The organism is Enterobacter sp. JBIWA003, assembly GCF_019968825.1.
Classification (GTDB): Bacteria; Pseudomonadota; Gammaproteobacteria; order Enterobacterales; family Enterobacteriaceae; genus Enterobacter; species Enterobacter quasiroggenkampii.
Genome location: NZ_CP074170.1, coordinates 1373436 through 1431106, shown reverse-complemented (window position 1 = coordinate 1431106; position 57671 = coordinate 1373436). Strand labels below are relative to the sequence as shown.

Annotated in this window: 49 protein-coding genes and 7 tRNA genes (2 of these 56 cut by a window edge); 35 read left to right on the top strand and 21 right to left on the bottom strand. The window is 55.8% G+C overall.

The genetic code is table 11. The features are described 5' to 3' along the window. From sucC to sdhC, 7 genes are all read right to left on the bottom strand, one after another. Positions 1–1095 carry the 5' portion of an ADP-forming succinate--CoA ligase subunit beta gene (gene sucC / locus KGP25_RS06795; RefSeq protein ID WP_006809579.1) on the bottom strand. 72 nt of this gene lie to the left of the window's left edge, so 1095 of the gene's 1167 nt are visible here — the first part of the coding sequence; its start codon is at positions 1093–1095; its stop codon lies off the left edge, out of view. A gap of 95 nt (positions 1096–1190) precedes the next feature. Beyond that, positions 1191–2411, bottom strand: coding sequence for a 2-oxoglutarate dehydrogenase complex dihydrolipoyllysine-residue succinyltransferase (gene odhB, locus KGP25_RS06790; RefSeq protein WP_008501093.1), 1221 nt, complete (start codon positions 2409–2411; stop codon positions 1191–1193). Between the two features lie 14 nt (positions 2412–2425). After that, a complete protein-coding gene (gene sucA / locus KGP25_RS06785; protein ID WP_008501092.1) occupies positions 2426–5233 on the bottom strand; it encodes a 2-oxoglutarate dehydrogenase E1 component in 2808 nt (935 codons plus the stop codon). A 234-nt stretch (positions 5234–5467) separates the two neighbouring features. After that, positions 5468–6184, bottom strand: coding sequence for a succinate dehydrogenase iron-sulfur subunit SdhB (sdhB, locus tag KGP25_RS06780; protein WP_008501090.1), 717 nt, complete (start codon positions 6182–6184; stop codon positions 5468–5470). A gap of 15 nt (positions 6185–6199) precedes the next feature. Next, positions 6200–7966 (bottom strand): succinate dehydrogenase flavoprotein subunit, encoded by a 1767-nt coding sequence (gene sdhA, locus KGP25_RS06775; protein WP_008501089.1) that lies wholly within the window; start codon positions 7964–7966, stop codon positions 6200–6202. Then, complete coding sequence (gene sdhD, locus KGP25_RS06770; protein WP_008501088.1) at positions 7966–8313, bottom strand: succinate dehydrogenase membrane anchor subunit; 348 nt, start codon at positions 8311–8313, stop codon at positions 7966–7968. The genes sdhA and sdhD overlap by 1 nt, the downstream gene beginning before the upstream one ends. Continuing rightward, on the bottom strand, positions 8307–8711 hold the full coding sequence (gene sdhC, locus KGP25_RS06765; protein WP_020684965.1) for a succinate dehydrogenase cytochrome b556 subunit: 405 nt from the start codon (positions 8709–8711) through the stop codon (positions 8307–8309). The genes sdhD and sdhC overlap by 7 nt, the downstream gene beginning before the upstream one ends. A gap of 639 nt (positions 8712–9350) precedes the next feature. Between sdhC and KGP25_RS06760 the strand changes: the two genes are divergently transcribed. After that, entirely contained in the window at positions 9351–10634 is a 1284-nt protein-coding gene (locus KGP25_RS06760) for a citrate synthase (RefSeq protein ID WP_045909567.1), read from the top strand. A gap of 89 nt (positions 10635–10723) precedes the next feature. Here the strand turns inward: KGP25_RS06760 and nei are convergent, their stop codons facing one another. The 7 genes from nei to KGP25_RS06725 all read right to left on the bottom strand — a co-directional run bounded on the left by nei (position 10724) and on the right by KGP25_RS06725 (position 16823). Further along, positions 10724–11515 (bottom strand): endonuclease VIII, encoded by a 792-nt coding sequence (gene nei / locus KGP25_RS06755; protein WP_223540155.1) that lies wholly within the window; start codon positions 11513–11515, stop codon positions 10724–10726. Positions 11516–11533: 18 nt separating this feature from the next. Further along, the gene (gene pxpA, locus KGP25_RS06750) at positions 11534–12274 is read right to left on the bottom strand and encodes a 5-oxoprolinase subunit PxpA (protein WP_167212211.1); all 741 of its coding nucleotides are present in this window, start codon (positions 12272–12274) and stop codon (positions 11534–11536) included. Then, positions 12261–13193 (bottom strand): 5-oxoprolinase subunit PxpC, encoded by a 933-nt coding sequence (gene pxpC / locus KGP25_RS06745; protein WP_048026969.1) that lies wholly within the window; start codon positions 13191–13193, stop codon positions 12261–12263. The genes pxpA and pxpC overlap by 14 nt, the downstream gene beginning before the upstream one ends. After that, positions 13187–13843 (bottom strand): 5-oxoprolinase subunit PxpB, encoded by a 657-nt coding sequence (pxpB, locus tag KGP25_RS06740; RefSeq protein ID WP_028015941.1) that lies wholly within the window; start codon positions 13841–13843, stop codon positions 13187–13189. The genes pxpC and pxpB overlap by 7 nt, the downstream gene beginning before the upstream one ends. Positions 13844–13857: 14 nt before the next feature. Then, positions 13858–14601 carry a type 2 GTP cyclohydrolase I gene (locus tag KGP25_RS06735; RefSeq protein ID WP_045909572.1) on the bottom strand — a complete coding sequence of 248 codons (744 nt, stop codon included), beginning with the start codon at positions 14599–14601 and terminating at the stop codon, positions 13858–13860. 10 nt (positions 14602–14611) lie between these two features. Continuing rightward, positions 14612–16024 carry a deoxyribodipyrimidine photo-lyase gene (gene phrB, locus KGP25_RS06730; RefSeq protein ID WP_063621163.1) on the bottom strand — a complete coding sequence of 471 codons (1413 nt, stop codon included), beginning with the start codon at positions 16022–16024 and terminating at the stop codon, positions 14612–14614. A 592-nt stretch (positions 16025–16616) separates the two neighbouring features. Further along, positions 16617–16823 (bottom strand): YbfA family protein, encoded by a 207-nt coding sequence (locus tag KGP25_RS06725; RefSeq protein ID WP_008501079.1) that lies wholly within the window; start codon positions 16821–16823, stop codon positions 16617–16619. Positions 16824–17132: 309 nt separating this feature from the next. Between KGP25_RS06725 and kdpF the strand changes: the two genes are divergently transcribed. The 9 genes from kdpF to potE all read left to right on the top strand — a co-directional run bounded on the left by kdpF (position 17133) and on the right by potE (position 29065). After that, positions 17133–17222, top strand: coding sequence for a K(+)-transporting ATPase subunit F (kdpF, locus tag KGP25_RS06720; RefSeq protein ID WP_014069365.1), 90 nt, complete (start codon positions 17133–17135; stop codon positions 17220–17222). Beyond that, the gene (kdpA, locus tag KGP25_RS06715) at positions 17222–18901 is read left to right on the top strand and encodes a potassium-transporting ATPase subunit KdpA (RefSeq protein WP_223540154.1); all 1680 of its coding nucleotides are present in this window, start codon (positions 17222–17224) and stop codon (positions 18899–18901) included. The genes kdpF and kdpA overlap by 1 nt, the downstream gene beginning before the upstream one ends. Positions 18902–18919: 18 nt before the next feature. Further along, positions 18920–20968 carry a potassium-transporting ATPase subunit KdpB gene (gene kdpB / locus KGP25_RS06710; protein ID WP_008501077.1) on the top strand — a complete coding sequence of 683 codons (2049 nt, stop codon included), beginning with the start codon at positions 18920–18922 and terminating at the stop codon, positions 20966–20968. Positions 20969–20980: 12 nt separating this feature from the next. Beyond that, positions 20981–21556: a potassium-transporting ATPase subunit KdpC gene (kdpC, locus tag KGP25_RS06705; RefSeq protein WP_223540153.1), complete on the top strand. Its 576-nt coding sequence runs from the start codon at positions 20981–20983 to the stop codon at positions 21554–21556. Further along, positions 21557–24244, top strand: coding sequence for a two-component system sensor histidine kinase KdpD (gene kdpD, locus KGP25_RS06700; protein ID WP_223540152.1), 2688 nt, complete (start codon positions 21557–21559; stop codon positions 24242–24244). Further along, a complete protein-coding gene (gene kdpE / locus KGP25_RS06695) occupies positions 24241–24918 on the top strand; it encodes a two-component system response regulator KdpE (RefSeq protein WP_126534602.1) in 678 nt (225 codons plus the stop codon). The genes kdpD and kdpE overlap by 4 nt, the downstream gene beginning before the upstream one ends. A 279-nt stretch (positions 24919–25197) precedes the next feature. Continuing rightward, complete coding sequence (gene speFL, locus KGP25_RS06690) at positions 25198–25302, top strand: leader peptide SpeFL (RefSeq protein ID WP_003858645.1); 105 nt, start codon at positions 25198–25200, stop codon at positions 25300–25302. Positions 25303–25556: 254 nt separating this feature from the next. After that, positions 25557–27755: an ornithine decarboxylase SpeF gene (speF, locus tag KGP25_RS06685; protein WP_223540151.1), complete on the top strand. Its 2199-nt coding sequence runs from the start codon at positions 25557–25559 to the stop codon at positions 27753–27755. Further along, positions 27752–29065, top strand: a complete 1314-nt coding sequence (potE, locus tag KGP25_RS06680; protein WP_008501072.1) for a putrescine-ornithine antiporter — start codon at positions 27752–27754, stop codon at positions 29063–29065. The genes speF and potE overlap by 4 nt, the downstream gene beginning before the upstream one ends. Before the next feature lie 105 nt (positions 29066–29170). Here the strand turns inward: potE and pgm are convergent, their stop codons facing one another. Both pgm and seqA read right to left on the bottom strand, forming a co-directional pair. Continuing rightward, a complete protein-coding gene (gene pgm / locus KGP25_RS06675; RefSeq protein WP_223540150.1) occupies positions 29171–30811 on the bottom strand; it encodes a phosphoglucomutase (alpha-D-glucose-1,6-bisphosphate-dependent) in 1641 nt (546 codons plus the stop codon). Positions 30812–30835: 24 nt separating this feature from the next. Then, positions 30836–31384, bottom strand: a complete 549-nt coding sequence (gene seqA / locus KGP25_RS06670; RefSeq protein WP_008501070.1) for a replication initiation negative regulator SeqA — start codon at positions 31382–31384, stop codon at positions 30836–30838. A 183-nt stretch (positions 31385–31567) separates the two neighbouring features. Here seqA and ybfF point away from each other — a divergent pair, with 183 nt between their 5' ends. From ybfF to fur, 4 genes are all read left to right on the top strand, one after another. Next, positions 31568–32341 (top strand): esterase, encoded by a 774-nt coding sequence (gene ybfF, locus KGP25_RS06665; RefSeq protein ID WP_223540149.1) that lies wholly within the window; start codon positions 31568–31570, stop codon positions 32339–32341. Between the two features lie 128 nt (positions 32342–32469). Then, entirely contained in the window at positions 32470–32757 is a 288-nt protein-coding gene (gene ybfE, locus KGP25_RS06660) for a LexA regulated protein (RefSeq protein ID WP_023310772.1), read from the top strand. Positions 32758–32912: 155 nt separating this feature from the next. After that, positions 32913–33443 carry a flavodoxin FldA gene (gene fldA, locus KGP25_RS06655; RefSeq protein WP_008501067.1) on the top strand — a complete coding sequence of 177 codons (531 nt, stop codon included), beginning with the start codon at positions 32913–32915 and terminating at the stop codon, positions 33441–33443. A gap of 290 nt (positions 33444–33733) precedes the next feature. After that, positions 33734–34180: a ferric iron uptake transcriptional regulator gene (gene fur, locus KGP25_RS06650; protein ID WP_014169146.1), complete on the top strand. Its 447-nt coding sequence runs from the start codon at positions 33734–33736 to the stop codon at positions 34178–34180. Between the two features lie 92 nt (positions 34181–34272). Here the strand turns inward: fur and chiQ are convergent, their stop codons facing one another. From chiQ to nagE, 4 genes are all read right to left on the bottom strand, one after another. Beyond that, entirely contained in the window at positions 34273–34599 is a 327-nt protein-coding gene (chiQ, locus tag KGP25_RS06645; RefSeq protein ID WP_045909866.1) for a ChiQ/YbfN family lipoprotein, read from the bottom strand. Positions 34600–34646: 47 nt separating this feature from the next. Then, complete coding sequence (chiP, locus tag KGP25_RS06640) at positions 34647–36044, bottom strand: chitoporin (RefSeq protein WP_223540148.1); 1398 nt, start codon at positions 36042–36044, stop codon at positions 34647–34649. Positions 36045–36490: 446 nt separating this feature from the next. Further along, positions 36491–38158 carry a glutamine--tRNA ligase gene (gene glnS, locus KGP25_RS06635; protein WP_045909581.1) on the bottom strand — a complete coding sequence of 556 codons (1668 nt, stop codon included), beginning with the start codon at positions 38156–38158 and terminating at the stop codon, positions 36491–36493. A gap of 170 nt (positions 38159–38328) precedes the next feature. Continuing rightward, entirely contained in the window at positions 38329–40281 is a 1953-nt protein-coding gene (gene nagE, locus KGP25_RS06630; RefSeq protein WP_048026960.1) for a PTS N-acetyl glucosamine transporter subunit IIABC, read from the bottom strand. A 327-nt stretch (positions 40282–40608) separates the two neighbouring features. Between nagE and nagB the strand changes: the two genes are divergently transcribed. From nagB to KGP25_RS06570, 12 genes are all read left to right on the top strand, one after another. Further along, positions 40609–41409 carry a glucosamine-6-phosphate deaminase gene (nagB, locus tag KGP25_RS06625; RefSeq protein WP_008501061.1) on the top strand — a complete coding sequence of 267 codons (801 nt, stop codon included), beginning with the start codon at positions 40609–40611 and terminating at the stop codon, positions 41407–41409. Between the two features lie 55 nt (positions 41410–41464). Beyond that, positions 41465–42613: an N-acetylglucosamine-6-phosphate deacetylase gene (nagA, locus tag KGP25_RS06620; RefSeq protein WP_223540147.1), complete on the top strand. Its 1149-nt coding sequence runs from the start codon at positions 41465–41467 to the stop codon at positions 42611–42613. Positions 42614–42621: 8 nt separating this feature from the next. After that, entirely contained in the window at positions 42622–43842 is a 1221-nt protein-coding gene (locus KGP25_RS06615) for an N-acetylglucosamine repressor (protein ID WP_021242995.1), read from the top strand. A gap of 45 nt (positions 43843–43887) precedes the next feature. Then, on the top strand, positions 43888–44640 hold the full coding sequence (nagD, locus tag KGP25_RS06610) for a ribonucleotide monophosphatase NagD (RefSeq protein WP_023310763.1): 753 nt from the start codon (positions 43888–43890) through the stop codon (positions 44638–44640). 248 nt (positions 44641–44888) lie between these two features. Next, positions 44889–46553: an asparagine synthase B gene (asnB, locus tag KGP25_RS06605; RefSeq protein ID WP_021242994.1), complete on the top strand. Its 1665-nt coding sequence runs from the start codon at positions 44889–44891 to the stop codon at positions 46551–46553. A 226-nt stretch (positions 46554–46779) separates the two neighbouring features. Beyond that, positions 46780–46856 (top strand) — tRNA-Met (locus KGP25_RS06600). Between the two features lie 8 nt (positions 46857–46864). Next, a tRNA-Leu gene (locus KGP25_RS06595) sits at positions 46865–46949 on the top strand. Between the two features lie 23 nt (positions 46950–46972). After that, positions 46973–47047, top strand: a tRNA-Gln gene (locus KGP25_RS06590). Between the two features lie 32 nt (positions 47048–47079). Continuing rightward, positions 47080–47154 (top strand) — tRNA-Gln (locus KGP25_RS06585). Positions 47155–47171: 17 nt separating this feature from the next. Further along, a tRNA-Met gene (locus tag KGP25_RS06580) sits at positions 47172–47248 on the top strand. 42 nt (positions 47249–47290) lie between these two features. After that, positions 47291–47365: transfer RNA gene (locus KGP25_RS06575), tRNA-Gln, on the top strand. 36 nt (positions 47366–47401) lie between these two features. Further along, a tRNA-Gln gene (locus KGP25_RS06570) sits at positions 47402–47476 on the top strand. A 119-nt stretch (positions 47477–47595) separates the two neighbouring features. Here the strand turns inward: KGP25_RS06570 and ubiF are convergent. After that, positions 47596–48771 (bottom strand): 3-demethoxyubiquinol 3-hydroxylase, encoded by a 1176-nt coding sequence (gene ubiF / locus KGP25_RS06565; RefSeq protein ID WP_223540146.1) that lies wholly within the window; start codon positions 48769–48771, stop codon positions 47596–47598. Positions 48772–48906: 135 nt separating this feature from the next. Between ubiF and miaB the strand changes: the two genes are divergently transcribed. The 9 genes from miaB to KGP25_RS06520 all read left to right on the top strand — a co-directional run. Further along, positions 48907–50331 carry a tRNA (N6-isopentenyl adenosine(37)-C2)-methylthiotransferase MiaB gene (gene miaB / locus KGP25_RS06560; protein ID WP_045909585.1) on the top strand — a complete coding sequence of 475 codons (1425 nt, stop codon included), beginning with the start codon at positions 48907–48909 and terminating at the stop codon, positions 50329–50331. A gap of 163 nt (positions 50332–50494) precedes the next feature. Further along, positions 50495–51541 (top strand): PhoH family protein, encoded by a 1047-nt coding sequence (locus KGP25_RS06555; RefSeq protein ID WP_008501053.1) that lies wholly within the window; start codon positions 50495–50497, stop codon positions 51539–51541. Further along, complete coding sequence (gene ybeY, locus KGP25_RS06550; RefSeq protein WP_008501052.1) at positions 51538–52005, top strand: rRNA maturation RNase YbeY; 468 nt, start codon at positions 51538–51540, stop codon at positions 52003–52005. Before KGP25_RS06555 ends, ybeY begins: the two co-directional genes overlap by 4 nt. Positions 52006–52094: 89 nt before the next feature. Then, positions 52095–52973 carry a CNNM family magnesium/cobalt transport protein CorC gene (gene corC, locus KGP25_RS06545; protein ID WP_021242574.1) on the top strand — a complete coding sequence of 293 codons (879 nt, stop codon included), beginning with the start codon at positions 52095–52097 and terminating at the stop codon, positions 52971–52973. A 5-nt stretch (positions 52974–52978) separates the two neighbouring features. Further along, entirely contained in the window at positions 52979–54517 is a 1539-nt protein-coding gene (gene lnt, locus KGP25_RS06540) for an apolipoprotein N-acyltransferase (RefSeq protein WP_223540145.1), read from the top strand. 409 nt (positions 54518–54926) lie between these two features. Further along, positions 54927–55832, top strand: coding sequence for an amino acid ABC transporter substrate-binding protein (locus tag KGP25_RS06535; protein ID WP_008501049.1), 906 nt, complete (start codon positions 54927–54929; stop codon positions 55830–55832). A 155-nt stretch (positions 55833–55987) separates the two neighbouring features. Next, positions 55988–56728: a glutamate/aspartate ABC transporter permease GltJ gene (gene gltJ / locus KGP25_RS06530; protein WP_008501048.1), complete on the top strand. Its 741-nt coding sequence runs from the start codon at positions 55988–55990 to the stop codon at positions 56726–56728. Further along, positions 56728–57405, top strand: a complete 678-nt coding sequence (gene gltK, locus KGP25_RS06525) for a glutamate/aspartate ABC transporter permease GltK (protein ID WP_008501047.1) — start codon at positions 56728–56730, stop codon at positions 57403–57405. The genes gltJ and gltK overlap by 1 nt, the downstream gene beginning before the upstream one ends. Beyond that, a protein-coding gene (locus KGP25_RS06520; protein ID WP_014883001.1) for an amino acid ABC transporter ATP-binding protein crosses the window boundary here: on the top strand, positions 57402–57671 show its 5' end (the start). It continues 456 nt past the right edge of the window; the window shows 270 of its 726 coding nt (coding positions 1–270); its start codon is at positions 57402–57404; its stop codon lies off the right edge, out of view. Before gltK ends, KGP25_RS06520 begins: the two co-directional genes overlap by 4 nt.

The following is a 57671-nucleotide window of genomic DNA, read 5'->3' as shown; positions in this document are numbered from 1 at the left end:
GCCGCTGTCAGCCAGTTTTTTCGCGCCGAGTTCAGCGTTGTTACCTTCCAGACGCACAACCACCGGAACGTTAACACCTACTTCTTCTACCGCGCCGATGATACCGTCGGCGATCAGGTCACAACGGACAATACCGCCGAAGATGTTAACCAGAACGGCCTTCACGTTGTCGTCGGAGAGAATGATTTTGAACGCTTCGGTTACGCGCTCTTTGGTTGCGCCACCGCCCACGTCGAGGAAGTTTGCTGGCTCACCGCCGTGCAGCTTAACGATGTCCATGGTGCCCATTGCCAGGCCCGCACCGTTAACCATGCAACCGATGTTACCGTCCAGCGCCACGTAGTTCAGTTCCCACTGTGCCGCCTGCGCTTCACGCGGGTCTTCCTGAGACTGGTCGCGCATTTCGCGCAGATCCGGCTGGCGGAACAGCGCGTTGCCGTCAGCGCCCAGCTTGCCGTCGAGGCAGATCAGATCGCCCTGGGTCGTGATCACCAGCGGGTTGATCTCGATCAGCGCCAGATCGCGCTCCAGGAAGATGGTCGCCAGACCCATGAAGATCTTGGTGAACTGCTGAACCAGTTTACCTTCCAGACCCAGCTTGAACGCCAGCTCGCGACCCTGGTAAGGCATTGGGCCTGCCAGCGGATCGATAGCCACTTTGTGGATCAGGTGTGGGGTTTCTTCCGCCACTTTTTCGATTTCCACGCCGCCTTCGGTAGACGCCATGAACACCACGCGACGGGAGCTACGGTCAACCACCGCGCCCAGATAAAGTTCTTTCGCGATATCGGTCGCCGCTTCCACCAGGATCTGGTTAACCGGCTGGCCGTTCGCATCTGTCTGGTACGTTACCAGACGCTTGCCGAGCCAATGTTCAGCAAACGCACGAATCTCTTCTTTGCTCTTAACAACCTTCACACCGCCCGCTTTACCACGGCCACCAGCGTGAACCTGACACTTAACTACCCACGGGCCGGAACCGATTTTAGATGCGGCTTCTTCTGCTTCACGCGGGGTAGTACAGGCATAACCCACCGGAGCCGGTAAGCCATACCGGGCAAACAGCTGTTTGGCCTGATATTCATGTAAGTTCATGTGTTCTATCCATCCTTCAGGGTAATCGTTATCTTCAAACCTGTAGACCGGCGCAGCGTGTGCCGGTCCACGGGGCAGGTGATGCTAAATCGTGACTAGACGTCCAGCAGCAGACGCGTTGGATCTTCCAGCAGCTCTTTAATGGCAACCAGGAAGCCCACGGACTCGCGGCCGTCGATCAGGCGGTGGTCGTAAGAGAGCGCCAGGTACATCATCGGCAGGATCTCAACTTTACCGTCTACCGCCATCGGGCGATCTTTAATGGCATGCATACCCAGGATCGCGCTCTGCGGCGGGTTAATGATCGGGGTAGACATCAGCGAGCCGAATACGCCGCCGTTGGTAATGGTGAAGTTACCGCCGGTCAGGTCGTCTACGGTCAGCTTGCCGTCGCGGCCTTTCACAGCCAGCTCTTTAATGTTTTTCTCGATGTCAGCCATACCCAGGGTATCCACATCACGCAGAACCGGGGTCACCAGGCCACGTGGGGTGGAAACCGCCATGCTGACGTCGAAGTAGTTGTGGTAAACCACGTCATCGCCATCGATGGACGCGTTCACTTCCGGGTAGCGTTTCAGCGCTTCAACCACCGCCTTCACGTAGAAGGACATAAAGCCCAGACGAATACCGTGACGTTTTTCAAACGCGTCACCGTACTGCTTACGCAGGTCCATGATTGGCTTCATGTTTACTTCGTTGAAGGTGGTCAGCATCGCGGTAGAGTTTTTCGCTTCCAGCAGACGCTCGGCCACGCGCTTACGCAGGCGGGTCATTGGCACGCGTTTTTCGCTGCGTGCGCCCAGCGCAGGCTGTGCTGCCGGTGCTGCCGCAGGGGCTTTCGCTTCTGCCTGAGCAGGCGCTTTCGCCAGATGCTTGTCGATGTCTTCGCGGGTCAGACGACCGCCCACACCGGTGCCTTTAATGGCTGCCGGGTCAAGGCTGTGTTCCGCCAGCAGGCGACGGATCGCCGGGCTGAGGGCGTCGTTAGACTGCTCTTCCAGAGAGGCCTGCTGGCGCTGCGCTGGCGTGGACGCTTTCTCTTCAGATTTCGCGCTGGACTCTTTGCCCGCGCTGTTGCCTTCACGCAGGCGACCCAGGATCTGACGAGAAGTCACGGTGGTACCTTCATCTTCCAGCACCGCGTCCAGAACGCCATCCGCCGAAGCCGGTACTTCCAGTACCACTTTGTCAGTTTCGATTTCTACCAGCACTTCATCGCGCTTAACGGCATCGCCTGGTTTTTTGTGCCAGGTAGCGACGGTCGCATCTGCTACAGATTCAGGCAGGTCGGGAACAAGAATATCTACGCTACTCATTATGTATCCTTTAATTAATCGACGTTCAGCGCGTCATTGACCAGATCTTGTTGCTGCTTCTGGTGAACGGACATATACCCTACCGCCGGAGAGGCGGAGGCCGGGCGACCTGCATAGCGCAGGGCTGACCCAAATGGAATCACTTCACGGAAATGATGCTGGCTGCAGTACCATGCGCCCTGGTTGAGCGGCTCTTCCTGGCACCAGACAAAATCATGAACGTGAGCGTACGGTTTCAGCGCTTCCTGCACCGCCTGGTGCGGGAACGGATAAAGCTGTTCGATACGCACGATGGCGACATCTTTCTGATCGTTCTTACGGCGCTGTTCCAGCAGGTCGTAATAAACCTTACCAGAACACATAACCACACGCTTCACGGCCTGCGGATCCAGCTCGTCAATTTCACCGATGGCTGGCAGGAAGGTACCGTTGGCCAGCTCTTCCAGGCTGGACACCGCCAGCGGGTGACGCAGCAGGGATTTCGGTGACATGACCACCAGCGGACGACGCATACCGCGCAGCGCCTGACGACGCAGCATGTGGTAGACCTGCGCCGGGGTCGACGGCACGCAAACCTGCATGTTCTGCTCGGCGCAGAGCTGCAGATAACGTTCCAGACGCGCGGAGGAGTGCTCCGGACCCTGGCCTTCATAGCCGTGCGGCAGCAGCATCACCAGACCACACATACGGCCCCACTTCTGCTCGCCGGAGGAGATGAACTGGTCGATAACCACCTGCGCACCGTTGGCGAAGTCGCCGAACTGCGCTTCCCAGATGGTCAGGGTGCGCGGTTCTGCCGTTGCGTAACCGTACTCGAAAGCCAGTACCGCTTCTTCAGACAGCACGGAGTCCCAGACCTTGAACTGGCCCTGACCGTTGTGCACGTGCTGCAGCGGGGTGTAGGTTGAACCGTTAGACTGGTTGTGAACGACCGCGTGACGGTGGAAGAAGGTTCCACGGCCCGCATCTTCACCGGACAGACGCACAGGAATGCCTTCGTCAACCAGCGTCGCGTAAGCCAGCGTTTCCGCGCCGCCCCAGTCGAACAGCTTCTCGCCTGCCGCCATGGCCTGACGGTCAGCATAAATTTTCGCTACGCGAGATTGCATTTCGATAGCGTCCGGCACGGTGCTGATGCGTTTAGCCAGCTCCTGCAGGCGCTTCATCTCCACCTTGTTCGGGTAGCTCTCATCCCACTCGTGGTTGAGGTACGGCGACCAGGTAAAGGAGTGCATGTTCATCGGGCGCAGCTCTTTCACTACGCACTCACCCGCATCCAGTGCGTCGCGGTAAAGGTTGACCATTTCGGTCGCATCTTCCAGCGTCGCCACTTTGTCGCTCTCCAGCTTGTCAGCATAGATTTTGCGCGGGGTCGGGTGTTTTTTGATTTTCTGGTACATCAGCGGCTGGGTTGCACTTGGCTCATCCGCTTCGTTGTGGCCGTGACGGCGGTAGCAGAAGAGGTCAATGAACACATCGCGTTTGAAGGTGTTACGGAAGTCCAGCGCCAGACGGGTAACGAAAGCCACGGCTTCCGGGTCATCCGCGTTAACGTGGAAGATCGGCGCCTGCACCATCTTACCGATGTCGGTGCAGTACGGGGTAGAACGCGCGTCCAGCGGGTTAGAGGTGGTGAAGCCCACCTGGTTGTTGATTACGATGCGAACGGTACCGCCCACTTCATAACCACGCGCTTTCGACATGTTCAGGGTTTCCTGCACCACGCCCTGCCCTGTCACCGCCGCATCACCGTGGATGGTGATTGGCAGAACTTTGTTGCTGCTCGGCTCGTCCAGACGATCCAGACGCGCGCGCACGGAACCGATAACCACCGGGCTGACGATCTCCAGGTGTGACGGGTTAAACGCCAGCGCCAGGTGAACCAGACCGCCTTCGGTTTCGATATCAGACGAGAAGCCCATGTGGTACTTCACGTCGCCGGTGCCGAGGTGTTCTTTATGTTTGCCCGCGAATTCGTCGAACAGGTCCTGCGGTTTTTTACCCAGCACGTTGACCAGTACGTTCAGACGACCACGGTGTGCCATGCCCAGCACCACTTCACGGGTGCCGCTCTTGCCTGCGTGACGAATCAGCTCTTTCAGCATCGGCACCAGGGCGTCACCACCTTCCAGCGAGAAGCGTTTTGCGCCCGGGAACTTCGCGCCCAGATAGCGCTCAAGGCCTTCCGCTGCGGTCAGTTCGCTGAGGAAGCGTTTTTTCTCGTCAGCCGAGAAGGTCGCGTGGCCCGCTACGGATTCGATGCGCTGCTGGATCCAGCGCTTCTCTTCGGTAGAGGTAATGTGCATGTATTCCGCGCCGATGGAGCCGCAGTAGGTTTGCTTGAGCGCGTCAATCAGATCGCCCAGCTTCATCGTGTCTTTGCCGATGGCAAAGGAACCTACGTTAAAGCTTTCCTGGAAATCGGCCTCGGTCAGATCGTGATACGCCGGGTCGAGATCGGCCACACGGTCTTGTTTCCACAGTCCCAGCGGATCAAGATTCGCATGCTGGTGACCACGGAAGCGATAAGCGTTGATAAGCTGCAGGACTTTAACCTGCTTCGCATTGGTGTCAGGGTCGGAAATCGCAGAAGAGTAACGTGAGGCATCCTTCGCCAGACGACGGAAATAATCACGTGTTTTGGAATGGAATTGATCCGGTTTGACCCCTGTACCAGGCAACTGCTGGAACATGGAACGCCAGTTTGCGTCCACTGAGTCAGGATCGGTTAAGAAGTCTTCATAGAGCTGTTCTATCCAGCTCTGGTTGGCACCAGAGAGGTAAGAAGAGTCCAGCCAGGCTTTCATTGCGCCGTTCTGCATCGTGATCCCTTAAGCATTTTTATGCTTACTTTCGCCGTAGAAACTACCACGCACACCACGTGTACGTGCCGGGGTTCACCTGCGAGCTCTTTGTGGCCCGCGAAGGAACCTTTAGAAACTGTCTAGACTTCAGGGCAGTTTTTAAAGGTTTCTGCATTTTGCCCGGTGGCACTACGCTTACCGGGCCTACAGTTTCGTAGGCCGGATAAGCGCAGCACCATCCGGCAAATTTACTTACGCACTGCGCTGCAGCAGCATCGACTTAATATGGCCGATGGCACGCGTCGGGTTCAGCCCCTTCGGACACACACTGACGCAGTTCATGATGCTATGGCAGCGGAATACGCTGAAAGCGTCACTCAGTCCTTCCAGACGGCTGTCGGTTTCGGTGTCGCGGCTATCTATCAGGAAGCGATAGGCAGCCAGCAGACCGGCCGGGCCGATAAACTTGTCCGGGTTCCACCAGAACGACGGGCAGGACGTAGAACAGCATGCGCAGAGAATACACTCGTACAGACCATCGAGTTTTTCACGCTGCTCAGGAGACTGTAAGTGCTCACGAGCAGGTGGATTTTGCCCATTATTCAATAAGTAAGGCTTAATCTTCTCATATTGTGCATAGAATTGCCCCATGTCTACCACCAAATCACGCACGACCGGCAGGCCTGGCAGAGGACGGATAACAATTTTCTGACCAGGACGCTGCAACGCTGAAATTGGCGTGATGCAGGCCAGGCCATTTTTGCCGTTCATGTTCACACCGTCAGAGCCACACACCCCTTCACGGCAGGAGCGGCGGAACGACAGGGTTGGATCTTTTTCTTTCAGCTGGATTAAGGCATCCAGCAGCATCATGTCACGACCTTCTTCCGCTTCCAGCGTGTAATCCTGCATGCGCGGAGCGTCGTCTACATCCGGGTTATAACGATAAACTGAGAATTCGAGTTTCATTATCCTGTCTCCGCATTAGTAAGTACGAATCTTCGGCGGGAACGCCGGACGCAGTTTCGGTTCCATATTGACGCTACGACGCGTCATGGTTTCCGACTCTGGCAGATACAGGGAATGGCACAGCCAGTTTTCGTCATCACGCTCCGGGAAGTCGAAGCGGCTATGCGCGCCACGGCTTTCGGTACGGAAGTTTGCCGACATCGCGGTCGCGAACGCGGTTTCCATCAGGTTATCCAGCTCCAGGCACTCAACGCGCTGGGTGTTGAACTCGCTGGAAGTGTCGTCCAGACGGGCATTTTTCAGACGCTCGCGGATCGCTTTCAGCTGCTCAAGACCTTTAGCCATCGCGTCGCCTTCACGGAATACCGAGAAGTTGTGCTGCATGCATTCCTGCAGCGCTTTGCGGATTTCCACCGGATCTTCGCCGTTACGGTTGCCGTTCCAGCGGTTGAGGCGCTCAAGAGAGGCATCAATTTCGTCGTCGGTTGCGTCACGCAGCGCGCCCTGCTCGGCAATGGATTCCTGCAGATGCAGACCCACCGCACGACCAAACACCACCAGATCCAGCAGCGAATTGCCGCCCAGACGGTTTGCCCCGTGTACGGATACGCAGGCAATTTCGCCCACCGCGAACAGGCCAGGAATGACCACGTCTTCGCCCTGCTCGTTCACGGTCAGCGCCTGACCGGTCACTTTGGTCGGAATACCGCCCATCATGTAGTGGCAGGTTGGGATAACCGGAATCGGCTCTTTCACCGGATCGACGTGCGCGAAGGTGCGGGACAGTTCCAGAATGCCCGGCAGACGGGACTCCAGCACTTCTTTACCCAGATGGTCGAGTTTCAGCTTCGCGTGTGGACCCCATGGGCCGTCACAGCCGCGGCCTTCACGGATTTCGATCATAATGGAACGCGCCACCACGTCACGACCCGCCAGGTCTTTCGCATTCGGGGCATAACGCTCCATGAAGCGCTCGCCGTGTTTGTTCAGCAGGTAGCCACCTTCACCACGGCAGCCTTCCGTCACCAGAACGCCCGCACCGGCGATACCGGTTGGGTGGAACTGCCACATCTCCATATCCTGCACCGGCACGCCCGCGCGGATAGCCATACCGACACCGTCACCGGTGTTGATGTGGGCGTTGGTGGTGGACTGGTAGATACGGCCTGCACCGCCGGTCGCCAGCACGGTAGCGCGGGCTTTGAAGTAAACCACTTCACCGGTTTCGATACACAGCGCGGTACAGCCAACAATTGCGCCATCGGCGTTTTTCACCAGATCCAGCGCATACCACTCGGAGAAGATGGTGGTGTGGTTTTTCAGGTTCTGCTGATACAGAGTGTGCAGCAGCGCGTGACCGGTACGGTCAGCCGCCGCCGCGGTGCGTGCCGCCTGCTCGCCGCCGAAGTTTTTCGACTGGCCGCCAAACGGACGCTGATAGATGGTGCCATTTTCCAGACGGGAGAACGGCAGACCCATATGGTCCAGCTCCAGAATCGCTTCCGGGCCGGTTTTACACATATATTCGATGGCATCCTGGTCGCCGATGTAATCGGAACCTTTTACCGTGTCATACATGTGCCATTCCCAGTTATCTTCATGGGAGTTACCCAGCGCAACGGTGATACCGCCCTGCGCGGATACAGTGTGGGAACGGGTCGGGAAAACTTTAGAGAGCAGCGCACAGCTCTGGCCGCTCTGGGAAATTTGCAGTGCGGCACGCATACCTGCGCCACCGGCACCAATCACAACAGCATCAAATTCTCTGACTGGCAATTTCATTACACACCCCACACCACAACGAATCCATAAATAACGTAAACCACCAGTGCAACGACAATGGCCAGCTGCAGTGGGAGGCGAATCGCCAGCGGTTTAACGTAATCGGTCAACACCTGCCACATGCCAATCCAGGCATGAATAAGGATGGAGAACAGGGCCAGCAGGGTGAACACTTTGGTGAAGGCGGATCCGAAGAACCCACTCCAGATTTCCCACGTCAGCGTGCCGCTGGTCGCGAAGAAACCGATCATATAGATGATGTAGAGGGTGAGAACGATGGCGGTAGCACGGACCAGAATGAAGTCATGTACGCCGTTGCGTCCTAATGCGGAGGCGTTGCTTACCATACGAGAACTCCTGCGAGAAGTGAAAGCACGACTGTAATCACAAATGAAATGTTAGCGGAGCGTTTTCCGGCTTCGAAGGTTTCTTCCAGGTAGCCAAAGTCCATCAGCATATGGCGAACACCCACCACAACGTGGTACGCCAGTGCGGTCAGAATGCCCCACATGATGAATTTCACGAAGAAGCTGTTCATGATGGCTGAGGCCTGGAGGAATCCTTCAGGGGAAGAGAGGCTGGTGCCCAGTAACCACAGCAGAATACCGACCGCCACAAACGTAATCACACCAGAAACACGGTGCAGAATGGACGCTATTGCTGTTACGGGGAACCGGATCGTTTTGAGATCCAGATTGACAGGTCTTTGTTTTTTCACATTTCTTATCATGAATAACGCCCACATGCTGTTCTTATTGTTTCCTTCCTCCGGACTGCGATGCGGGTCAGACAGCGTTCCTTTTCTATAACTGCGCGTCATGCAAAACAGTGCTTCCAGATGCTTAAACGACACATTACAACGCTGGGTGGCTCGGGATTGCAGGGTGTTCCGGAGACCTGGCGGCAGTATAGGCCGTTCACAAAATCATTACAATTAACCTACATACAGTTTGTCGGGTTTTCTCTGGAACAGTGATCAGGGTCACGATAACAACATCTTTTTAATTTTTAATCATCTGATTTGACAAATGTTAAACAATATTGTTACAAACGTCATCAGAAAAGGCATATAATGCGCAAAAGTTATGAGGTCTCTCTTTCACCTGACAAATAGTTATGTAACAGTGTGATGGTATTGACCGAAGTTATCAGGACAGTTATTAGTGATATACAGGTTTGAATAATTCGGACTGCAAAAACGCTGATTTGCTGTTGTTTCACTGATATTTCATTCGTTTACCTGCAAGGCGCCATAGCTCTGTACCCTGGTTTGTCCTCGTGAGCTGAGCGGTAAGCCAAATAACAATCTGGTAACGGTGATTAACAGCTGAAAGCAAATCCGGTAAAGCGCAGTCTTAAGCATAAGGCGCTAAGGAGACCGTAAATGGCTGATACAAAGGCAACGCTCACCCTAAATGGTGACACTGCTATTGAACTGGATGTGCTAAAAGGCACGCTCGGTCAGGATGTTATTGATATCCGTACGCTGGGTTCCAAAGGGATGTTTACCTTTGACCCTGGATTTACCTCTACCGCATCTTGCGAATCCAAAATCACCTTTATCGACGGTGACGAAGGTATCCTGCTCCATCGCGGCTTCCCTATCGATCAGTTAGCCACCGAATCCAACTACCTGGAAGTGTGCTACATCCTGCTGAACGGCGAAAAACCGACGCAGGCCCAGTTCGATGAATTTAAAACCACCGTGACCCGTCACACCATGATCCATGAGCAGATTACCCGTCTGTTCCATGCGTTCCGTCGTGACTCTCACCCAATGGCGGTGATGTGCGGAATTACCGGTGCGCTGGCAGCGTTCTACCACGATTCCCTTGACGTAAATAATCCGCGTCACCGTGAAATCGCCGCTTACCGTCTGCTGTCCAAAATGCCGACCATGGCGGCGATGTGTTACAAATACTCCATCGGTCAGCCGTTTGTGTATCCGCGCAACGACCTCTCCTACGCGGGCAACTTCCTGCGCATGATGTTCTCCACGCCGTGCGAAGAGTATGAAGTGAACCCGGTTCTGGAACGCGCGATGGACCGTATTCTGATCCTGCATGCTGACCACGAACAGAACGCCTCGACCTCCACCGTCCGTACCGCAGGCTCTTCAGGCGCGAACCCGTTCGCCTGTATCGCTGCGGGCATCGCCTCCCTGTGGGGACCGGCGCACGGCGGCGCGAACGAAGCGGCACTGAAGATGCTGGAAGAGATCAGCACCGTTGAGCATATTCCTGAGTTCGTGCGTCGCGCGAAAGACAAGAATGACTCCTTCCGCCTGATGGGCTTCGGTCACCGTGTTTACAAAAACTACGACCCACGCGCCACCGTGATGCGTGAGACCTGCCACGAAGTGCTGAAAGAGCTGGGTACCAAAGATGACCTGCTGGAAGTGGCGATGGAGCTGGAACACATCGCGCTGAACGACCCGTACTTCATCGAGAAGAAACTCTACCCGAACGTCGATTTCTACTCTGGCATTATTCTGAAAGCGATGGGCATTCCGTCTTCCATGTTCACCGTCATCTTCGCGATGGCCCGTACCGTAGGCTGGATTGCGCACTGGAACGAAATGCACAGCGAAGGCATGAAGATCGCCCGTCCTCGTCAGCTGTATACCGGCTACGAGCAGCGTGATTTTAAGTCTGACCTGAAGCGCTAAAAGTTAAGCCCGGTGGCGCTACCGCTTACCGGGCCTACAATTAAATGCGAAACGTAGGCCGGGTAAGGCGTAGCCGCCACCCGGCTTTTTTACATCTGGCACCCTGGACACCAGTAAAACGGTCTGGAAGAGATCGTAGCCTTCTCAATCACGCCGCCGCACCGCTCGCACTTTTTCCCCGCCCGATGAAACACTTTGAACCGGAACAGCGCCCCGTGGTGCTTGTTTTCATCTACGATGCCGCGCGTGTTGTACGACAGCCGCGGGATGTCCAGCAGCGCGTGGGACAGCGCTTCCAGCTGTTCATCGCTCAGCTGAGAGGCTTTATGCTGCGGCGCCAGCCCGACTTCCCAGAGGATTTCCACTCGCAGGTAGTTGCCAAGCCCGGCCAGAAACGCCTGGTCAAGAAACAGGCCGGAAAACTGCCGGTTGCGGAATGTGGGCGATAGCAGTCGGGCCTTCACATCGCTCGCCGTCAGACGCATATCCAGCACGTCCGGCCCCACTCGCTGTAGGAACGGGTGCGTGAGGAGTTGCTCCGGCGTTAATATTTCGATATCAGAGGCGCTATAGAGCAGGATCGCCTTATCGGCCGTTTGCAGCCTGACGCGCAGCACGCGGGTAGTCTGCGGCTGTTCACCCGCCTCCACCACGCGCCAGACGCCGTAAAGCTGGTTATGGCTATATAACGTCAGGTTATGGGAAAAATGCGTGAGCAGCGCTTTGCCGCGCGTTTCAATATGCGTTACCGACTGCCCCACCAGCTGTGATTCAAACGGTTTCAGTTGAGGAAAAGCAAACCAGACCTCCGTCAGGGGTTTGCTCTTTATCGCCGCCTCGAGGCTATCCGCCGCGCGGCGGATCTCCGGGCCTTCTGGCATTTTTCTGTCCTTTCATGATTAGTCTGCGCTGACAAGAATGCCCTCTTCAGAGAACGCTGCCCGCAAGCGGCGCGCGAACTGGAGCGCATGCTCGCCATCACCATGTAAACATACCGTATCAGCCTGAACGTGCGCCGATGTGCCATCTACGGCGGTCACTCGCCCGGCGCGCACCATCTCCAGCGTCTGCGCCAGCGCTTGACCTTCGTCCGTTATCAACGCACCGGCTTGCGTACGCGGTACAAGACTGCCATCGGGTTGATAACCCCGGTCGGCAAAGACCTCCTGCCGCGTGGTTAACCCCAGACGCTCGCCGGCGCGAATAAGCTCGCTGCCTGCCAGCCCCACAAGGATCAGCTGCGGGTTGCAATCGCGTACCGCACGAGCAATCGCTTCCGCCAGCGCCGGATCTTTTGCCGCCTGGTTATAGAGCATGCCGTGCGGCTTCACGTGGCGCAGCACGCCCTTCCCGGCGCGAACCATCGCCTCCAGCGCGCCAATCTGGTAGAGCACCTGAGCGTAGACCGTCTCAGGCGGCAGGTCCATCGCGGTGCGGCCAAAGTTTTCCCGGTCAGGGAAGCTCGGGTGAGCGCCAATCGCCACGCCATTTTTGATGGCATGACGCACGCTCTCTAGCATGGTTTGCGCATCGCCCGCGTGAAAGCCGCAGGCGATATTGACCGAGGAGACCAGCGTCATCAGCGCCGCATCGGCGCTGCCGCCCTCGCCCAGATCGGCATTCAAATCAATCTTTACCATCGAGCCTCCACGCCAGCTGTTCGAGATAGCGCTGCTGATCCTGCCGCGCCTTTAGCGCCTCCTCCAGCGAACACTGCACAAAGTGAATCGGCTGTCCGAGGGGAATTTGCGCCAGATGGTAGCGATCGGCTTCAATGATGCAGGCAATTCGCGGATAGCCGCCCGTCGTCTGCGCGTCGTTCATTAACACGATCGGTTGCCCGTTGCCCGGCACCTGAATAACCCCAGGCAGTAAACCGTGGGAAAGCAGTTCCCTGTCGGTCGTCCGGATCAGCGGCTGTCCCTGCAGGCGGTAGCCCATACGGTTACTCTGCGGACTGAGCTTCCACGGCGAGCGCCAGAAGGACTCTTTGGAGGCCTCGTCGAACTCATGATATTCCGGCCCCGGTAAGGCGCGGATCTGGTTTCCCCAGAGAAGTTGTTTCACCCCCTGCGCCGTCGAGAAGTGACGCGAGGAGGGCTTAATCGCCAGGCGATCGCCATCGCGCAACAAACGTCCTTCGTGACCACCAATCCCGGCTTTCTGATCGGTACTGGATGAGCCCAGCACCTCAGGCACATCAATGCCGCCAGCCACCGCGAGATAGCTACGTACGCCGTGCAAAGGACGTTTTAAGGTCAGACGCTGTCCAGCTTTCGCCCGCAGACGCCAGCCGGTCCACACCGCTTTGCCGTCCAGCGTGGCATCACAGCCTGCGCCGGTGAGCGCGAACCAGGTCTCCTGACCAAACTCAATCACACACTGGCCGAGCGTAATTTCGAGCGCCGCCGTGCTGCCGGGGTTGCCCACCAGCACGTTAGCGATTTCCAGCGCAGGACGGTCCAGCGCGCCACAATAGCTCACGCCCGACTGGCGCATGCCAAAGCGGCCGGCATCCTGTACGGAGGTATAAAGCCCGGCGCGAATAAGCGTTAACATACCCCCTCCTTCTGCGGGATAAAGCGAAGGGTATCGCCCGGGCGCAGGAGTATTGGCGACGCCAGCCCGGGGTCAAATAACGGGGTGGCGGTATGCCCAATAAGCTGCCATCCCCCGGGCGAAGCCAGCGGATAGACGCCGGTCTGCTCGCCACCAATCGCGACCGTCCCCGCCGGTACGCTCAGGCGCGGTTCAGCGCGGCGCGGCGTATGCAGCCGGGGAGATAATCCCCCCAGATACGGAAATCCGGGCTGGAACCCCAGGAACCAGACGACGTAATCCACCGAACTGTGCAGCTCAACAACCTGCTTTTCGGTGAGCCCGCAGTGATCTGCGACCACACCAAGATCCGGTCCCCCCGTACCGCCATAAACGACCGGGATCTCAATGGCACGCGATTCCGGTTCCAGCGCCTCGCTCTCTTCCCACCAGCGCTGTAAACGTTCAATGGCATCCAGCGCCAGCGTATGCGGACTACGCAGCACCACCGTGATGTTATTCATCCCCGGAATGGCTTCAACGACGTCCGGCAGTTCGACCAGACGCTGGGTTAGCCGCCAGATACGCTTTTGCGTGGCAAGGGTCACCGGCGGCTCGAGCTCCAGAACCACTGCCGTTTCTCCCAGAAGATAACAACGCGCTCGCTGCACTCAGGCACCTCTCATCAGGCCGGATTAGGGATATCAATAAAGGTTACATCCAGATCGGTATTTTCCGTCAGCCACTCGCTGAGGGCACGAATACCGCCGCGCTCGGTGGCATGATGCCCGGCCGCGTAGAAATGCAGCCCCTGTTCACGTGCCGAATGAATGGTCTGCTCGGAAACCTCGCCGGTGATAAAGGCATCGACACCGAAGCGCGCGGCGCTGTCGATAAAGCCCTGCCCGCCCCCGGTGCACCAGGCAACACGCTTCACCGTATCCGGACCGGTATCGCCGCTCCACAGCGGACGACGCCCCAGGCGCGCTTCAATCCACGAGGCCAGCTCCAGTCCCGGAACCGGCATCGCTAGCTCGCCCCACGGCACCAGTGGCTCGATTTCGCCCATTACGGTGATCCCCAACAGTCGGGCAAGCTGAACGTTGTTGCCAAGCTCCGGGTGCGCGTCCAGCGGCAGGTGGTAACCGTACAGGTTGATGTCATTTGCCAGCAACGTTTTCAGGCGGTTGCGCTTCATGCCGCGAATAATCGGTGATTCGTTTTTCCAGAAGTAACCGTGATGGACAATCACCGCATCGGCTTCCTGACGGACAGCCTCGTCCAGCAGCGCCTGGCTTGCCGTGACGCCAGTGATAATTTTCTGCACCGTTTCGCGCCCTTCTACCTGCAGGCCATTTGGACCGTAGTCGCTAAAGGAGGCAGTATTGAGTTTTTCGTTAATCAGGCGTTCCAGTTCGCTGTTTTTCATCATCACTCTCTTATGCTTTGCGGGCCGCTTCGTACGCTGCCAGCGTGGCGACACGCGCCTGTTTATGGTCGACGATCGGACGGGGATAATTCAGTTTTACACGCTGTTTATCCGCCCATGCCCACGGTTCGTGGATCGCTTTAGCCGGTATCTCTTTTAGTTCAGGGAGCCAGCGGCGGATAAACTCACCGTTCTCATCAAATTTTTGTCCCTGAGTGGTTGGATTAAAAATCCGGAAATAGGGAGCCGCATCGGTGCCCGTAGAGGCCGCCCACTGCCAGCCGCCGTTATTCGCGGCGAGATCGCCGTCGATCAGCTGAGAAATAAAATAGCGCTCTCCGATACGCCAGTCGATAAGCAGATCCTTCACCAGAAAACTCGCGGTAATCATTCGCAGGCGGTTGTGCATCCACCCCGTCTCATTGAGCTGACGCATCGCGGCATCAACAATCGGATAGCCCGTCTCCCCTTTTTTCCAGGCCTGTAAAAGTGCCTCATCATGCTGCCATTTTACGTTGTCGGTCCAGGGAATGAACGGACGATGCTTACAGAGATCGGGATGATACGTCATCAGATGGCGGTAGAACTCACGCCAGATAAGCTCGTTCAGCCAGACAGAACCGGTGCCTCCATCCAGCGCCTGCGGCTGCTCGGCCAGAAGACGGTGTAAACACTGGCGAGGAGAGATCGCGCCCAGCGCCAGACAGGCCGACAGGCGGCTGGTGCCCTCGATGGCCGGAAAATCCCGCCGCGCGTCGTAGTTGGCCGCGTCCTGTTTACAGAACTGGCGGAGCTGCGCGATGGCCGCTTTTTCATCGGCGGGGAACAGCGCTTTATCAAACGGCTCCTGAGGGTAGTCAAACGTCAGTTCAGACAGGTCCTTCAGGGGTTCGCCCCTCGCGGCAGGCGCGGCAACGCACTCCGGCAGCGACTCTTTCAGACGCTTGATAAAGGCATTTTTAAACGGAGTGAAAACTTTATACATCTCACGGTTGCCGGTCATCACGCTGCCCGGCGCCAGCATCACGCTGTCATCAAATCCTTCACAGACCACATCCTCCAGCATCTTCTCCAGCTGACGGTCGCGCTGCTGCTCGTTGAATTCGTACTGATAGTTGTAAAAAAGATGCGTGACGTTGTGCTGCTTACAGGTCTCCTGCACCGTCTGCAGCTGTGCGGCAAAATCACTTACCTCTTTATAAATCAGCGGTATGCCTTTTCCGGCAAGCGAATGCTGCAGATCGGTCAGATACGCACGCAGCAAGGCCGCCTGGCGTGGCGCCATATCATGCTGCCGCCACTGCTCGGGCGTAGCCACAAACAGAGCCAGTACGTTAGCGTCTTTGGCGCGGCAGGCCGCCGCCAGGGCGATGTTGTCATGTACGCGCAGGTCCGCGCGAAACCAAACCAGATGGGTGGGCATAAAACTCCAGGCAAATATCCATTATGTCCGTAAGGGCATGCCGTAAAAGGAAAAAGCATGCATTGAACTACTTTGCCATGAAGTGTAGACGGGATGAAATAAAAAAGGCCGCCCAAGGCGGCCTTAACGCTACTTGTCCTGCGCTATCGTGCTAAATGCAACAAACCCGATCGGTTCATCACTTTTGACAACGAATACGCTGGCGACAATGAACGCGATGCAAAAATAGCGTTTCATTATGCGGTCCCTGCTGCTAACCGCTCCACCGTTCACCACCGGTGATAAGTCGGTGGACACAAGCCCGGGTAGGCGGGCTGCTTTACGGCAGTAAAAGTACCTTTCCCAGGACCGATGCCCATTTGCGAGATGGCGGAAAGGGACGCCGCATCATAATGAACATCCGCTGCAAAGGTAAGATACTCGAAGAAAATTAGGATTTTATAAAGGCTTCGAGGGATTGCCATCTGCTTACAGGAGGGTATGATAAAAATCCCGGGTAGGGGCTGCAAGACCACCCAACGGACCGCGAATCCGGAGGGACAAAAAAACCGCCACATTACTGTTGGCGGTTTTTTTATTGCTGTGTGTCGTCTTAGTAGAAGTCGCAGGTCGCTTTCTCGGCCTGATCCATCCATACCGGCTTCTCGCTGGTTTTCGCCCAGACGCGGTGCAGATAGCTATAAAAACGTGCACGATCTTTCCAGAACAGCATCACCGGCAGAGCCAGCACGCCAGCCACTACGGCGAAAGCGCGGCGCATGAACACGATATGAGCCGGAAACTCTTTATAAAGATCCATATTTTTCTCCCCTATAGTTGGCCGGAAACGTCATCCGGAAAATTCAAAATCTGTGACCTGGCTAAAATAATATCGCTTTGTTTGTAATTTTACTACTCATCCGACCACTTATTTTCGTCCGTTTAGCCAAAATTTACATTCACGCCGTAATTAAGTTACAAAAAAGTTAACGATTTACTTATCAATAGTTAAATTGTGGGCTTTGCCATTTTTATACTTTTTTTACACCCGCCCTTCTCATTTTTGCGAAATCTTTGCGCCATAAATCCTACCGTTAGCACAACAACAAAAGTCACCCGGAGGTGGATTGTGAGTGCAGGTCTTATTGCCGGCATCGTGCTGGTGTTCCTGTTATTGGGTTATCTGGTTTATGCCCTGATTAATGCGGAGGCATTCTGATGGCTGCTCAGGCGTTTTTGCTTATTGCCAGTTTCCTAGTGGTGTTGTTCGTCCTGGCAAGGCCACTGGGCTCGGGGCTGGCACGGCTGATCAATAACGTTCCCCTGCCCGGCACGGGAAGCGTTGAAAAAGGGATCTGGCGCGTACTGGGTGTAGACGATCGGGAGATGAACTGGCGTGACTATCTGATCGCCATTCTGCTGCTGAACATTGTCGGACTCATTGCGCTTTTCGCCATGCTGATGTTGCAGGGTATCCTGCCGCTGAATCCGCAACAATTACCGGGCCTGTCCTGGCATCTTGCGCTGAACACGGCAGTCAGTTTTGTCACCAACACCAACTGGCAGTCCTATTCCGGTGAAACCACGCTCAGCTACTTCAGCCAGATGGTCGGATTAACCGTGCAGAACTTCCTCTCTGCCGCCAGCGGTATTGCGGTGATCTTCGCGCTGACGCGTGCGTTTGCACGTCAGAAAGTGAGTACGTTAGGTAACGCATGGGTAGACCTGACGCGCATTACGCTGTGGATCCTGCTGCCGATTGCGCTGCTGATCGCGCTGTTCTTCATTCAGCAGGGCAGCCTGCAAAACCTGCTGCCTTACGCACCTTATACCTCGCTGGAAGGCGCAAAACAGCTCCTGCCGATGGGGCCAGTGGCGTCGCAGGAAGCCATCAAAATGCTCGGGACGAACGGTGGCGGCTTCTTCAACGCCAACTCCTCGCACCCGTTTGAAAACCCTACCGCCCTGACCAATTTTGTGCAGATGCTGGCGATTTTCCTGATCCCCGCCGCGCTCTGCTTTGCCTTTGGCGACGTGGTTAACGATCGCCGTCAGGGGCGTACCCTGCTCTGGACCATGTCGCTTATCTTTGTGGTCTGTGTTGCACTGGTGATGTGGGCCGAATGGCAGGGTAATCCGCACTTCCTCTCACTCGGGGCCGATAGTGCAATCAATATGGAAGGTAAAGAGAGCCGCTTTGGCATTCTCGCCAGCAGCCTGTATGCGGTGGTCACCACGGCAGCGTCGTGCGGGGCCGTCAATGCCATGCATGATTCCTTTACGGCGCTGGGCGGCATGATCCCGATGTGGCTGATGCAGATTGGCGAGGTGGTGTTTGGCGGCGTGGGCTCCGGTCTTTACGGTATGCTGCTGTTCGTGCTGCTGGCGGTGTTTATTGCCGGTCTGATGATTGGCCGCACCCCGGAATATCTGGGTAAAAAAATCGACGTACGCGAGATGAAATTAACCGCGCTGGCAATCCTGGTCACCCCGGCTCTCGTGCTGCTCGGCACCGCGCTGGCGCTGATGACCGAGGCCGGACGCAGCGGCATCTTTAACCCCGGCATTCACGGTTTTAGTGAAGTGCTGTATGCCGTCTCCTCTGCCGCCAACAACAACGGCAGCGCCTTTGCAGGCTTAAGTGCCAACTCTCCATTCTGGAACTGTCTGCTGGCGTTCTGCATGTTCGTGGGCCGCTTCGGGATCATTGTGCCGGTTATGGCGATAGCCGGATCGCTGGTGAACAAAAAAATCCAACTGACCACTACCGGGACATTACCGACCCACGGCGCGCTGTTTATCGGTCTGCTGACGGGCACCGTGTTGCTGGTCGGCGCCCTGACCTTTATCCCCGCCCTCGCGTTAGGCCCGGTCGCGGAATACCTCTCTTTACGCTGATTTTGCGGAGAAATTGTCATGAGTCGTAAACAACTGGCCCTGTTCGAACCGTCATTAGTTCGCCAGGCGCTCATGGATGCGGTGAAAAAGCTGAGCCCGCGCGTGCAGTGGCACAACCCGGTGATGTTTATCGTCTGGGCGGGAAGCGTCCTGACCACCGCCCTGGCGATTGCCATGGGAACGGGCCATATGCCGGGAAATGCGATGTTTACCGGCGCCATCAGCCTGTGGCTGTGGTTTACCGTGCTGTTCGCCAACTTTGCGGAAGCGCTGGCGGAAGGCCGGAGCAAAGCCCAGGCCAACAGCCTGAAAGGGGTGAAAAAAACCGCCTTCGCGCGCAAGTTACGTGAGCCGAAATACGGTGCCCAGATGGACCACGTTCCGGCGGATGAACTGCGTAAAGGCGATGTGGTGCTGGTGGAAGCCGGTGACATCATCCCTTGCGACGGCGAAGTCATTGAAGGGGGCGCATCGGTGGATGAAAGCGCCATCACTGGCGAATCCGCGCCGGTGATCCGTGAGTCCGGCGGCGATTTCGCCTCCGTGACGGGCGGGACGCGCATTCTCTCCGACTGGCTGGTGATCCAGTGCAGCGTTAACCCGGGTGAAACCTTCCTCGACCGGATGATCGCCATGGTGGAAGGCGCACAGCGCCGTAAAACGCCAAACGAGATTGCCCTGACCATCCTGCTGGTGGCCCTGACCATTGTCTTCCTGCTGGCAACCGCCACGCTGTGGCCGTTCTCCGCCTATGGCGGTACCGCGGTCACCGTCACGGTGCTGGTGGCGCTGCTGGTTTGTCTGATCCCCACCACCATCGGCGGCCTGCTGTCGGCCATCGGCGTGGCCGGCATGAGCCGTATGCTCGGTGCCAACGTCATCGCCACCAGCGGGCGCGCGGTAGAAGCCGCCGGTGACGTGGATGTGTTGCTGCTGGATAAAACCGGCACCATTACCCTCGGTAACCGCCAGGCGTCGGATTTCTTACCCGCCCCGGGGGTGGATGAAAAAACGCTGGCGGATGCCGCCCAGCTCTCATCGCTTGCCGATGAAACCCCGGAAGGCCGCAGTATTGTGATCCTCGCCAAGCAGCGCTTTAACCTGCGCCAGCGCGACGTTCAGAGCCTGCACGCCACTTTCGTGCCCTTTACGGCGCAAACCCGCATGAGCGGCATCAATATCCAGGATCGCATGATCCGTAAAGGTTCGGTTGACGCCATCCGCCGCCACATTGAGGCCAACAACGGTCATTTCCCGCCGGAAGTGGACAGCCTGGTCGAAAGCGTGGCCCGTCAGGGGGCGACGCCGCTGGTGGTGGCCGAAGGCGCGCGCGTGCTCGGGGTCATTGCCCTGAAGGATATCGTCAAAGGCGGTATCAAGGAGCGCTTTGCCCAACTGCGTAAGATGGGGATCAAAACGGTGATGATCACTGGGGATAACCGTCTTACCGCCGCGGCGATTGCTGCCGAAGCGGGTGTGGATGATTTCCTTTCCGAAGCCACCCCGGAAGCCAAGCTGGCACTGATTCGTCAGTATCAGGCGGAAGGCCGTCTGGTGGCGATGACCGGCGACGGAACCAACGATGCCCCTGCCCTGGCACAGGCCGACGTGGCGGTGGCGATGAACTCCGGTACCCAGGCAGCAAAAGAGGCGGGCAACATGGTCGACCTCGACTCTAACCCGACCAAGCTGATTGAAGTGGTGCACATCGGCAAGCAGATGCTGATGACGCGCGGTTCACTGACCACGTTCAGTATCGCCAACGACGTGGCGAAGTATTTCGCCATCATTCCGGCCGCGTTTGCCGCGACCTATCCGCAATTAAATGCCCTGAACGTGATGCACCTGCACTCTCCGGCCTCGGCCATTCTGAGCGCAGTCATCTTTAACGCCCTGATTATTGTCTTCCTGATCCCGCTGGCGCTGAAGGGCGTGAGCTATAAGCCGCTCACGGCGGCCGCCATGCTGCGCCGTAACCTGTGGATTTATGGCCTGGGCGGGCTGGTGGTGCCCTTCGTCGGTATCAAGGTTATCGACCTGCTGTTGACGCTGTTCGGCCTGGTTTAAAAGGTGAATCAAATGACCATGTTACGCCCCGCTATACTTCTGTTTATTCTGCTGTCTCTCATTACCGGCGGGCTGTACCCGCTGGTGACCACCGCGCTGGGCCAGTGGTGGTTTAAGGATCAGGCTAACGGCTCGCTGATACTGCAAAATGGTGAAAACCGCGGCTCTCGTCTGATTGGTCAGAACTTTACGGATGCCCGCTACTTCCAGGGACGCCCTTCCGCCACTGCCGAAAGCCCGTATAATCCGATGGCATCCGGCGGCAGCAACCTGGCGGGCAGCAACCCCGAGCTGGACAAAGCCGTCGCTGAGCGCGTAACAGCCCTGCGCGCCGCGAATCCGCAGGCCAGCCGTGACGTTCCCGTGGAGCTGGTGACCGCCTCGGCCAGCGGGCTGGACTACAGCCTGACGCCGGCAGCGGTGGCATGGCAGATCCCGCGCGTTGCCGCTGCCCGTCAGCTGACCGTCGAACAGGTGAGCAGGCTTGTGGCAGAGCACACGCAAAAGCCGCTGGTCAGCTTCATCGGCATGCCTGTGGTAAATATTGTTGAGTTGAATCTGGCGCTGGACGCGCTAAGGAAAAACTAAATGACCGACGAGCCCATGCGCCCGGATCCGGACAGGCTGCTCGAACAAACAGCTGAAGCCCATCGCGGCAAACTGAAAATTTTCTTCGGCGCCTGCGCGGGCGTCGGGAAAACCTTCGCCATGTTGACGGAAGCCCAGCGGCTTCGGGCGCAGGGGCTCGATATTCTGATCGGCGTGGTTGAAACCCACGGACGTAAAGAGACAGCATCACTGCTGAAGGGGCTGGCTACCCAGCCGCCCCGCCGCATCAGCCATCGCGGTCGGTTAGTCACTGAATTCGATCTCGATGCCGCCCTCGCCCGCCGTCCCGCGCTTATCCTGATGGACGAGCTGGCGCACAGCAATGCGCCTGGCTCACGCCATCCAAAACGCTGGCAGGATGTTGAAGAATTACTTGAAGCCGGTATCGATGTGTTCACCACGGTTAACGTTCAGCATCTCGAAAGCCTGAACGACGTGGTCAGCGGCGTGACCGGCATTCAGGTACGCGAGACGGTGCCCGACCCCTTCTTTGATTCCGCGGACGAGGTGGTGCTGGTCGACCTGCCGCCCGATGATTTGCGCCAGCGCCTGCACGAAGGCAAAGTGTATATCGCCGGCCAGGCCGAGCGCGCCATCGAACATTTCTTCCGCAAAGGCAACCTGATTGCCCTGCGCGAGCTGGCCCTGCGCCGAACCGCCGACCGGGTGGACGATCAGATGCGCGCCTGGCGCGACCTGCAGGGCCAGGAACGCGTCTGGCACACGCGGGATGCTATCCTGCTGTGTGTCGGTCACGGCAGCGGCAACGAAAAACTTGTCCGCACCGCCGCGCGCCTGGCGGCCAAATTTGGCAGCGTCTGGCATGCGGTGTATGTCGAAACGCCGCAGCTGCACGCGCTGCCCGAAAACCAGCGTCGCGCGATCCTGAGTTCGCTGCGCCTGGCGCAGGAGCTCGGCGCGGAAACCGCCACCCTTTCCGATCCGCAGGAAGATAAAGCCATTCTGCGCTACGCGCGCGAGCATAACCTGGGGAAAATTGTCATCGGCCGTCGCCAGCATCGCCGCTGGTTTAGCCGCGAATCCTTTGCCGACAAGCTGGTCCGTCGTGCCCCGGATCTGGATCTGGTGATCGTGGCGCTGGACGACAAACCTACCCCCTTGCCCAATCGCGCGCCGGACAGCCGCACCTTCAGCGATAAATGGCGCATTCAGCTCCGCGGCTGTCTTGTCGCCGTCGTGCTCTGCGCCCTGATTACCGTGATTGCCAGCCAGTGGCTGATTGCGTTTGATGCCGCCAACCTGGTGATGATCTACCTCCTGGGCGTGGTGGTGGTGGCGCTCTTTTACGGGCGCTGGCCGTCGGTCCTGGCGACGGTTGTTAACGTCATCAGCTTCGATCTGTTCTTTATTGCCCCCCGCGGGACGCTGGCCGTCTCGGACGTACAGTACATCCTCACCTTTGCGGTGATGCTCACCGTCGGGCTGGTGATCGGGAATCTGACGGCGGGCGTGCGCTATCAGGCGCGTATCGCCCGCTATCGCGAACAGCGCACGCGCCATCTCTATGAGATGTCGAAATCGCTGGCGGTGGGCCGCACGCCGCTGGATATCGTACAGACCAGCGAGCAGTTTATCCGCTCGACGTTTCATGCCAGCAACCTGATTTTACTTCCGGACGAACACGGCAAGCTGCGCCCGCTGACGTCGGCCACAGGCATGACCCCCTGGGACGAAGCCATCGCGCGCTGGAGCTTTGACAAAGGCTTACCGGCGGGCGCAGGGACAGACACCCTGCCCGGCGTGCCCTATCAAATTCTGCCGCTGCGCAGTGCCGATAAAAATCAGGGGCTGGTCATCGTGGAGCCTTCCAACCTGCGCCAGCTGATGATCCCCGAACAGCAGCGTTTACTGGAGACATTCACGCTGCTGGTTGCCAGCGCGCTGGAGCGGCTGGCCCTCACCGCCAGCGAGGAACAGGCCCGTCTGGCGAGCGAGCGTGAAAGCATTCGTAACTCGCTGCTGGCAGCGCTGTCTCACGATCTGCGAACCCCGCTCACCGTCCTGTTTGGTCAGTCAGAAATTCTGACGCTGGACCTGGCGGCGGAAGGCTCTAAACATGCCCTTCAGGCCAGCGAGATCCGCCAGCACGTGCTGAATACCACGCGCCTGGTGAATAACCTGCTCGACATGGCGCGTATCCAGTCGGGCGGATTTAACCTCAAAAAAGAGTGGCTCACGCTGGAAGAGGTGGTGGGCAGCGCGCTGAAAATGCTTGAGCCTGGCCTGGGCGGGCGGCATATTGCGCTGAACATGCCCGAGCCCCTGACCTTAATTCACGTTGATGGGCCCTTGTTCGAGCGGGTGCTGATCAACCTGCTGGAAAATGCCGCCAAATATGCGGGTGCCAGTGCTCAGATTGGGGTGGATGCGACGGTGGAAGATGGCACGCTTCGCCTTAACGTCTGGGATACCGGCCCCGGCATTCCAGCCGGGCAGGAGTTGGCTATTTTCGAGAAATTTGCACGCGGCAATAAGGAGTCGGCCATTCCGGGTGTGGGGCTGGGGCTGGCAATATGCCAGGCAATCATTGACGTCCACGGCGGGTCCATTTCCGCAGAGAATCGTCCCGAAGGCGGCGCACGTTTTTGTGTTACACTTCCTCTGGAAACCCCGCCAGAACTTAATGAATTACCAGAGGATTTGTGATCAACGTTCTGATTGTTGAAGATGAGATCGCCATTAGCCGTTTTCTGCGCGCTGCGCTGGAAGGAGACGGTCTGCGCGTCCATGATGCGGGTACGCTTCAGCGGGGTTTAATTGAAGCCGCCACCCGCAAGCCGGACCTGGTGATCCTCGATCTTGGACTCCCGGACGGCGACGGCATCGATTTTATTCGTGAAGTCCGGCAGTGGAGCCAGATGCCGATCCTCGTGCTCTCCGCCCGTACGGAAGAGACGGATAAAATCGCCGCGCTGGATGCCGGGGCGGATGACTATCTGATTAAACCGTTTGGTATCGGCGAGCTACAGGCTCGCCTTCGCGTGGCGCTGCGTCGCCACAGCGCCACCACGCCTGCCGATCCAACCTACACGTTTGGGGATATCCGGGTTGACCTGGCCGCGCGGCGCATTTTGCGCGGCGAAGAGGAAATTCACCTCACGCCCATTGAATTTCGCCTGCTCGCCGTGCTGCTTAACAATCACGGCAAGGTTCTCACCCAGCGCCAGCTGTTAAGTCAGGTGTGGGGACCCAACGCCGTGGAACATAGTCACTATTTACGCATATATATGGGCCATCTTCGTCAGAAACTCGAAGTCGACCCCGCTCGCCCTCGCCATTTATTAACTGAAACCGGTATCGGTTATCGGTTTATGCTCTGAATAAGTATTCATTTTATTTTTAAATAGAATCTAAACCTCTCAGAAAATATGTCAAAAATAATCCAGTCAGTGTTTTTTCGGATTATTTATGCCCATTTAAAACATTGACAAAACATCATGTTAACTCATCGATAACAAATCAGAGTTTTGATCTGCGATATTCATCAAAAACGACTATTTATTTCTAAAATGATCGGTTAACGGTGATCTTCTTCACAGTTAATCGCCTTTTCCTGGATAAAATGACCGTGCTTTCAATTACTGAAAGGAAAATGAATCATGGAAAACAACAATCGTTTAATGCCCCATATAAGGCGGACAACACATATCATGATGTTTGCCCACCGAAACTGCTTTGACTTTCATCTCTTTAATGCCCGGTAGTCCTTCGACTTCTGGCGCACTCGCTTACAGGTCACCCTGAAACATCTTATTTTACAGGCTATTGCCTGTGAACTCGTGCGCTCATTCCTTTTGATTCAGACTCATCCGCACCGGGCGGACTGAATTTCAATCATCAAAAAAGCAATGTACTGATTTTAATCAGCGGCCACCCTTTGCTTTTTTTCCGGAAAATTATCGATTTCTTTCTTGCAAGAAATCGAGGGACGCTTATTACCTAAAATAAAGAGAGAAAGATGAAAAATTTAAAAATCGCAGCCAGCCGTGCATGTCCGGATTGCTTTACCACCCAGCGTGAACTGGTGGATGTCAGAACCTCTGATTATATCGACGTTGCCGCTATTGTGCTGGCGGTCAGTGATATTACCGACGGCATACTGGCGGAAATAGAAGCCACCGGATTTGGTATTCCTGTTTTTGTTGCGACGCATAAAGAAGAGATCATTCCGGCAGACTATTTATCGCGCATTCATGGCGTATTTGAGTATTCAGGCACCAGCAACGACTTTTATGGACGCCAGCTGGAAGCGGCTGCCCTGCGGTATGAAACCCAGCTGCGCCCGCCGTTTTTCCGCGCCCTGGTCGACTATGTGAAGCAGGGCAACAGCGCGTTTGACTGCCCGGGGCATCAGGGCGGCCAGTTCTTCCGTCGCCATCCAGCCGGTAACCAGTTCGTTGATTTCTTTGGCGAGACGCTTTTCCGCGCCGATCTGTGTAACGCCGACGTCGCAATGGGCGATCTGCTGATTCACGAGGGCGCGCCGTGCATTGCGCAGCAACATGCGGCGAAGGTCTTTAATGCCGATAAGACCTACTTCGTGCTGAACGGCACCTCGTCATCTAACAAAGTGGTGCTTAACGCTCTGCTCACCCCGGGCGACCTGGTACTGTTCGACCGTAATAACCACAAATCCAACCATCACGGTGCCCTCCTCCAGGCAGGCGCAACGCCGGTCTATCTGGAAACGGCGCGCAACCCGTACGGCTTTATCGGTGGCATTGACGCCCACTGTTTTGAAGAACATTACCTGCGCGAGCTGGTGGCCGAAGTTGCACCGGGCCGTGCGCGCGATGCGCGTCCGTTCCGTCTGGCGGTGATCCAACTGGGCACCTACGATGGCACCATCTACAACGCCCGTCAGGTGGTGGATAAGATTGGGCATCTGTGTGATTACATCCTGTTTGACTCCGCCTGGGTGGGTTACGAGCAGTTTATTCCGATGATGGCCGACTGCTCGCCGCTGCTGCTGGAGCTGAACGAAAACGACCCGGGGATTTTGGTTACCCAGTCCGTGCATAAACAGCAGGCTGGCTTCTCCCAGACCTCGCAAATTCACAAGAAAGACAGCCACATCAAAGGCCAGCAGCGCTATGTCCCGCATAAGCGGCTGAATAATGCCTTTATGATGCACGCCTCCACCAGCCCGTTCTATCCGCTGTTTGCCGCGCTGGACATCAACGCCCGTATGCATGAAGGCCAGAGCGGCCGCAACATGTGGATGGACTGCGTGGTGAACGGTATTGAAACGCGTAAGCTAATCCTGGAGAACTGCCGGTATCTGCGCCCCTTCGTGCCGGAGACGGTGGAGGGCCGTCCGTGGGAAAGCTGGGACACGGCGGAGATTGCGACCAATCTGCGCTTCTTCCACTTCGTACCGGGTGAAAACTGGCACGCTTTTGAAGGCTACGCTGAGCATCAGTATTTTATCGACCCATGCAAGCTCCTGCTGACCACGCCGGGCATTAACGCCCGCACCGGGGAGTATGACGATTTCGGCGTGCCCGCCACCATCCTTGCCAACTTCCTGCGTGAAAACGGCATCGTGCCGGAGAAATGCGATCTCAACTCGATCCTGTTCCTGCTCACGCCTGCGGAAGATATGGGCAAACTGCAGCAGCTGGTGGCGCAGCTGGTGCGCTTCGAAAAACTGCTCGAGAGCGATGCTCCGCTGAAAGACGTCCTGCCTTCTCTCTACAAACAACATCCGGAACGTTACGCGGATTACACCCTGCGCCAGATCTGCCAGGAGATGCATGACCTGTACGCCCGTCACAACGTGAAACAGCTGCAGAAAGAGATGTTCCGCAAGTCCCATTTCCCACGCGTGATGATGAACCCGCAGGACGCGAACTATGCCTATCTGCGCGGAGAAGTGGAACTGGTCTCCCTTCGCGACGCGGAAGGCCGCATCGCCGCGGAAGGCGCCCTGCCTTATCCGCCGGGGGTGCTGTGCGTTGTCCCTGGGGAGGTCTGGGGCGGCTCCGTGCTGCGCTACTTCACCGCGCTGGAAGAAGGCATCAACCTGCTGCCGGGCTTTGCGCCGGAGCTGCAGGGTGTGTACGTCGAGGAGTGTGAGGGCCGTAAACAGGTTCGCTGTAACGTCATCAAACAACCCGCCGCTCAGCCCGCGCTGCTGAAAGGAGAGAAATTATGAGTAAGTCCAATAAGATGGGCGTGGTGCAGCTGACCATCCTCACCATGGTGAACATGATGGGCTCCGGCATCATCATGCTGCCCACCAAGCTTGCCGAAGTAGGAACCATTTCAATCATCTCCTGGCTGGTGACCGCCGTCGGCTCAATGGCGCTGGCATGGGCATTTGCCAAGTGCGGGATGTTCAGCCGCAAGTCAGGCGGCATGGGAGGCTACGCCGAGTATGCCTTTGGCAAGTCGGGCAACTTTATGGCCAACTATACCTACGGGGTGTCACTGCTGATCGCCAACGTGGCGATTGCCATCTCCGCCGTGGGCTACGGTACGGAGCTGTTTGGCGCGACGCTCAGCCCGGTACAGATTGGTTTAGCCACCATCGGCGTGCTGTGGATCTGCACCGTGGCTAACTTTGGCGGCGCGCGTATCACCGGACAGCTCAGCAGCATCACCGTCTGGGGCGTGATTATTCCGGTTGTCGGCCTGTGCATCATCGGCTGGTTCTGGTTCAGCCCGACCCTGTACGCCAACTCCTGGAACCCGCACCATGTGCCGTTCTTCAGCGCAGTCGGCTCTTCTATCGCCATGACGCTCTGGGCCTTCCTCGGTCTGGAATCCGCCTGCGCGAACGCAGAAGTCGTTGATAATCCGGAAAAGAACGTCCCGATTGCGGTCCTCGGCGGTACGCTGGGCGCGGCGGTGATCTATATCGTCTCGACGAACGTCATTGCGGGCATCGTTCCGAACATGGATCTGGCCAACTCCACGGCGCCGTTCGGGCTGGCCTTCGCGCAGATGTTCACGCCGGAAGTCGGAAAAGTGATTATGGGTCTGATGGTCATGTCGTGCTGCGGTTCACTCCTTGGCTGGCAGTTCACCATCGCGCAGGTGTTTAAATCCTCGGCTGATGAAGGTTACTTCCCAAAAATCTTCTCCCGCGTCACCAAAGCCGATGCGCCGGTGCAGGGCATGCTGGCGATTGTCATCTTCCAGAGCGGATTGTCGCTGATGACCATTAGCCCGTCGCTGAACAGCCAGTTCAACGTGCTGGTCAACCTGGCGGTCGTGACGAATATCATTCCGTATATCCTGTCGATGGCGGCGCTGGTGATTATTCAGAAAGTCGCGAAGGTGGATCCACGCAAGGCGCGAGCGGCCAATATCGTGGCGCTGATTGGGGCAATCTACAGCTTCTATGCACTCTATTCCTCCGGCCAGGAAGCGATGCTGTATGGCGCGATGGTGACCTTTATGGGCTGGACGCTGTACGGTCTGGTGTCACCGCGGTTTGAATTGAAGAATAAGCACAGTTAGGTAAAAGCAAAACGGCAACCCATGGGTTGCCGTTTTTAGTGTTTTCTCCCTCTCCCTGTGGGAGAGGGCCGGGGGTGAGGGCATCAGCCCGCACCCAAACACCACTTACGCGTTTTTCAGCACTTCGCTGACAATCTCTACCGCTTCTTTCTCAATCTGCTGACGATGCTCAGCGCCGAGGAAGCTTTCGCAATAGATTTTATACGCATCTTCCGTGCCGGATGGACGCGCAGCGAACCAGCCGTTTTCGGTCATTACTTTCAGCCCACCAATGGAGGCGCCGTTACCCGGTGCCGCCGTCAGACGCGCGGTGATCGGGTCACCGGCCAGGGTGCTTGCGCTGACCATCTCCGGAGAGAGTTTGGACAGGGCTGCTTTCTGGGCTGACGTTGCGCTGGCCTGAATACGGTTATAGCTTGGCGCACCAAAGCGTGCCGCCAGGTCGTTGTAATGTTCCTGCGGGTTTTTACCGGTGACCGCGGTGATTTCCGCCGCCAGCAGGCACATGATGATGCCGTCTTTATCGGTTGACCACGGCGTGCCGTCGAAGCGCAGGAAAGAAGCTCCCGCGCTCTCTTCACCACCGAAGCCAAAGCTGCCGTCGTGCAGACCGTCAACAAACCATTTGAAGCCCACCGGCACTTCCACCAGCTTGCGGCCCAGCGCGTCCACCACGCGGTCGATCATCGCGGAGGAAACCAGCGTTTTACCGACAGCCACCTCTTTGCCCCACTGCGGACGGTGCTGGAACAGGTAGTTAATCGCGACTGCCAGATAGTGGTTCGGGTTCATCAGCCCGGCAGGAGTGACGATACCGTGGCGGTCGTAATCCGGGTCGTTAGCAAACGCCAGATCGAATTTATCACGCAGCGCCAGCAGGCCCGCCATTGCGCACTCGGAGGAGCAGTCCATGCGGATCGCGCCGTCTTTGTCCAGGTGCATAAAACGGAAGGTCTGATCGACGTGATCGTTCACGATGGTCAGATCCAGCTTGTAGTGCTCGGCAATACGTTTCCAGTATTCAATACCGGAGCCGCCCAGCGGATCCACACCCAGCTTCAGGCCGGCTTTCTGGATGGCCGCCATATCGACGATATCCGCCAGACCTTCCACGAACGGCTGAACCAGATCCTGCTCTTTTACGTGGCCGGACGCCATGGCCGCATCCAGAGAGATGCGCTTCACGCCTTTCAGACCGTCGGCCAGCAAGGCGTTCGCACAATCTTCAACCACTTTGGTGACGTTGGTGTCTGCCGGGCCACCGTTAGGCGGGTTGTATTTGATGCCGCCGTCTTCCGGCGGGTTGTGGGATGGCGTGATAACGATACCGTCAGCCAGCGCGCCACCTTTTTTGTTGTGTACCAGGATGGCGTTAGACACCGCAGGCGTTGGGGTGAAGCCGTTGTTCTCCTGAACAATCACATCAACGCCGTTCGCTGTCAGAACTTCCAGCACGGAAATAAAGGCCGGTTCAGACAGGGCATGGGTATCTTTCCCCACGTAGCACGGACCGGTAACGCCGTTTTTAGCGCGCTCTTCCGCAATGGCCTGAGCAATGGCCAGAATGTGCGGTTCGTTAAAGCTGTGGCGCGCCGCGCTGCCGCGGTGACCAGATGTACCAAACTTCACTGCGTGTTCTGCGTTGCCCACGACCGGCTTCAGCACGTAATACTGCGCGGTCAGCTGAGCGACGTTAATCAAATCGCTTTGTTGTGCAGGTTGGCCTGCACGGCTGTGATTTGCCATTACCGGGTCCTTCTGATGCAAGGGTTAAATTGTACCGCAAACCTTTTCAATCAATTCCGCCGGGAACTGCATGGACTGCATGATGTGTTCAATCATGCTGCACTTGCGGCCCGTGTTGGTATTGGTGATCACCCAGTACGGGGTGCCAGGAACATGTTTGGGTTTGGTTTGATTGCCATTTTGCAGCAGCGTCTGCTCGTCGCCCGCGAAGTAGACGCGAGTACGACCATGCAGCGACTCGGTCGCTTCAGCAAACGCTTTGTTATCCAGTGAATAAAGTGTAGACAGCACCAGCATAAAGCGGTTGACCGCCTTTTTCTGCTCCGCGTATTCATCGGAGAGCAGCAGCTCGCGCATCGCGCGCACTTTATCTTTTGCCGGCGTCACGGCAGGTTTTGCTTGTGCAACAACGCTTGGCTGAGACACGACATCTTTGGTGACTGGGGTAGCAGGCTGTGAAGCGGCGGAAATTTTAAGCATGCGCCGTAAAATGTCGGACGCGCTCTCCCCGATATGCCGCGTCTGGCTGGCAATATACTGATAGAGTTCGTCATCAACTTCGATTGTTTTCATCTTAATCCAGTGCGATATCTTATCTGAATACAAGTCATTGGGATTATAAGGTCAAATCCCAACAGCGGATAGCGTCAAACCAGGTTGGCGGCAAAAGTCAGATTAAACTGGAACCTTGCAGCCGGGCGGCAGAATGGTCAACATGATACCCTAACCTGACATACGTAAAAAAAGAACTTTGCCATGAAATTGAATACCCGAGCGCAAACTGCACAATCGCCGAACAATAATTCTCCCATCGTACTGGTTCACGGGCTTTTTGGCAGCCTGGATAACCTGGGCGTGCTGGCGCGCGATCTGGTTACCGATCACGATATCTTACAGGTCGATATGCGCAATCACGGTCTTTCCGGCCGTTCCGACGAGATGACCTACGCCGCGATGGCGCAGGATCTGCTGGATACGCTGGATGCCAACGATCTGCAAAAGGTCACCCTCATCGGGCATTCAATGGGCGGCAAAGCGGTGATGGCCCTGACGGCGCTGGCCCCGGAGCGTATTAACGGCCTGGTGGTGATTGATGTTGCGCCCGTGGATTACGACGTACGCCGTCACGACGAGATTTTTGCCGCCATCAATGCGGTCACCGAAGCGGGTGTCGCGACCCGCCAGCAGGCCGCTACCGTCATGCGTGAGCATCTTGATGAAGAAGGCGTCGTGCAGTTCCTGCTGAAGTCGTTTGTTGACGGCCAGTGGCGTTTTAACGTGCCGGTGCTCTGGAACCAGTACAACAATATTGTGGGCTGGCAAACCGTACCCGCCTGGCCGCACCCTACCCTCTTTATTCGCGGCGGTAAATCCCCTTACGTTACCGACGCGTACCGCGACGCCATACTGGCGCAATTCCCGCAGGCTCGCGCCCACGTCATTGCCGGAGCCGGGCACTGGGTGCATGCGGAAAAACCTGACGCCGTACTGCGCGCCATTCGCCGCTATCTTGCTGATACTGCAAATTGATTAAAAAGAGAGCGACTGGAAGGCTGCGGGCTTCCAGTCGTTGGCGCGCCGTTTTTGGTGATGTATGATGGCGCGCTTATCGCCCGGGCATTAGCAGGGCGGCGTGTTTCCCCCGAAGTCTCAGAATCATGGCCAAAGAACAAACGGACCGTACGACACTAGATCTGTTCGCGAATGAGCGTCGCCCGGGACGACCGAAGACGAATCCGCTTTCGCGCGATGAACAGCTGCGTATCAATAAACGCAATCAGCTTAAACGCGATAAAAATCGTGGGCTTAAGCGTGTCGAACTGAAGCTCAACGCTGACGCGGTCGATGCACTTAACGAGCTGGCCGAGGCGCGAAATATCAGCCGCAGCGAGCTCATTGAAGAGATGCTGATCGCCCAGCTTGAGACATTGCGCGGCCAGGCATAAGTCTGAAAATTCCCTTAATTACCCTTTTCATGTAGCACAGAGTGCAGTCCTGCGCGATAGCTGTTTCCGCAGGGTTGCCAGTTCTGCTATTATTGCCCTTATCCGTGGCCGAATTGCGCCACCATACTATTAAGTTTCAAGAGGTTATTTTACTCATGGCAATCATCGGCATTTTCTTTGGCAGTGATACCGGCAATACCGAAAATATCGCGAAAAACATTCAAAAACAGCTCGGTAAAGACGTTGCTGATGTGCATGACATCGCCAAGAGCAGCAAAGAAGATCTCGAAGGCTATGACATTCTGCTGCTGGGTATTCCGACCTGGTACTACGGTGAAGCCCAGTGTGACTGGGATGATTTCTTCCCGACGCTGGAAGAAGTGGACTTCAACGGTAAGCTGGTCGCCCTGTTTGGCTGCGGCGATCAGGAAGACTACGCCGAGTACTTCTGTGACGCGCTGGGTACCATCCGCGACATCATTGAGCCGAATGGTGCAGTGATCGTCGGCCACTGGCCGACCGCCGGTTACCACTTCGAAGCGTCTAAAGGCCTGGCCGATGACGATCACTTCGTGGGCCTGGCCATCGACGAAGACCGTCAGCCAGAACTGACCGCAGAGCGCGTTGAGAAATGGGTTAAGCAGATCCGTGAAGAACTGCACCTGGACGATATTCTTAACGCCTGATTTTTCTCGCGGCGCAACGGCGGTTGCGCCCGTGCACCAGGTCAAACCGATTAAATTAATTGCTACAATCTTTTAACTTTTTCGCCCAGACCTGTACAATGTCTCCCTGATAAATGTGGTTTTCCATCGAGCAAGTTTGTTGGTGATACCCCATTTTTATAAGCATATTTTGCCTGAGACTTGCAGTTTTCATTTAGCCATGGCAGTTCTATAATGAGACGCATTATCCCAGGTGCATTTTCTGTCACTTCCTACAGAAGTGAATCGTTTAGCAACAGGACAGATTCCGCATGACTGACAACAATACCGCATTAAAGAAGGCTGGCCTGAAAGTTACGCTTCCTCGGTTAAAAATCCTCGAAGTGCTTCAGGGTCCAGACAATCACCATGTCAGTGCGGAAGACCTTTATAAACGTCTTATCGACATGGGTGAAGAGATTGGGCTGGCTACCGTCTATCGCGTGCTGAACCAGTTTGATGACGCGGGCATTGTCACCCGTCATAATTTCGAAGGCGGTAAATCTGTATTCGAACTGACCCAGCAACAGCACCACGATCACCTGATCTGCCTCGACTGTGGCAAGGTCATTGAATTTAGCGATGATTCCATCGAAGCGCGTCAGCGTGAAATCGCCGCGCGTCACGGTATCCGCCTCACCAACCACAGCCTGTACCTTTACGGTCACTGCGCTGAAGGCGACTGCCGTGAAGATGACCACGCGCACGACGCAAAATAAGCGAGTATTCATACTCTGAGCCAGCCGCAAGGTTGGCTTTTTTTTGCCTGAAAAAAAGCCCGGTGGCGCTGCGCTACCGGGCGTAAAGCAACTTATTTATTGTTATTGCGTATCTCGTTCCAGATCTTGTCGCAACGCTTCGCCACTTCCTGATCGTTACCGGTTTTACGCGCCTGGATACAGGCCTGGTAATCCATCACCCGGACATTTTCCTGCGTCGCAAACTGCTCGTGCGCTTTTTCTTTCTTCAGCACATTCAGCACGCTCTGGCAGGCTTCAATTTTCTCCGGCGAGCCTTCCGCAGTATTAATACAGGCGCTGTAGGCCTCCCTGAGACGGGAATCCTCTTTCGGTGCCTGAGTCTGGGCGCACGCCACCAGCCCCGATGCCAACAGCGCGACGATTACGATTTTTTTCATCATATGCAGTCTCCGGTCCGGCGGGAGCTGACCCGCCGGACGATTCATCAGAAGATGGTGAACGGTGCGATAACCATGAATTTCACGTCACGTTCATCCTGGAAGATGTTGCCGTAACCGCCCGCGTAGCTCGGGATATCGGAGTGGTTGTCGTACTGGGTGAAGTGCAGTTTGAACATCGTGCCTTTCGCGCGGCCATCCTGCAGGGTATAGATTGCATCCAGGCTGTAGGAAGACTCTTTCAGGCGATAGTTTGGATCGTAGTAAGCATCCGGTGTTGCCATGTCGGCAGGTTTTGCATCCCAGGCGTAAGCGTAAGACGCGCCCACCGCCCAGCCAGGCAGGTTCCAGTTTTTCAGATCGTACATTGCGCCGAAGAAGACCGCTTTCTCACCGTCGGCGTTGAAGTCGGAGCGGTTATCCCACCAGATATCAAGACGACCGTTGGAGGAGGCGTAGGTCGGGGTCATACGCTGCAGGAAGTAGCCCTGCAGCCCTTCCGCCTTCACCCATGTGCCTTCCAGACGCAAATCAACCTGACCGACCTTGTAGCCAAAGGTGAGCGCCTGCAGCCACGCGGTGCCGTCGTAGATGTCGTTGACACCACCGTTACTGACTTTGTCGCGCGTACCGTAGAACTGGTAGCTGGTACTCAACGGGCTACCCGCGATATCGAACTTATAGCTGGCCTTGGCAAAGTATTGATCGATATACCCTTGCGCCTGGCCAAATGCCGCTTCGAGAACAAGATCGTTTTTGAAGTCGTATTTCGCACCCAGCGAGTGGAGGTAATCGACCTTGGTTTTCTTATCGTTCTGGTAGAACTTGTCCATCTCAATGTGCCACGGTGCTTTGTACTCGTTGGTCCACATATAGGAGAAGCTCAGCGCACCCGCATCGCCGTAGTCAAAGTTAGCTCCTGCTTCCGCCCCCTGATAGGTACCCGGCATAAAGCTCCAGTGTGGGGCTAACAGCGTCTGGCCAGTTGGCTGAATATACCCCCCACGCGCCCAGACCGGGCCGTATTTGAATTTCGCTGCGGCTTTGTAAAGGCTGATTCCGCTCTTATCCCCGGACCAGTCTTCATCATAGGCTTTGTTGCTGGAGGAGAAGGCGATTTCGTTCGGGTGGCCGCTGTCGCCGTTTTCCGCCATTTCGATCGCGGTGAACGCGGCAATATCCAGACCGAACATATCCGCGGCGTAGCCTGACTGGAAGTCCAGGTTGGCGTTCCAGGTGGAGTGCGAGAGGTTGGTTTTGTATTTATCTTCAGTGACGTCTTTACGGTCACGCTCACGCTGCCAGTAATAAATACCGCCCGTGAGGGTAGAATCTTCGATGAAACCCGCTGCTTTTGCCTCTGGCGCAATCACCAGCCCCGACATTGCTGTCACACCGGCAATAGCCAGCGCCAGCGCACTACGTTTGCCACTGAACGTACGCATAGATTATTCCTCTTTGACGAATTAAAACGCCTGAAACGGCGTAAATAAAAAAGACCAAATGGTCAGGGGTAGTTTTAAATACCCTCGAATTAACTACCGTCTTTAGGTTATTTTTCGCGACGCGAATTATCAATGCTTTTCAGCGGGCAAAAGTCAGGATTATGACGAAGTGCACATAATTGGTAGCGCTTTGTAACATTTACAGGAAGGCGAGGAATGACGGGTAATTCTCAGGTTTTTCAGTGGCGAGACGTGAGATTGCGTTCCTTTTTTATCACCTTTTTAATTTTGGCAATGACACAAACTTTTTTTTAAAAAATAAGTAGCACCTCATTGACCTGTTATTTTCAGAACGCCTCTTTAGTCCCTGGCTTAATACTCTGATCGTTAAATAAAAAAACGCCGCATAATGCGGCGTTTGTCTCTCATTGACCAGAGCAGGAATATTATTCGCCGATCTTCGTCCAGGTATCACGCAGGCCTACGGTACGGTTAAATACTGGTTTTTCCGCCGTGCTGTAACGGCTGTCCAGGCAGAAGTAACCTTCACGTTCGAACTGGAACGCTTTGCCCGCTTCAGCCGCTTTCAGGGACGGCTCCGCATAACCCTGCTTAATCACCAGCGATTCCGGGTTGATGGTCGCCAGGAAGTCTTCCGCCGCACCTGGGTTAGGCACGCTGAACAGACGATCGTAAAGACGGATCTCGACCGGCAGCGCGTGGGTTGCGCTCACCCAGTGGATAACGCCTTTCACCTTGCGGCCATCCGCCGGATCTTTACTCAGCGTCTCAGCGTCATAAGAACAGAAGATGGTGGTGATATTCCCTTCCGCATCTTTTTCAACGCGCTCGGCTTTGATGACGTAAGCATTACGCAGACGTACTTCTTTACCCAGCACCAGACGCTTGTACTGCTTGTTGGCTTCTTCACGGAAGTCAGCGCGGTCAATCCAGATCTCGCCGCTGAACGGCACGTCACGGCTTCCCATTTCCGGTTTGTTCGGATGGTTAGGCATGGAGACCAGCTCGCTCTCGCCCTGCGGATAGTTCTCGATGACCAGTTTCACCGGATCGATAACGGCCATCGCGCGCGGGGCGTTTTCGTTGAGATCTTCGCGAATGCAGGATTCCAGAGAGGCCATCTCAATGGTGTTGTCCTGCTTGGTCACGCCAATACGCTTGCAGAATTCACGGATTGACGCCGCGGTGTAACCACGACGGCGCAGACCGGAGATGGTCGGCATACGCGGGTCATCCCAGCCTTCAACGTGCTTGTCGGTCACCAGCAGGTTCAGCTTACGCTTGGACATCACGGTGTATTCCAGATTCAGACGAGAGAACTCGTACTGGCGCGGATGCACCGGAATGGTGATGTTATCCAGCACCCAGTCGTACAGACGACGGTTGTCCTGGAACTCCAGCGTACACAGCGAGTGGGTGATGCCTTCCAGCGCATCGCTGATGCAGTGAGTGAAGTCGTACATCGGGTAGATGCACCACTTGTTGCCAGTCTGGTGGTGTTCAGCGAACTTAATACGATACAGCACCGGATCGCGCATCACGATGAACGGCGATGCCATGTCAATTTTGGCACGCAGGCAGGCTTTGCCTTCTTCGAAACCACCGGCACGCATTTTTTCAAACAGCGCCAGGTTCTCTTCCACGCTGCGATCGCGGAACGGGCTGTTTTTGCCCGGCGCGGTCAGCGTGCCGCGGTACTCACGGATCTCATCTGCAGACAGTTCGTCAACATACGCCAGACCTTTGTTGATAAGCTCTACCGCGTAGGCATACAGCTGATCAAAGTAGTCAGAGGAGTAGCAGATATCGCCAGACCAGTTGAAGCCCAGCCATTGCACGTCATTTTTGATGGACTCAACGTATTCGATGTCTTCTTTTACTGGGTTGGTGTCATCGAAACGCAGGTTGCACTGTCCCTGGTAGTCTTGCGCAATGCCAAAGTTCAGGCAGATGGACTTCGCATGCCCGATATGCAGGTAGCCATTCGGCTCCGGCGGAAAACGGGTATGAATTGTGGTGTGCTTACCACTGGCCAGATCTTCATCGATGATCTGACGAATAAAGTTACTCGGGCGGGCTTCAGCCTCACTCATCGTGGATTCCTCAAAGCGTAAACAACGTATAACGGCATATGATCTTATAAGCCGGACGTAGTGACAACCCTTAAAACGTCTCTGAAGAAAATAATGGGGGCTTTTGCTGCAAAAAAAAAGCGGCGGAGGATATCCCCCGCCGCTTAAGGCATGACTCTACTCAGGAGCGATTACTTGCCTTTAATCTCGTACAGCGGGGTTTGACCCGCAACAACCTGACCTTTCGCCTGGATGACCAGACCGCTGAAGTCGTCGATGTTGCTGCAAACCACCGGGCTAATCATGGAACGCGCGTTGGCATTCAGGAAGTCCAGATCCATTTCCAGAATCGGCTGCCCGGCCACCACTTCAGCGCCCTCTTCCACCAGGCGAGTAAAGCCCTGACCATTCAGCGCAACGGTATCGATACCCATATGGACAACGATCTCCGCTCCCTTGTCGGTTTCGAGGCAGAACGCGTGGTTGGTGTTGAAGATTTTCACGATAGTACCGGCAGCAGGAGACACCACGGTTTTATCCGTTGGTTTCACCGCCACACCGTCACCGACCGCTTTGCTGGCGAACGCTTCATCAGGGACCTGCTCAAGGTCAACCACGTCACCCGTTACCGGAGAGACCAGCGCGGCCACCGTCACGGCGTTAGGCACGGCCTGCGGCTTCGCTACCGGGGCAGCCGTCGACGCAGGTGCGCTGTCGGTTGATGCCGCCGCGACCGGTCCACGGGCAACCACTTTCTTCATTTCGTCACCGATGGATTCCGCTTTGGCGCCCACGATAACCTGGATAGTTTGTTTGTTCAGTTTAACCACGCCCGATGCACCAAGGCGTTTACACATTGCGTCGCTGACGCGCGCAGAGTCACCCACCGTCAGACGCAGACGGGTGATGCAGGCGTCAATGGCTTTCAGGTTGTCAGTCCCCCCGACGGCAGCGATATAGCTGGTCGCCAGCTGAGTCAGACCCTCTTCGGTATTGCTGTTAGCTTCGTTGGTGACCACTTCGTCTTTGGTGTCTTCGCGGCCCGGCGTTTTGAGGTTAAACATACGAATAACCGCAGTGAACAGGACGAAGTAGATGACGAAGAAGACCAGACCCATTACCACCAGCATCCAGACGTTCTTGCTTGCCGCCGGCAGGTTGTACATCAACACGTAGTCGATCGCGCCTGCAGAGAAGGAGAAGCCAGCATGGATACCCAGCAGGGTCGCCACAAACAGGCTGATACCGGTAAGAACCGCATGCATGAGGTACAGCACCGGCGCCAGGAACATGAACAGGAATTCCAGCGGCTCGGTTACGCCGGTCAGGAAAGCGGTAATCGCAACGGACAGCAGCATGCCGCCAACCATTGGGCGACGCGCTTTTGGCGCAGCCAGGTACATTGCCAGCGCAGCGCCCGGCAGACCAAACATCATGATTGGGAAGAAGCCAGACATGAACATGCCTGCGGTGCCGTCACCCGCGTAGAAGCGGTTGATGTCGCCGTGGAATACAGTACCCGCAGCATTGGTGAACTCACCAATCTGGAACCATGCGATAGTGTTCAGCACCTGATGCAGACCGGTTGGGATCAGCAGACGGTTGATAAAACCAAAGATACCTGAGCCCACTGCACCCGCTGAAACAATCCACTCACCGCCCGCATGGATCGCATGCTGTACCGGTGGCCAGACGTAGCCAAAGATAGCGGCCAGAACCAGACAGAAGAAGCCCGTCGCGATTGGCACGAAACGTTTGCCGCCAAAGAAACTCAGGAAGTCTGGCAGCTTAATGTTTGCCCAGCGGTTGTACACAGCACCACCGACCAGACCGGTAATGATACCTGCCAGCACGCCCATGTTGATTTCCGGGTTAATCGTTACCATCGCTTTCGTCAGGATGAAATAACCGACTGCCCCTGCCAGCGCTGCAGCACCCGCGCTGTCTTTTGACCAGCTTGAGGCAACACCGATGGCGAAAATCAGCGCCAGGTTGTCAAAAATAGCACCGCCAGCCTGAGCAATAAACGGTACGTTAAGAAGATCGGGTTGCCCGAATCGCAGCAGCAACGCTGCAACCGGTAGCACGGCGATAGGGAGCTGCAAAGCCCTACCGAGGCGCTGGAAAAAACCTAAAATATTCATCCTATTCCCCCTACGAGACCCGTTTTTCAGGCTCGCGCATAAACTATGTTTTTATTGTGTCACGAACGATAGATACCGTTGATAATTCACTGGCAGTCTGAGTGTGTGAAAAATTAATTCGTATCGCAAATTAAACACCTATTTTTTGTGATTTTTGTCACCAAATATCGTATTCAGCCCTCCCTTACACTGGCTAACAGCGAAAACTTATTTTATCATTCAAAAAATCAAGACGGATTGATCCGGCCTGAAAGTTTCCAGGTTACGCTTTAGTATCAGGTTCCGAAGCCATCCGCCCACTCTTCTACTTAAACTTTGAGGTGAACAATGAGACTGATTCCCCTGGCAACTGCTGAACAAGTCGGTAAATGGGCCGCTCGCCATATCGTAAACCGCATTAACGCCTTCAAGCCGACCGCCGATCGTCCTTTCGTTCTTGGCCTTCCGACCGGCGGCACGCCGCTGACCGCCTACAAGGCGCTGGTTGAGATGCATAAAGCAGGCCAGGTTAGCTTCAAACATGTTGTGACCTTCAATATGGATGAATACGTTGGCTTACCGAAAGACCACCCGGAAAGCTACCATAGCTTTATGCACCGCAATTTCTTTGATCACGTTGATATCCCTGCTGAAAATATTAACCTGCTGAATGGAAACGCGCCGGATATTGACGCAGAATGCCGTCAGTATGAAGAAAAAATCCGTTCCTACGGTAAAATCCACCTGTTCATGGGTGGCGTAGGTAATGATGGTCATATCGCGTTTAACGAACCGGCGTCCTCTCTGGCTTCTCGTACCCGTATTAAAACGCTGACCCATGACACGCGCGTGGCAAACTCCCGCTTCTTTGACGGTGACGTTAACCAGGTTCCAAAATACGCCCTGACCGTAGGCGTAGGCACCCTGCTGGATGCCGAAGAAGTGATGATTCTGGTGCTGGGCGGCGTGAAAGCGCAGGCGCTCCAGGCTGCTGTTGAAGGCAACGTTAACCATATGTGGACCATCAGCTGTCTGCAGCTGCATCCTAAATCAGTCATCGTCTGCGACGAGCCGTCGACGATGGAGCTGAAGGTTAAGACGCTGAAATACTTCAACGAGTTAGAAGCCGAGAACATCAAAGGTCTGTAATTGAATAACCGCCTCTTTTTCAAGAGGCGGCCGCTTTTTTTAACCGGGGGTCGTTATGTACGCTTTAACCCACGGTCGGATTTATACCGGCCATGAAATTCTGGATGACCACGCGATTGTTATCGCGAATGGCCTGATTGAACGTGTTTGCCCGCTGGCAGAACTGCCGCCGGAGATTGAACAACGCTCACTCAATGGAGCAGTAATCTCCCCCGGTTTCATCGACGTACAGCTCAACGGCTGCGGCGGTGTGCAATTCAATGATACCGCCGATGCGGTAACGGTAGAAACGCTGGAGATCATGCAGAAAGCCAACGAGAAATCGGGCTGCACCAGCTATCTGCCGACGCTCATCACCAGCAGTGATGACCTGATGAAGCAGGGTATCCGCGTGATGCGCGAATATCTGGCCAAACACCCAAATCAGGCGCTCGGTCTGCACCTTGAAGGGCCATGGCTGAACATGGTCAAGAAAGGAACGCATAACCCGGATTACGTGCGTAAGCCCGATGCGGAGTTGGTTGACTACATGTGTGCCAACGCCGATGTGATCACCAAAGTGACGCTGGCACCGGAAATGACCGGCACGGACGTCATCAGCAAGCTGGCCGCCGCCGGAATTGTGGTTTCAGCAGGCCACTCAAACGCCACGCTGAGAGAAGCGAAAGCCGGTTTCCGCGCGGGCATTACCTTCGCGACGCATCTGTATAACGCCATGCCGTATATCACGGGGCGTGAACCGGGTCTGGTCGGGGCGATTCTGGATGAGCCAGACGTCTACTGCGGCATTATTGCTGACGGCTTACACGTCGATTACACCAACATTCGCAATGCCAAGCGGCTGAAAGGTGACAAGCTTTGCCTGGTGACGGACGCTACCGCGCCGGCAGGTGCAAATATTGAGCAGTTCATTTTTGCCGGTAAAACAATATACTACCGCAATGGACTGTGTGTGGATGAAAACGGTACGCTGAGCGGTTCCTCTTTGACCATGATTGAAGGGGTACGTAACCTGGTTGAGCACTGCGGGATTGCGCTTGAGGAAGTCCTGCGCATGGCAACCCTTTATCCGGCCCGCGCAATCGGCGTGGATAAACAGCTCGGCGGAATTGCACCAGGTATGGTTGCAAACCTGACGGCATTCACACACGATTATAAAATTATTAAGACCATCGTTAATGGTAACGAGGTCGTCACTGAGTAAGTAAAAGTATGACACCTGGCGGACAAGCTCAAATCGGTAATGTCGATCTCGTTAAACAACTTAACAGTGCGGCGGTGTATCGCCTGATTGACCAACACGGACCCATCTCGCGAATTCAGATAGCCGAACAAAGCCAGCTTGCTCCCGCCAGCGTGACAAAAATTACCCGCCAGCTCATTGAGCGCGGTCTGATCAAAGAAGTCGATCAACAGGCCTCCACCGGAGGCCGCCGCGCCATCTCTATTATTACCGAAACCCGCAATTTCCAGGCGATTGGCGTCCGGCTCGGCCGTCATGACACCACGCTCACGCTGTACGATCTGAGCAGCAAAGCCATTGCGGAAGAGCATTATCCCCTTCCGGAACGCACCCAGGAGACGCTGGAGCATGCGCTGCTGAATACTATCGCGCAGTTTATTGAAAGCTGTCAGCGTAAGATCCGCGAACTCATCGCCATCTCGGTGATACTGCCCGGTCTGGTCGACCCGGAAAGCGGCGTGATCCGCTATATGCCGCACATTCAGGTTGAAAACTGGGGGCTGGTCGACGCGCTGGAAAAGCGCTTCAAAGTGACCTGCTTTGTGGGCCATGACATCCGCTCTCTGGCGCTGGCAGAGCACTACTTTGGTGCGAGCCAGGACTGCGAAGACTCTATTCTGGTGCGTGTCCACCGCGGTACGGGCGCAGGTATTATCTCTAACGGCCGAATCTTTATTGGGCGCAACGGTAACGTCGGTGAGATTGGCCACATTCAGGTTGAGCCCCTCGGGGAGCGCTGCCACTGCGGCAACTTTGGCTGCCTTGAAACCATCGCCGCCAACACGGCCATTGAGCAGCGCGTTCGCCATCTGCTTGAACAGGGTTATCAAAGCCGCGTCACGCTGGACGACTGCAAGATAGGCACCATCTGCAAAGCCGCTAATAAAGGCGACGCGCTGGCCTGTGAAGTGATCGAGCAGGTGGGGCGCCATCTGGGGAAAACCATCGCCATCGCCATTAACCTGTTTAACCCACAAAAAGTGGTGATCGCCGGTGAAATTGTGGAAGCGGAAAAGGTGCTGCTCCCCGCGATTGAAGGCTGTATTAACACCCAGGCGCTGAAAGCATTCCGCCAGAATCTTCCGGTGGTTCGTTCAAAGCTTGACCATCGTTCGGCGATTGGCGCGTTCGCGCTGGTCAAACGCGCCATGCTCAACGGAATTCTGCTCCAGCATTTGCTGGAAAGTTGATCGGACCTTATAGTAACGCCTTCTTTTTTTAATGTCGGACTGTCCATGACCATTAAGAATGTAATTTGTGATATCGACGGCGTGCTGATGCACGACAACGTTGCCGTGCCGGGTGCTGCGGAGTTTCTTCACCGCATCATCGACAAAGGAATGCCTCTGGTTCTTCTCACGAACTACCCTTCTCAGACCGGTCAGGATCTGGCAAACCGCTTTGCCACGGCAGGGGTCGACGTCCCGGACAGCGTGTTTTATACCTCGGCGATGGCCACGGCGGATTTTCTGAAGCGTCAGGAAGGGAAAAAAGCCTACGTGGTGGGTGAAGGTGCGCTGATCCATGAACTATACAAAGCGGGCTTTACCATCACCGACGTCAACCCGGACTTTGTGATTGTTGGCGAAACGCGATCCTTTAACTGGGAGATGATGCATAAAGCTGCATACTTTGTCGCCAGCGGTGCGCGCTTTATCGCCACCAACCCGGATACCCACGGCCGCGGTTTTTATCCGGCCTGCGGCGCGCTGTGTGCCGGTATCGAAAAAATCTCTGGTCGTCAGCCGTTCGTTGTCGGGAAACCGAGCCCGTGGATCATTCGTGCCGCACTCAACAAGATGCAGGCCCACTCTGAAGAAACCGTTATTGTCGGCGACAACCTGCGCACCGATATTCTTGCCGGTTTCCAGGCAGGTCTGGAGACGATTCTGGTCCTGTCAGGCGTCTCTCAGCTTGATGACATTGATTCGATGCCGTTCCGGCCAAGCTGGATTTACCCCTCCGTCGACGAAATCGACATTATCTGATTCCGAACCACGCCTCAGGGCGTGGTTTTTTATTTTCTCGCCTTAAAACACAACTGCATCTAACGGAAAAGCACTTTCATTGCATAATCATCAATAAAATCGCTCACGACATACGCATTTTTCACCGATCCGCAACCACCATTGCACTATTTCCGTTTTTACCCGTAAAACGCTTGCGCCCCCTGCCCCTTTGCGGCATTTTCATAAGCAAGCAACATTACAAAGCAACAGGGTTAACGGAGAAGGTTATGTGTTCAATTTTTGGCGTACTGGATATTAAAACTGACGCGGGCGAACTGCGTAAAAAGGCACTCGAACTGTCCCGCCTGATGCGCCATCGCGGACCGGACTGGTCAGGCGTTTACGCCAGTGACAAAGCGATTCTGGCTCACGAACGTCTGTCTATTGTTGACGTCAACGCCGGTGCACAGCCGCTGTATAACGAGAAAAAAACGCACGCGCTGGCTGTCAACGGTGAGATCTACAACCATCAGGCGCTGCGCGCCGAGTACGGCGACCGCTACGCGTTCCAGACCGGGTCCGACTGTGAAGTGATCCTGGCGCTGTATCAGGAGAAAGGTCCCGAATTCCTGGACGACTTGCAGGGTATGTTTGCCTTTGCCCTGTACGACAGCGAAAAAGACGCCTATCTGATTGGCCGCGACCACATCGGTATTATCCCGCTGTACATGGGCCACGATGAACATGGCAACTTCTACGTTGCCTCTGAAATGAAAGCCCTGGTGCCGGTCTGCCGCACCATCAAAGAGTTCCCGGCAGGCAGCTACCTGTGGAGTAAAGACGGCGAGATCCGTCCATACTACCAGCGTGACTGGTTCGATTACGACGCGGTAAAAGACAACGTCACGGACAAAGCCGAGCTGCGTCAGGCGCTGGAAGATTCCGTGAAAAGCCATCTGATGTCAGACGTACCTTACGGCGTGCTGCTTTCTGGCGGTCTGGACTCCTCCGTGATCTCCGCGATCACCAAGAAATTCGCGGCCCGTCGCGTGGAAGATCAGGAGCGCTCAGAAGCCTGGTGGCCACAGCTGCACTCCTTTGCCGTGGGCCTGGAAGGCGCGCCGGATCTGAAAGCCGCGCAGGAAGTCGCAAACCACCTCGGCACCGTGCACCATGAAATTCACTTCACCGTGCAGGAAGGACTGGATGCGATCCGCGATGTGATCTATCACATCGAAACCTATGACGTAACCACCATCCGCGCTTCAACGCCGATGTACCTGATGTCGCGCAAGATCAAGGCGATGGGCATCAAGATGGTGCTCTCCGGTGAAGGTTCTGACGAAGTGTTTGGTGGCTACCTGTACTTCCATAAAGCGCCAAACGCCAAAGAGCTGCACGAAGAGACCGTGCGTAAACTCCAGGCGCTGCACATGTTCGACTGCGCGCGTGCCAACAAAGCGATGTCCGCCTGGGGCGTGGAAGCGCGCGTGCCGTTCCTGGATAAGAAATTCCTCGACGTGGCGATGCGCATCAACCCGCAGGACAAGATGTGCGGCAACGGAAAAATGGAAAAACATATCCTGCGTGAATGTTTTGAATCCTACCTGCCAGCGAGCGTGGCATGGCGTCAGAAAGAGCAGTTCTCCGATGGCGTAGGCTACAGCTGGATCGACACCCTGAAAGAGGTCGCGGCGAAACAGGTTTCTGACCAACAGCTGGAAACCGCAAGCTTCCGCTTCCCGTACAACACGCCGGGTTCGAAAGAAGCGTATCTCTACCGTGAAATTTTTGAAGAATTGTTCCCGGTACCGAGCGCTGCGGAGTGTGTGCCGGGTGGCCCGTCCGTCGCCTGCTCGTCTGCCAAAGCGATTGAATGGGATGAATCGTTCAAATCCATGAACGATCCGTCAGGACGTGCGGTAGGCGTTCACCAGTCAGCCTACAAATAATCGTGCATTTCATCATCAGGCCCTGCGGGGCCTGATTTTTTTTGCCCCGCTTTTGCACAGCTAAAACCGATTAATAACCAATAATTGCCGAATATTCGGTCACGCTGTTCGCAACCTAACCAAACAGTCACATTCCGGCTATTTTCGTTGAAAAAGGTGTTGACGCTGCAAGGGTCTATACGCATAATGCGCCCCGCAACGCCGATAAGGTAACGCGAAAAAAGATGGCTACGTAGCTCAGTTGGTTAGAGCACATCACTCATAATGATGGGGTCACAGGTTCGAATCCCGTCGTAGCCACCATCTTTTTTGCGGGAGTGGCGAAATTGGTAGACGCACCAGATTTAGGTTCTGGCGCCGCAAGGTGTGCGAGTTCAAGTCTCGCCTCCCGCACCATTCCCGGGTAAGCGTTGCACGGATGGGGTATCGCCAAGCGGTAAGGCACCGGTTTTTGATACCGGCATTCCCTGGTTCGAATCCAGGTACCCCAGCCATATTTCTTCGATTTTGCGGTTCTCCGCGGTATTGGGGTATCGCCAAGCGGTAAGGCACCGGTTTTTGATACCGGCATTCCCTGGTTCGAATCCAGGTACCCCAGCCATCGAAGATTGCAGTACTGGCTACGTAGCTCAGTTGGTTAGAGCACATCACTCATAATGATGGGGTCACAGGTTCGAATCCCGTCGTAGCCACCAAATTTAGATTATCGATGTTGTTCGGTAATGAAAAAAAATTGTTGGGGTATCGCCAAGCGGTAAGGCACCGGATTCTGATTCCGGCATTCCGAGGTTCGAATCCTCGTACCCCAGCCAATTTAAAAAGTCGTTAAGCAGCTTGTTTAACGCAATTGGGGTGTCGCCAAGCGGTAAGGCTCTGGTTTCTGATACCAGCATTCCGGGGTTCGAATCCCTGCACCCCAGCCACTTAGTAACAAAAAAGCCCGCTCTGCGGGCTTTTTTGTTTTTGTACAAAATTGTGCGACCTGATTCCCCCTCACCCTAACCCTCTCCCCAAAGGGGCGAGGGAAAAGTCGGAGCAAAGATTAAAGTCCGAGGGCGTACCTCAGGGCCTGACGCTTCAGGCCACCGGCGCGTTCCGCTGCCATCAGGCCTATGTTACGTAGAATACGCACCGGGGCTACGTCATTGCTAAACCCGGCATAGAACAGATCCATTCCCGACTGCATGAGGAAGTTATCCGCCATACGCCGCGTCTGATAACGCTTCAGCACCTGATGGCTGGCCCAGTTTTCCGCGTGTCCGCGGGCGCTGCCCAGCACATCCAGTAAGGCATCGACGTCACGATATCCCAGGTTCACGCCCTGCCCGGCCAGCGGATGAATGGTGTGTGCCGCATCCCCCACCAGCGCTAAGCCTTCGCGGGCATACTGCAACGCATGACGGCGCGTGAGCGGGAACGCCCCGGCGGCGACCGGCGTGACGTGTCCCAGACGGCTCGGGAAGTGCAGCAGAATTTCGCGCTGCAGCTGTTCCATGTTCATTCCCTGCAGCTGGCGAATGCGCGCCGGTTTGTCGTACCACACCAGCGACGCCCAGTTATCGAAGAGCGGTAAAAAGGCGTGCGGGCCGTTCGGCGTAAAGTGCTGCCAGGTGCTTTCACCCGGCGCATTCTCGCACCTGGCGGTAATTAGCATACAGGACTGTTCATACTGCCAGGCATGAACCCCGATCCCCGCCATCTGTCTGACCTGCGAGTTAGCGCCATCCGCCCCGATGACCAGCTTCACGGACAGCTCATCGCCGCTGTCGAGCGTCAGTAGATAGCCGCTCTCGTGAGGATGCAGCGCCTTAAGCGACGCAGGAACGCGCAGCGTCACCTTCGGGTGCGCCTCCAGCGCCTGCCAGAGCGCCAGCTGGAGCACGTTGTTTTCCACCATATAGCCCAGGCGCGGCAGCTTCAGCTCCGCGGCATCAAACGCGACGTGGGCATTTTCCCATTCCCAGGTTTCAAGACGGCTGTAAGGATGAGCGCGCATCGCCAGCACCGTCTCCCAGACGCCCAGCCCGCGCAGCAGATCGACGGACGCCGCGCTGATAGCGGATATGCGCACATCCGGTTTACTGGCGGGATCGTAGGCTGGCGGAGCCGCCTGTTCGATTACCGTTACCTCAAATCCCTGCTGCGCCAGCCCCAGCGCCAGCGCGCCGCCGACCATACCGCCGCCGACAACGGCAACTTCGGTGTGTTGGAGTGTCATGGTCAATTTTCCTTATTGGAGAATCCCTTAAGTTTACCGGATTTTTGCGGTCCTGAGACACACAACCTTCATACTGGTCACAACCCCACCAAAGCATTACAATACGCGGCTTGCAATCCTGAGCTGAGCAAGTCGATGACTAAAAAACTCCATATAAAAACCTGGGGCTGTCAGATGAACGAATACGATTCATCCAAGATGGCCGATCTGCTGGATACCACCCACGGATACCAGCTGACTGAAAATGCGAAAGAAGCCGATGTGCTGCTGCTGAACACCTGTTCAATTCGTGAAAAAGCGCAGGAAAAAGTCTTTCATGTGTTAGGCCGCTGGAAACTTCTTAAACGAAAAAATCCGGACCTGATCATCGGCGTGGGCGGCTGCGTCGCGTCGCAGGAAGGCAAGCTGATCCGCCAGAGAGCCCCGTATGTGGACATCGTCTTTGGCCCTCAGACCCTGCACCGTCTGCCTGAGATGATCAATCAGGTTCGCGGTAACCGTAGCCCGGTCGTTGACGTCAGCTTCCCGGAAATCGAAAAATTTGACCGTCTGCCTGAGCCACGTGCCGATGGCCCGACCGCCTTCGTCTCCATCATGGAAGGCTGCAACAAATACTGCACGTACTGCGTGGTGCCGTACACCCGTGGTGAAGAGGTCAGCCGCCCGGCAGATGACATTCTGTTTGAAATCGCGCAGCTTGCCGCGCAGGGTGTGCGAGAAGTGAACCTGCTGGGCCAGAACGTTAACGCCTGGCGCGGTGAGAACTATGACGGCACGACCGGCAGCTTTGCCGAGCTGCTGCGTCTGGTGGCCGCAATTGACGGCATCGACCGCATTCGCTTTACCACCAGCCATCCGATGGAATTTACCGACGACATTATTGACGTCTATCGCGATACGCCAGAGCTGGTGAGCTTCCTGCACCTGCCGATCCAGTGCGGCTCGGACCGCGTGCTGAACCTGATGGGCCGCCCGCATACGGTGCTGGAGTATAAATCCACCATCCGCAAGCTGCGTGAAGCGCGTCCGGATATCCAGATTAGCTCTGACTTTATCGTCGGCTTCCCTGGCGAAACCGCTGATGACTTCGAGCGCACCATGAAGCTCATCGGCGAAGTGAACTTTGACGTCAGCTACAGCTTCATCTTCTCCGCGCGTCCTGGAACACCGGCGGCCGATATGGTTGACGATGTGCCGGAAGAAGAGAAAAAGCAGCGTCTGTATATTCTGCAGGAGCGTATCAACCAGCAGGCCAACGCCTGGAGCCGCCGCATGCTCGGCACCGTTCAGCGCATTCTGGTGGAAGGCACTTCCCGCAAGAGCATTATGGAACTCTCTGGTCGTACGGAAAATAACCGCGTGGTGAACTTTGAAGGCACCCCGGATATGATCGGTAAGTTTGTGGACGTCGAGATTGTCGAAGTGCTGACCAACTCGCTGCGCGCGAAGGTCGTCCGCACCGAAGACGAAATGGGCCTGCGTATCGCAGAGTCACCGCAATCCGTGATCTCGCGTACCCGCAAAGAAAACGATTCTGGCGTTGGGATTTACCAGCCCTAATCCTTCAGGCCTGCCTCTTTTGGCAGGCCTTGTATTTCCTCTCATCGCCCCCAATATCTTCCGCAACGCTTGCGCCTTTATTCTGTGGCGTGAATAATTTCGGTAATGACCGTTTTATTATGCCTGTCGCAACGGAACAGTTAACCAATCAAAGAGGAACAGTTTGAACATAGATACGCGTGAAATTAGCCTTGAGCCAGCAGACAACGCTCGCCTGCTGAGCCTGTGCGGGCCGTTTGATGACAACATCAAACAACTGGAGCGACGTCTGGGTATCGAAATCAATCGTCGCGATAATCATTTCAAACTCACCGGACGCCCTATCTGCGTCAACGCCGCTGCGGACATTCTGCGTAGCCTGTATGTCGACACCTCCCCCATGCGCGGCGAAATTCAGGATATCGAACCGGAGCAGATTCACCTCGCCATTAAAGAGGCGCGCGTGCTTGAGCAGAGCGCGGAGAGCGTGCCGGACTATGGCAAGGCGATCAACATTAAGACCAAGCGTGGCGTCATCAAGCCGCGTACGCCAAACCAGGCGCAGTACATCGCCAATATTCTCGACCACGACATCACCTTCGGCGTGGGGCCGGCGGGTACGGGTAAAACCTATCTTGCCGTTGCCGCAGCGGTCGATGCGCTGGAGCGTCAGGAGATCCGACGTATCCTGCTGACCCGCCCTGCCGTTGAGGCCGGTGAAAAACTGGGCTTCCTGCCAGGCGATCTGAGCCAGAAGGTCGATCCGTATCTGCGTCCTTTATACGATGCGCTGTTCGAAATGCTGGGCTTTGAGAAGGTCGAGAAGCTCATTGAGCGTAACGTGATCGAAGTGGCCCCGCTCGCCTACATGCGCGGCCGCACGCTGAACGATGCGTTCATCATTCTCGATGAGAGCCAGAACACCACCATCGAACAGATGAAGATGTTCCTGACGCGTATTGGCTTTAACTCGAAAGCGGTGATTACCGGTGACGTCACCCAGATTGACCTGCCGCGCAGCACCAAATCGGGCCTGCGCCACGCCATCGAGGTGCTGGCCGAGGTCGATGAAATCAGCTTTAACTTCTTCCACAGTGAAGACGTGGTACGCCACCCGGTGGTCGCGCGTATCGTTAACGCTTATGAAGCCTGGGAAGAGGCGGATCAGAAGCGTAAGGCCGAACTGGCCGCAGAACGTAAGCGCGAAGCGCAGGAGCAAGAACAGAAATGAGTCAGGTGATCCTCGATTTACAGCTGGCCTGTGAAGACAATTCCGGCATGCCAGATGAGGCACAGTTTCAGAAATGGCTGGATGCCGTTATCCCGCAGTTTCAGGAAGAATCAGAAGTCACGATTCGCCTGGTGGATGAAGCAGAAAGCCATGAGCTTAACCTGACCTATCGCGGGAAAGATAAGCCGACCAACGTGCTCTCTTTCCCGTTCGAAGCCCCACCGGGCATCGAGATGCCGCTGTTGGGCGATCTGATCATCTGCCGTCAGGTGGTTGAACAGGAAGCCAAAGAGCAGCAGAAACCCCTTGAAGCCCACTGGGCGCACATGGTGGTACACGGCAGCCTGCATCTGCTCGGCTACGATCATATCGAAGACGACGAAGCGGAAGAGATGGAGTCCCTCGAGACAGAGATAATGCTTGCTCTGGGCTATGAGGATCCGTACATTGCCGAGAAAGAATAGTCCGTCACCTGACTGACTCACCCGCCGCCACGAAAGGACATCGCGTGGCGGTAAACGTTGAACTAACAAGAGAACCCTTAACAAACGCCATGAGCGACGACAATTCACACAGTAGCGACACGACAACCAGTAAAAAGGGATTCTTCTCCCTCATTCTGAACCAGCTTTTCCACGGCGAACCCAAAAACCGTGATGAACTGCTGGAGCTGATTCGTGATTCCGGGCAGAACGACCTTATCGACGAAGATACGCGCGAAATGCTCGAAGGGGTTATGGACATCGCCGACCAGCGCGTTCGCGATATCATGATCCCCCGCTCGCAGATGATCACCCTGAAACGTAACCAGACCCTGGACGAGTGCCTCGATGTGATCATCGAATCCGCCCACTCGCGTTTCCCGGTCATCAGCGAAGATAAAGATCACATCGAAGGGATTTTGATGGCGAAAGATCTGCTGCCGTTTATGCGCAGCGATGCCGAAGCCTTCAGCATGGAAAAAGTGTTACGCCAAGCCGTGGTTGTGCCGGAAAGTAAACGTGTGGATCGGATGCTGAAAGAGTTTCGCTCTCAGCGTTACCACATGGCGATTGTTATTGATGAATTTGGTGGCGTCTCCGGTCTGGTCACGATCGAGGATATCCTTGAGCTGATCGTGGGCGAAATCGAAGATGAGTACGACGAAGAAGAGGATATCGACTTCCGTCAGCTCAGCCGCCACACTTGGACCGTGCGCGCGCTGGCCTCCATCGAGGACTTCAACGACGCCTTCGGGACCCACTTCAGCGACGAAGAGGTCGATACCATTGGCGGGCTGGTGATGCAGGCCTTTGGCCATCTCCCGGCGCGCGGTGAGACCGTTGACATCGACGGTTACCAGTTCAAAGTAGCCATGGCCGACAGCCGACGTATTATACAGGTTCACGTCAGAACGCCGGACGACTCACCGGTGCCAAAACTGGAAGATTAATGTAAATGGCATTTGCCCCATTGCTTGAACGCCAGCGCGTCCGTTTGCTGCTGGCGCTGTTACTCGGAGCCAGCGGTACGCTGGCTTTTTCTCCTTACGATATCTGGCCTGCGGCCATACTCTCCCTGATGGGGCTTCAGGGTCTGACCCTGAACCGTCGTCCGGTACAGGCTGCCGCTATCGGCTACTTCTGGGGACTGGGGCTGTTTGGCTCAGGTATTAACTGGGTCTACGTCAGCATCGCCCAGTTTGGCGGTATGCCGGGCCCGGTTAACGTCTTCCTGGTGGTACTGCTCGCCGCCTATCTCTCGCTTTATACCGGTCTGTTCGCCGGCATCCTTTCTCGCCTGTGGCCCAAAACCAGCTGGCTGCGCGTCGCCATTGCCGCACCGGTGGTCTGGCAAGTCACGGAATTCCTGCGCGGCTGGGTGCTGACCGGCTTCCCGTGGCTGCAGTTCGGCTACAGTCAGATTGACGGCCCGCTCAAAGGCCTGGCGCCGGTCATGGGCGTTGAGGCCATTAACTTCCTGCTCATGGTGGTCAGCGGCCTGTTGGTATTAGCGCTGGTCTCACGTGGCTGGAAGCCGCTGGCTGTGGCGCTGGTGCTGTTCGCTCTTCCCTTCCCGCTGCGCTATATCCAGTGGTTCACGCCTGAGCCCGCGCGCGCTATGCAGGTTTCCATGGTTCAGGGGAACATCCCGCAGTCCATGAAGTGGGACGAGAAAGAGCTGCTGAATACGCTGAAGATCTACGCCAACGCCACCGAAGAGGTGATGGGTAAATCGCAGCTGATTATCTGGCCGGAGTCTGCCATTCCCGATCTGGAGATCAACCAGCAGCCGTTCCTCAACATGATGAATGACCTGCTGCTCTCGCGTGGCAGCACGCTGATCACCGGGATTGTCGATGCGCGTCTGAATCAGCAGAACCGCTACGACACTTACAACACCATCATTACGCTCGGAAAAGACAGCGAATACAGCTACCACTCCACTGACCGGTACAACAAGAACCACCTGGTGCCGTTTGGTGAATTTGTTCCGCTGGAGTCGATTCTGCGCCCACTGGCCCCGTTCTTCGATCTGCCGATGTCCTCCTTCAGCCGCGGCCCGTACGTTCAGCCTCAGCTGCACGCGCACGGCGTTGCCCTGACGGCGGCCATCTGCTACGAAATCATCCTCGGCGAGCAGGTGCGCGATAACTTCCGTCCGGATACGGACTATCTGCTGACCATCTCTAACGATGCCTGGTTTGGTAAGTCAATCGGCCCGTGGCAGCACTTCCAGATGGCACGCATGCGCTCCCTGGAGCTGGCGCGTCCGTTACTGCGCAGCACCAACAACGGTATCACCGCCGTGATTGGTCCGCAGGGTGAAATCCAGGCCATGATCCCACAGTTCACCCGTGAGGTACTGACCACTCACGTCACCCCGACCACGGGGCTGACGCCATACGCCCGTACCGGCAACTGGCCGCTGTGGATCCTGACCGCGCTGTTCGGCTTTGGCGCGGTGCTGATGAGCCTGCGCCAGCGTCGTAAATAACCTTCCCTTCTGTTGCCGGGTGGCGGCTACGCCTTACCCGGCCTACCTTCAACATTTCCGTTCCCGTAGGTCGGGTAAGGCGCAGCCGCCACCCGACAATTCCCTCCGGACTTCAATTCTGGCACGCCTATTGCTTTGTTTATTCAGGTAAACGCAGTTTGGCTTAACGTGCAACTTTGTCGCACCAGCGTAGATCATCGGTAGCACCGAAACGGTGCAACGGGAGATATTTGCCTCTGAATGGTGCGGCGCGCTTCGCAAAAATAAACAATAACGCAGCAAAATCTTTACATTAAGCCAGACTAAATGTTAACAAGCTTGCATAACACTGCACTCGCATTGCGCGAGATATAACAACATCACAATGGGTATCAATGCGTCTCTGGCGCTGATAAGAAAGGAGTTGGGTATGCAATTACGTAAACTGGCCACAGCAATGCTGGTTATGGGAATGTCTGCAGGCGTGGTTCACGCTGAAGATGCGCCAGCAGCAGGCAGCACTCTCGACAAGATTGCCAAAAACGGCGTCATCGTGGTCGGCCACCGTGAATCTTCTGTCCCGTTCTCTTACTACGACAACACGCAAAAAGTCGTGGGCTATTCACAGGATTACTCCAACGCTATCGTTGAAGCCGTGAAGAAAAAGCTGAACAAACCTGACCTGCAGGTGAAGCTGATCCCAATCACTTCACAGAACCGTATTCCACTGCTGCAAAACGGCACCTTTGATTTCGAGTGTGGCTCCACCACCAACAACCTCGAGCGTCAGAAACAGGCAGCCTTCTCTGACACCATCTTTGTTGTAGGCACCCGCCTGCTGACGAAGAAAGGCGGTGAGATTAAAGACTTCGCTGACCTGAAAGGCAAAGCGGTCGTTGTCACCTCCGGTACCACGTCTGAAGTGCTGCTGCACAAGCTGAACGACGAGAAGAAAATGGATATGCGCATCATCAGCGCGAAAGACCATGGCGACTCCTTCCGTACCCTGGAAAGCGGCCGTGCCGTCGCGTTTATGATGGATGATGCCCTGCTGGCGGGCGAGCGTGCGAAAGCGAAGAAACCTGACAACTGGGATATCGTCGGCACCGCGCAGTCGAAAGAAGCCTACGGCTGTATGCTGCGTAAAGACGATCCGCAGTTCAAAAAGCTGATCGATGACACCATCGCTCAGGTGCAGACCTCCGGCGAAGCGGAAAAATGGTTCGACAAATGGTTCAAGAACCCGATTCCACCAAAAAACCTGAACATGAATTTTGAACTGTCTGACGACATGAAAGCGCTGTTCAAATCTCCAAATGACAAGGCTCTTAACTAATTAGAACAACAGGGGCGGGATCTCCTGCCCTCTCGATTGTCGGGAAGCATGGACAGACTATACGTTGAGTGGTCGTTCCCCACTCAGCGCGAAAAATGAGCTTCTCACCAATCTTCGAGGGTAGCGCTGCTACCCTTTTTTTTCTGGAGTTTATTATGTCAATCGACTGGAACTGGGGCATATTTCTGCAACAAGCCCCGTTCGGCAACACCACCTATCTTGGCTGGCTGTGGAGCGGCTTTCAGGTCACCGTGGCATTATCGATAACGGCGTGGATCATCGCGTTTCTTGTCGGTTCTTTGTTCGGTATTCTGCGCACCGTCCCTAACCGTTTTCTTTCAACGCTTGGCACCCTCTATGTGGAACTGTTCCGTAACGTTCCGCTGATCGTGCAATTCTTTACCTGGTATCTGGTTATCCCGGAACTGCTGCCGGAAAATATTGGCATGTGGTTCAAGTCGGAACTGGATCCGAATGTGCAGTTCTTTGTCTCCTCCATGATGTGTCTGGGGCTGTTTACCGCTGCGCGCGTTTGCGAGCAGGTGCGTGCCGCCATTCAGTCATTACCCCGTGGACAAAAAAATGCGGGTCTGGCGATGGGATTAACCCTGCCACAAACCTACCGCTACGTGCTGCTGCCTAACGCCTACCGCGTCATCGTTCCGCCGATGACCTCCGAGATGATGAACCTGGTGAAAAACTCGGCCATCGCCTCAACCATCGGCCTGGTCGATATGGCTGCACAGGCGGGCAAGCTGCTGGATTACTCCGCTCACGCGTGGGAATCCTTCACCGCGATCACGCTCGCCTACGTTCTGATTAACGCTTTCATCATGCTGGTGATGAACCTGGTTGAACGCAAAATTCGCCTGCCGGGCAACATGGGGGGCAAATAATGTACGAATTTGACTGGAGTTCTATCGTTCCATCCATGCCTTATCTGCTTGATGGACTGATGATTACCTTAAAAATCACCGTCATTGCCATTATTGTCGGTATCGTCTGGGGCACCCTGCTGGCCGTCATGCGCCTGTCGAGCTTTAAGCCGCTCGCCTGGTTCGCGACCGCCTACGTTAACGTGTTCCGCTCCATCCCGCTGGTAATGGTGCTGCTGTGGTTTTACCTGATCGTGCCCGGCTTCCTGCAAAACGTGCTGGGGCTGTCGCCGAAAACCGATATCCGTCTGATCTCGGCGATGGTGGCGTTCTCGATGTTTGAGGCCGCTTACTACTCGGAGATTATCCGTGCGGGCATTCAGAGTATCTCCCGCGGGCAATCCAGCGCCGCGCTGGCGCTGGGGATGACACACTGGCAGTCCATGCAGCTCATTATTCTGCCGCAGGCGTTTCGCGCCATGGTTCCGCTCCTGCTGACCCAGGGGATCGTGCTGTTCCAGGATACCTCTCTGGTCTACGTGCTGAGCCTGGCAGACTTCTTCCGTACCGCGTCAACCATCGGTGAGCGTGATGGTACGCAGGTTGAGATGGTGCTCTTTGCGGGTGCGGTCTATTTTGTGATTAGTTTAAGCGCGTCGCTGTTGGTCAGCTGGCTGAAGAAAAGGACGGTACAATGATTTCCCTGAAAAATGTTTCTAAATGGTATGGGCACTTTCAGGTGCTGACCGACTGCTCCACCGAAGTGAAAAAAGGCGACGTGGTAGTGGTGTGCGGACCGTCCGGTTCCGGTAAATCGACGCTGATCAAAACCGTCAATGGTCTGGAGCCGGTCCAGCAGGGCGAGATCGTCGTCAACGGTACCAAAGTCAACGACAAGAAAACCAATCTTGCCCAGCTTCGCTCTCACGTTGGCATGGTGTTCCAGCATTTTGAGCTGTTCCCT

Coding starts and splice junctions, on each gene's coding strand:
- odhB (WP_008501093.1), bottom strand. CDS start 2,411: ATGAGTAGCGTAGATATTCTTGTTCCCGACCTGCCTGAATCTGTAGCA.
- sucA (WP_008501092.1), bottom strand. CDS start 5,233: ATGCAGAACGGCGCAATGAAAGCCTGGCTGGACTCTTCTTACCTCTCT.
- sdhB (WP_008501090.1), bottom strand. CDS start 6,184: ATGAAACTCGAATTCTCAGTTTATCGTTATAACCCGGATGTAGACGAC.
- sdhA (WP_008501089.1), bottom strand. CDS start 7,966: ATGAAATTGCCAGTCAGAGAATTTGATGCTGTTGTGATTGGTGCCGGT.
- sdhD (WP_008501088.1), bottom strand. CDS start 8,313: ATGGTAAGCAACGCCTCCGCATTAGGACGCAACGGCGTACATGACTTC.
- sdhC (WP_020684965.1), bottom strand. CDS start 8,711: ATGTGGGCGTTATTCATGATAAGAAATGTGAAAAAACAAAGACCTGTC.
- KGP25_RS06760 (WP_045909567.1), top strand. CDS start 9,351: ATGGCTGATACAAAGGCAACGCTCACCCTAAATGGTGACACTGCTATT.
- nei (WP_223540155.1), bottom strand. CDS start 11,515: ATGCCAGAAGGCCCGGAGATCCGCCGCGCGGCGGATAGCCTCGAGGCG.
- pxpA (WP_167212211.1), bottom strand. CDS start 12,274: ATGGTAAAGATTGATTTGAATGCCGATCTGGGCGAGGGCGGCAGCGCC.
- pxpC (WP_048026969.1), bottom strand. CDS start 13,193: ATGTTAACGCTTATTCGCGCCGGGCTTTATACCTCCGTACAGGATGCC.
- KGP25_RS06735 (WP_045909572.1), bottom strand. CDS start 14,601: ATGAAAAACAGCGAACTGGAACGCCTGATTAACGAAAAACTCAATACT.
- phrB (WP_063621163.1), bottom strand. CDS start 16,024: ATGCCCACCCATCTGGTTTGGTTTCGCGCGGACCTGCGCGTACATGAC.
- KGP25_RS06725 (WP_008501079.1), bottom strand. CDS start 16,823: ATGGATCTTTATAAAGAGTTTCCGGCTCATATCGTGTTCATGCGCCGC.
- kdpA (WP_223540154.1), top strand. CDS start 17,222: ATGGCTGCTCAGGCGTTTTTGCTTATTGCCAGTTTCCTAGTGGTGTTG.
- kdpB (WP_008501077.1), top strand. CDS start 18,920: ATGAGTCGTAAACAACTGGCCCTGTTCGAACCGTCATTAGTTCGCCAG.
- kdpC (WP_223540153.1), top strand. CDS start 20,981: ATGACCATGTTACGCCCCGCTATACTTCTGTTTATTCTGCTGTCTCTC.
- kdpD (WP_223540152.1), top strand. CDS start 21,557: ATGACCGACGAGCCCATGCGCCCGGATCCGGACAGGCTGCTCGAACAA.
- speFL (WP_003858645.1), top strand. CDS start 25,198: ATGGAAAACAACAATCGTTTAATGCCCCATATAAGGCGGACAACACAT.
- speF (WP_223540151.1), top strand. CDS start 25,557: ATGAAAAATTTAAAAATCGCAGCCAGCCGTGCATGTCCGGATTGCTTT.
- potE (WP_008501072.1), top strand. CDS start 27,752: ATGAGTAAGTCCAATAAGATGGGCGTGGTGCAGCTGACCATCCTCACC.
- pgm (WP_223540150.1), bottom strand. CDS start 30,811: ATGGCAAATCACAGCCGTGCAGGCCAACCTGCACAACAAAGCGATTTG.
- seqA (WP_008501070.1), bottom strand. CDS start 31,384: ATGAAAACAATCGAAGTTGATGACGAACTCTATCAGTATATTGCCAGC.
- ybfF (WP_223540149.1), top strand. CDS start 31,568: ATGAAATTGAATACCCGAGCGCAAACTGCACAATCGCCGAACAATAAT.
- ybfE (WP_023310772.1), top strand. CDS start 32,470: ATGGCCAAAGAACAAACGGACCGTACGACACTAGATCTGTTCGCGAAT.
- fldA (WP_008501067.1), top strand. CDS start 32,913: ATGGCAATCATCGGCATTTTCTTTGGCAGTGATACCGGCAATACCGAA.
- fur (WP_014169146.1), top strand. CDS start 33,734: ATGACTGACAACAATACCGCATTAAAGAAGGCTGGCCTGAAAGTTACG.
- chiQ (WP_045909866.1), bottom strand. CDS start 34,599: ATGAAAAAAATCGTAATCGTCGCGCTGTTGGCATCGGGGCTGGTGGCG.
- chiP (WP_223540148.1), bottom strand. CDS start 36,044: ATGCGTACGTTCAGTGGCAAACGTAGTGCGCTGGCGCTGGCTATTGCC.
- glnS (WP_045909581.1), bottom strand. CDS start 38,158: ATGAGTGAGGCTGAAGCCCGCCCGAGTAACTTTATTCGTCAGATCATC.
- nagE (WP_048026960.1), bottom strand. CDS start 40,281: ATGAATATTTTAGGTTTTTTCCAGCGCCTCGGTAGGGCTTTGCAGCTC.
- nagB (WP_008501061.1), top strand. CDS start 40,609: ATGAGACTGATTCCCCTGGCAACTGCTGAACAAGTCGGTAAATGGGCC.
- nagA (WP_223540147.1), top strand. CDS start 41,465: ATGTACGCTTTAACCCACGGTCGGATTTATACCGGCCATGAAATTCTG.
- KGP25_RS06615 (WP_021242995.1), top strand. CDS start 42,622: ATGACACCTGGCGGACAAGCTCAAATCGGTAATGTCGATCTCGTTAAA.
- nagD (WP_023310763.1), top strand. CDS start 43,888: ATGACCATTAAGAATGTAATTTGTGATATCGACGGCGTGCTGATGCAC.
- asnB (WP_021242994.1), top strand. CDS start 44,889: ATGTGTTCAATTTTTGGCGTACTGGATATTAAAACTGACGCGGGCGAA.
- ubiF (WP_223540146.1), bottom strand. CDS start 48,771: ATGACACTCCAACACACCGAAGTTGCCGTTGTCGGCGGCGGTATGGTC.
- miaB (WP_045909585.1), top strand. CDS start 48,907: ATGACTAAAAAACTCCATATAAAAACCTGGGGCTGTCAGATGAACGAA.
- ybeY (WP_008501052.1), top strand. CDS start 51,538: ATGAGTCAGGTGATCCTCGATTTACAGCTGGCCTGTGAAGACAATTCC.
- corC (WP_021242574.1), top strand. CDS start 52,095: ATGAGCGACGACAATTCACACAGTAGCGACACGACAACCAGTAAAAAG.
- lnt (WP_223540145.1), top strand. CDS start 52,979: ATGGCATTTGCCCCATTGCTTGAACGCCAGCGCGTCCGTTTGCTGCTG.
- KGP25_RS06535 (WP_008501049.1), top strand. CDS start 54,927: ATGCAATTACGTAAACTGGCCACAGCAATGCTGGTTATGGGAATGTCT.
- gltJ (WP_008501048.1), top strand. CDS start 55,988: ATGTCAATCGACTGGAACTGGGGCATATTTCTGCAACAAGCCCCGTTC.
- gltK (WP_008501047.1), top strand. CDS start 56,728: ATGTACGAATTTGACTGGAGTTCTATCGTTCCATCCATGCCTTATCTG.